Raw genomic sequence first — 57671 nt, 5'->3', positions numbered from 1 at the left:
TGAAGTACAGAAGGTAGCCGACCACGGTCAGAATCCCTCCCGACGTGACAATGGAAAGAGTACTCTTTGTTATGGCGGCAACCGCGGCCTCCCGGTTCCCCATCTCTTTGCGGAATGCCAGATAATTATTCGTCATGAGAATCGAGTAATCAATCGTGGCCCCCAGCTGCAGACAGCTGACTACAATGTAGCCGATATAGATCACGCTGTCCCCCAGCACATAGGGAATCGTCATATTCAGATAAATGGCCACCTCGATCGGAATAATAACGAGAATCGGAATCAGCGGCGTCTGGAAGGTAACAAAAACCACCAGGGCCACGCCGGCCAGGGAAAGAATCGATACCCTGTTGTAATCGGCCGTCAGGATTTCCTTGATATCGATTGTGGTCGGCGTCATTCCTATCACATAGGCGTCCTCCGGGTAAAACTCTTTTACCGTCTCCTGGAGTTTCCGGCTGCATTCGAATGCATAGTCGCTCTCCTGCGCCGTATCCATGGAAATCATAATTCTGGCGTACCGCTCCGTCCGCAGTTCCTCCTTCAGGGACTGTGGCAGAAAACGTTCCGGCAGGCCGGACGGCATGGTTCCCGACATGGACAGCGCATAGTTTACAAAATCCAGATCCTCAAGCGCCTCCGTCAGTTCCCTCTCCGTCACCACGGAACCGTTGGGCACAATTCCGATCATGACATTGGATTTGCCGAAAATACCGTTAATCTCATGTGTATCCTCATAAACCCTCGTCCCTGGCCCGACCCCGATCGCATCGTCACCGTAATAAAACACATTCATCGCCTGCCCGAAATAACAGGGTACAGCCAGAACGGCGGCCATCAGAAAGACCGGATGGCGGATTTTGTGCATCAGCTTTGCAAACCGGTCAAAGGGCGGCAGGAACGGCCGGTGAGCCGTTTTCACAATCTTTGCGTCAAACTTCAGTATCAGGGTCGGCATCAGGAGCAGCACGGTAAGCAGGCTGCATATAATGCCCTTTGTAAGCACCAGGCCGACATCCCGGCCGATTGTAAACTGCATGCTGACAAGGACAAGGAACCCGACAATCGTGGTGGCGCCGCTGGCGAGTATCGAACTGCACGCCTCCCTGACCGCCTCCTCCATGGCCCCGTGGATTTCCATCCCCTTGTTTTTATATCCGGTAAAAGTGTGAAGCAGGAAAATGGAGTAGTCCATCGACACGGCCAGCTGAAGAATCGCCGCAGTGGAAAACGTGAAAAATGATATACTGCCGAAGATAAGATTGGACCCCATATTTAAAATAATGGCAACAATCATGACAAAGATAAACAGAACCGGCTCCACCCAGGAAGTCGTGGTCAATGTGAGAATCAGCCAGATAATCACGAGGGACATGGCAATTGCGATGGCAATCTCCCTGGTGATGGATTCCTCACGCTCTTTGGATGAAACCGCACTGCCGGCAAAGCAGCCTCGGTCTTTTCCAACAATCCCGTATATTCTGCGGATTGCCGCCTTCGTTTGCGGATCGCCGTCCCCTTCGGTAAAAACAATGTCCATTACGGCGTTCCCATCCCGGTAATAATCATCCATGGACAGGGCGTCAATCGACATCAGATCCGTCATGCTCTGGGTCAGGAAGGAGGCCCCCATATAGACATTCGTCGTCACATCGGGGCCGATTACCATATCCACGCCGTCCAGCTCCGAAATCTGATCGCGGATATGTTTTGCCTCCTGCAGTGACACGTCCTTCACCATTACTCTGGCCATGCCTGGATATCCGAACTCGTCCTCCATCACGTCCAACGCCTGTTTTGTAGGAGCCGACTCCGGCAGGTATTTGCTCAGGTCGTAATTCACTCCGACAAGCGGAAAGCAGAGCGCACAGATCAATGTGAAAATGAAGAACACTTTTTCTATTATTTTTCCTTTGTATACAATAATCTGGATGATCCTGTCAAAAAAACCGTTGTCGTTTTTCATATGCGTTCTCCATTATTGTTTTATTTTCGTTTATTGTATTGTTATTGACTTTTGAACACATGTGTATTATAATTCAAATGTCAATAAGTTTCAATAATCAAAAGTCCCCGCCTGATTCAATAGTGGCCACGGACCCGGTTACGTGTACATTAATGGCTATATTTTCCATAATTGTTCACCTGGTTGTTACTGCGTACGGAGAGAACAGTAACTCTTATTTTATACACATACTTTCAAAGGAGATACGATATATGGACGGACAAAAACAGGATCGAAGAATCCGCCGGACCCAGAAAATGCTGAAGGACAGTCTGGTGGAACTGATGACGGAGAAAGATTTTAAGAATATTTCGGTAAAGGACATCACCGACAGGGCCGACCTCAACAGAGGGACATTTTATCTGCACTATTCGGACACCTATGACCTCCTTCAGAAGATGGAGTCCGACGTTCTGAGCGATTTTCAGGAGATGATCGACGCATATCTGAAGGGTCCCAGGAAGGGCTCGCTCCTTCCGGTGCTGCTTCCCATCATCCACTACATTGAACAGAACACAAAAATCTGCAAAATACTTTTCGAAAATACGGCCTCCAATGATTTTGTAAACCGTTTCCATCAGCTGATTTCCGATAATGGAACCGTTGTCATCACGAAACAGTATCCAAATATCAGCGAAGTCATGCTGGCTTACTTTCTGGAATTCATCACTTACGGCCTGACCGGCGTATTAAAACGGTGGATTGATACGGGGATGAAAGAACCACGGGAACAGATTGCGGAGATCGCGGACAAGACAACAATGGAGATCGCCAGAAACCTTTTGGCTTAAATACCGCGATTTGCGGTCTTTTTGCCGTTTTAAGCCATGCTTCCATAAATTTTAATAAATTTTTTTCATATATGAATTGCCAATTGCTTATATTATATAGTATATTGAATATGTAAGCTTGGTACTTTTAACCTGAAAAGACAAGGAAGTGAGCCTATGAAAATCGAACGTATCAATGAAAACCAGATTCGTTGTACACTTTCCAGTTTTGACTTAAGTGTACGCGACCTGAATCTGGGTGAATTAGCCTATGGCAGCGAAAAAGCAAAGAAGCTTTTCCGTGAGATGATTCAGAAGGCTTCCAACGAAGTAGGTTTCGAAGCAGAAGACATTCCGTTGATGGTGGAAGCGATTCCGCTGTCCAATGAGAGTATAATGCTTATCATTACAAAGATAGAAGATCCGGAAGAACTGGACACCCGTTTTTCCAAATTTTCTCCAATGGCCGAGGAAGAAGAATCCCTGTCCTCGCTGGCCAGCGAACTGTTAGAAGGAGCTGACGGAATTCTTGGTCTCTTTACCTCCAAGACTGCCGGTGATGCAGCGCCTTCCCCGCTTTCCGCTGCCGCAGGATTAAAGAATGTGGAGCAAACCTCCTCCGACGGCCAGCCCTCTGTCCGTTTCTTTACTTTTGACAACCTGGATCAGGTTTGTCATGCCGCCAGAATAGCAGGACAAGTGTTTGACGGAGCCAATACGCTCTACAAGAATACGAAGAACAACCGCTATTATCTGGTCATCAGAGAGCAGGAGGAAGACAATGACTCCTTCAAACGAATCTGTAACCTCCTGTCAGAGTACGGCAGCACTCTGAAAGCAGACCCTGCTGTTGAAGCCTACTATCAGGAACACTATGAAATCATCGTAAAAGACCGTGCCCTGCAGACGCTTTCGAACCTGTAGGTCACCATGAAGAACTCTTTTACAGTAAAAGAAATAATAAAAAAGACTTCCGTACAGAGGACTGGCCTTTGACGAAAGTCTTTTTTATTCAAATCCTGCTGTTCTTATTTCGCAGCAAGGTACTCGTTAATTGCAGAAACTACCGTATCCACTTGGATTCCATGGACATAGCAAGCTTCCTCAAGAGATTCTCCCTGTGCGGAAGGGCATCCCAGACAATGCATACCTGCTCTCATAAGAATCGGGGCAATGCCTTCGTCTACCATGAGAAGCTGGCCGATTAACATATCTTTACTAACCTGCATGTTTCTTAACCTCCTTTTGTAAAATATCATATTCACGTCGTGATTATGAGTCTCCGACGGAATTCAGCGCCCGATTTCTACGGTGCACGCAGAAACCGATATGCGCATAATGTCCGCGTTGCGCACATTATATCATAACTGTTCTGAATCTTTTAACAGTTATATCTATCCATACTATAATACTTTTCCACAGGCTTGGCAAGAAATAAAATTACCTGTATTCCTTATTTTGCGCATTGCTCCTATTTTTAAACATAAAATACAGTAATTTCTTCTTGAATAATTCCCAGTAATAGTATAGAATAAATGCAAAAGTTAAATTCTAAAGGAGGTACTTAATCATGGCATATGTAATTACAGATACATGCGTTAGCTGCGGTGCTTGTGCTGGAGACTGTCCAGTAGGCGCTATCTCACAGGGAGACAGCAAGTACGAAATCGATGCCGATGCATGCATCGACTGCGGTAGCTGTGCTGGTTCATGTCCTACAGGCGCAATTGAGCAGGCATAATTAAGCGGAATGCTTAAGATACATAAGAGGCTGTCAGAGATGACAGTCTTTTTATGTTATATAAAACAGTGATTTTTCAGAGACCGTAAAGAGAGGTGCAATATGAATAAACCGGTGATTGGCCTGACAGCTTCCCACGATTTAAAAACAGATGATTTAAGAATGGGGCATTTCTATATCGACGCCATACGGAAAAACGGCGCGATTCCCCTCGTCCTCCCTCTGACGTTAGATGAGGAGGAGGCCGGACAGCTTGCCGACACACTGGACGGTTTCCTGTTCAGCGGCGGGCCGGATGTCCATCCGTTTCTCTTTGGCGAAGAAACTCTGACCGGATGCGGGGATTTCTCGCCGCTTCGCGATTCCTCAGAGCTGCTTCTGCTCTCCCAGGTTTACGAAAAGAAAAAACCGGTCCTTGGCATTTGCCGTGGAGCCCAGCTTCTCAACATCGCCCTGGGGGGAGATATCTATCAGGATATTTTTTCTCAGATTCCGGAACGTTTTCCCATCGCACACAGACAGCCTTTCGGTGCGTCGCATCCGGCTCACCGCGTATCACTGGAGAGCGGCTCCCGCCTGGCGCAGATAACGCAGTCCCTTTCCCTGGAAGTGAACAGCCTTCACCACCAGGCTATCCGGAATGCCGCCCCCTGCCTGAATGTCTGCGGGCGCGCCTCCGACGGCATTATCGAAGCAGTCGAACAGCCGGATCATCCTTTCCTGGTAGGCGTCCAGTGGCATCCGGAGCAGCTCGCCGGGAAGTATGAACATGCCGACCGCCTCTTCTCCGCTTTTATAAACGCCTGCCGGAAAGTATAACAGCGGAATTCCCTGCCTGGGATTTGATTCACGGAATTCCGCCGGACTTTCCTATTTTCAGCCGTGATGGAAACTGCTTAAAGCTTGTTCCCGTTGCGGCCGAATTTTTTCTTTTTAAAGCGAAAAAACGGAAATCCCGTAACAGAAGCGGCAGCTTCCGCCCTGCCCTGGTTATCCCTCTGATAAGCGCGGATTACTTCATCGAGCTGTTTAAACCGCTCTTCTTCCCTTTCATCCGACACGCGCATCAGATACTCCATCTCCTTCATCAGCTTGTCATGTACCAGATAACTGATGTCCTGGCTCAGCTTCTCGCTGTTCTCTTCCATAGCCCGTCCAATAATATGGTTCATCACCTTCTGGAACTGTTCCATCTTCTCTCCGGCCAGCAGAGCCTCCACGCTGTCCTTGTCGAGAGCGGTAAGTCCGGCCGGTTCGCCGTTTTCACAGGCTTGTCCATCCTTTACCCTGCCGTCCGTCTGCTCTCCTCCGGCCTTTTTTTCATTCCCTTTCTGCTCTTTCATGTCCTGTTCTCCTATACCTGTTTCTTTCAATGCGGCAATCACATCCTCTTCCAGGACCTCACTCGGGATAATCACCTTACCGTCCTGAAGAGATTTTGCCAATGCAGTCTTAATCGCTTTTAACTGATATCCCTTTTCCTTCAGCACTTTAACCTGTTTAAAAAGACGGATGTGAAAATCCGTGTAATATCGATGTCCCATCTCGTTTCTGGGAATAGGAAGCTCCAGTTCTTCCTCCCAGTACCGCAGCACATGTGCTTCTACATCCACTTTTTTCGACGCATCTGAAATCAGATAATGTATCTCAGCCATAATAAATCCTCTCCTTTAGTCCACAATATTTCGTAGCTTACTATTACTATATGCCGGCTTCATAAGGAATATGAGTATCATGTAAAAATTTTAATACCTGTTTTTTCTTATTCATGCAGGAAATTTCTGTCTATTACTGGAAATTTTTTCTTTTTATTTGACAATTAACCCGGTGCGATGGTAGAATTTCAGTATAAGCACATTATGCCGTTATCTGTGTAATAGAATAAGCTTAGAGGAAAATTATATGAAAGGTGGCTTGAGGATGGATTATTACAATCTTGCTATTAAACGTGAATCAACGAGGAGTTTTAAGAAAAAACCGGCTTTGGAAAAACAGTTAAAGGAACTTCAGGACTATTTCCTGGAGTGCAGAAAACTGGTACAGGACATTCGGGTGTCCATCGAACTTCTTGGGCCTGAGACCCATTCCATCCTGTCAGGATGCGCCGGATACCACAACTTTATGATCGAGGCTCCCCATTACATCCTGGTATCTTCACCAAAAGAGGATTACTATCTGGAAAACGCCGGATACATCGGCGAGGATCTTGTTATAAAGCTGACCGAACTGGAACTGGAATCCTGCTGGATAACAATCGGAGACAGCGCCGAGGTTAAAAAGCGTCTGTCCCTCCCAGAAGATATGGAACCGTGTGCACTGATCGCATTCGGCAACGCCACTATCATGCTCCCCTCCTCCAGACTGGATATCAAGAGCATTTCCGACGTTTCAATTAAAAAACGTACCGGCTTCGTCGCGCCGAAACTTTCCGTCGACCACGCCGTTTATACGAAAAACTGGGGCGAAAGCGCAGAGATTTCCTCTCTTCCGCTTAACAATAGCCTGTATCAGGCATTCATCTCCGCCTGCTGCGCTCCTTCCTATTTAAATCTGCAGTCATACCGCTTCATCCTGGATGGGGACATGATACTCCTCGTCACCCTCCCCGATGAACTGACCACACCGGACGATACGCGCCTCAACGCGGGCATCACGATGCTCCACTTTGCCGGTACCATGGAGAACCACCACCTCTCCGAAACCGGCTGGACGCTCGGAGCGCCGGAAGGTAAATACGATCTGCCGGAAGGGGCAAGGATCGACGGGTACTACAGCACCCGGTAAAACGAAACAAGCTTATAAAAATGGAGGGCGCAGTTTTGTACCCTCCATTTTATTTACCCGGTCCCTGAGCCTGTTCGAAATCATCGTTCTCTTTCAGATTTCCGCTCACTGGATCATCCTGTCCGAGGAACGCTGGTGTCTTGAAACCTTCGGCGCCTCCTACAAACAATACATGAAAACCGTCCGCCGCTACCTCTAATTCCGGTTGTCCCTGCTTATAACCTGGCTACCCCCGTCCTCACCGCCGCCTCCTTCACGGCCTTTGCGACAGATTCCGCCACCCGGCTGTCAAATGCGGACGGGATGATATTGCAGGCGCACAGGTCCTTATCGCCAATCAGGCCGGCGATCGCCCTGGCCGCAGCAAACTTCATCTCATAGTTGATATCTCTGGCACGCGCGTCCAGCGCTCCGCGAAAAATCCCGGGGAAAGCAAGCACATTGTTAATCTGGTTCGGATAGTCGCTGCGCCCGGTTCCCATTACCTTCACCCCGGCAGAGACGGCGTCTTCGTAGGTAATCTCCGGTGTGGGGTTGGCCATTGCGAACACAATCGGGTCGGGAGCCATTGTTTTTACCATCTCCGGCGTCAGTACATTTGCGATGGAAACTCCGACAAAAGCGTCTGCCCCCACTACGGCATCAGCAAGCGTACCCTGTTTCCCTTCCGGGTTTGTAACCTCGCAGAGCTCCCATTTGTGGCCCTGCGGCCTCTCTCTTCTTTCCTTATGCAGGATTCCGTGCTCATCGCAGGCAATCACATTCTTAACCCCGGCAAACATGAGCATCTTAATGATGGCGGTTCCGGCCGCTCCCGGTCCGTTCAGCACTACCTTCATATCCTCGAGCTTCCGGCCCGTCAGTTTCGCTGCATTTAACATGCCTGCGGTCACTACAATCGCCGTTCCGTGCTGGTCGTCGTGGAAGACCGGGATGTCCAGCTCTTCCTCCAGTCTTCTCTCAATCTCAAAACACTTGGGTGAGCAGATATCCTCCAGGTTAATTCCGCCGAAGGTCGGGGCAAGCACGCGTACCGCCTGGATAATCTCCTCCGTATCCTGGGTTCCCAGGCAGATTGGAAAAGCATCCACATCACCAAACTGTTTAAATAAAATACTTTTTCCCTCCATGACAGGCATGGCGGCCTCCGGGCCGATATTTCCAAGGCCCAGCACAGCAGATCCGTCGGATACCACCGCCACCAGGTTCCCCTTGGCTGTGTAACGGTAAACATCCTCCTTATTTTCATGGATTTTCCGGCATGGCTCGGCCACCCCCGGCGTATAGGCGATGCAGAGTTCTTCCCTTGTCTTAAGCTCTACCTTGCCGGTCACCTGAATCTTTCCTTTTTTCTCTTCATGCATTCTTAAAGCTTCTTCATTATAATTCATTTTCTCACCCTCTTTTCTCCGCTAATGCGGTAAGCGTATTGTATAAAAGCTCCATTCTCGGTTCAATCGTGTTAAGCTGAAGTGACTCCTTCTTCCCATGAGCCCCGTCTCCTGCCGGGCCGGCCCCATCTATGACAGTGGAGCCTGCAAAAGCCGCAAAGTTACCATCAGAGACTCCGCCCGTCTTGACCCATTTCATGTCCATACCGGTAAGCGCAGCCTGCTCCTCCATAATCGCCATCAGGGATTCTGTCTTTTCCGTCTTATTCATCGGCGGTCTGAAGCCGTCTCTCACTATGGTTACGGACGTTCTCGGGTTAACCCTCCGGCTCTCCAGCTCCTTCAGGCTTTCCTCAATCTTCTCGTGCTCCCTGATGGTGTCAAAACGGGTGTCGACCACACATGTCGCCAGATCACAGACTACGTTAGATGCTGTCCCTCCGTAAATCACTCCGACATTAACACTGGTTCCGATCTCATAATTGTTGAGAGCCTGTAACTTAAGAATCAGTTCGGCCAGCTCGTTAATGGCGCTTGCCCCATCCTGAGGCGCAATCCCTGCATGAGCTGCGACTCCTTCCACCGTCACGGTGTACCGCGCAAGGCCTTTTCTCTCATTCACATACTCCCCGTTCTTTCGTCCCGGCTCCATCACGATGGTAATGTCCGCTTTCCCGGCCAGTTTTTTTATCCATTCCTGAGAGTCCAGCGAAGAAATTTCCTCATCACTGTTGTGGGCCACACAGATATTTAGCCCTGTGCCATCCTCCATCAGATTTTTTACAAGGTACCAGGTGGATAGCAGACCTGCCTTCATATCCATAATCCCCGGTCCATAGCCCTGCTCTCCCTCCTCACAGTAAGGTCTCCGCTCCGGCTCCCCCGCTGGAAATACCGTATCCATATGTCCGAGGAAAAGAACGTCAATTTTCTCCTGCTCTGCATGGTTGCGGATTTCCAGACAGGGGCCCAGGCCCTTTTCGGATTCAATCCGTTTCACCGTAAGGCCGAGTTCTCTATACCTTTCTTCCATGTAATCCGCCATGCGAGACGTTCCACCCGGCACCCGGCTTCCGCTGTCAATATTGACCAGAGTCTCCAGTTCATTCAGATAGTTTCTTAAATTAAAGTTTTTCATTGCCTCATCCTTTCATGTTATTGCGGAATATCCTGCAAAGCCATTTTAAAACATCAGAAACGTTGACAGTAACAGGGCGACCAGGCCTCCCGCCATCGGAATTTGTTTCATCACCTTCCTGTACATTAGTTGCATTATTAATTGACTTGTCTATTTAAGGTTATATTAAAGACATTTTTTGTTATTCTCAATTATATCACGTAAAATAGCAAAGTAAATGCTAATCATTATTTTTGTTAAAAAGGAACAATTAAAACATCCTTAATTTAGTAATAAATAACAACCCTTTATCGTGTTTAACGGTTCCCTGCGAAGTTCCTCTGTTGTAATACCCTTTATTTTTTGCTATACTGTATAGAATTACAGTGTTTGAAAAAGGTGGTGTTTTTGTGAGAATTGCGATACTGGCTACCGCATATCTAAAAGAATATTTAGAAAAAGAAGTTCAGACGCTTGATTTGGACTGTGAAACAGAACTGTTTGTCTATTATAATTATGAACATATTGTGGAACTGTACCGCAGGCTGGAATCCGGGTTTGACGGCTTTATCACCACGGGCCCCGGTCCGATGCTTTCTATTCAAAAAAGTATTCCGAACTGCAAGCCCATTCACTTTTTTCTCTGTTCCGCAGGCAATTACTACAAAACTTTTTTTGAGGTAATCTATAAATATCAGGATTGGAATTTCGAGTACGGATATTTTGATTTCTGTGATTATCTCTGTCCGGGAGAGGAGAGTTCGCTGATTCAGTATCTGAGGGAAGGCACTTTCGAGGAATGGCTTCAGCGCAATAACCGGTATATCGGGGAGTTGTCCCCGGAGACGGTCCAGAAAGCCGCGAAACAAAAACTGCAAAAGCACATTGATTTGTGGAATTCTAAGAAGATCAAGTACTCCCTGTCACGTATGAGCCCGATTATGCCGGAGATTTTGGAGGCAGGCGTTGAGTGTTACTATATTTCATTCAGCAGGGAAGATATCCTGGCCGGTTTTCGCCAGTTGACCCACGAAATTCTGCTCAGCACCCTGACTGACAATCTGGCGGCTTCCATCGATTTGTTTTTGCCGGCTGCGTCCAGGGAGGATCCCGCCTCCTGGGAGCAGTTCCAGAACCGGTATGATCTGCTGGAAAAATTGCTGACCGCCTTCAATAAAAAGTACCTATGCGATTTCATCATCCGGGATACCCGCTACGGTTTCCGAATCTCCACCAACCGGAAAACCGCCGAAAAGGTAACCGACGGCTTCACCTGCTGCCATCTTCGGGATTACATCAGGGAAAACGGAGGATTTGAGCTGGCGGTTGGCTACGGCCTTGCCGAAGATTTGAGTCAGGCGGAGGCCAATGCCATCGTCGCAGCAAAGGAATCCCACATTACCGGGAACCGTGTCAGCTACCTTTTCTCTGAGAGCCAGGGGCTCCTCGGCCTCCTGGGCGGAGAGGGCGCCGGCCTGTCGATCCAGAGCGCCGTCACGCCTTATATGCGCGAACTCGCCGACCGTACGGGGCTCTCGACCCTGACCGTACAGAAACTTTGCTCCGCCTTAGCCGTAACCGGTACAGAGGAGGTTACGACACAGGAGCTGTCCCGCGTTCTGCGCATCACGATGCGCAGCGTAAACCGTATTATTGCAATCCTGGTAAAATACAACCTTGCCGAAGTTATCTATACCCGCCAGACGAATACAAAAGGGCGGCCAAGCAAGGTATACCGAATCTGTATTAAGACAAATTGAGCCTCAAACCGCCGCCGAGTGGCGGCGGTTCGGGACTCAAATCTTTTTATCTTGAAAACAGCTGCCTGAACTCCTTCACCTGCGTTCTCCCAATCGGCAGTAACTCCTTCTCATAATATCTCATCTTAAGGCTGTACCCACTGTTGTAGGTTGGAATCATCTCAAGCACATAGTCGAGATTCACCAGATAACTTTTATGTATCCTGAAAAACCGGCAGTTTCTCAGCCTGGTTTCATAATAATTCAGGGATTCATTCTGGAGGTATGCCTTTTTGGCCGTGTGGATCTTGCAGGAGCGCTTTTCCGTCTCGATAAAAACGATATCCGCCACATCGAGCACTTGGAAGCTGGCTCCGGCATTCACCATGATCTTGTTGATGGCCATCTCCCTTGCCCCTGCCGCCTCGACTCTTCTCTCCTCCAGCCTGCCCATCGTCTTCCTCACCCGGTCCAGGTCAAAAGGTTTCAGAAGGTAATCCGTAGCCCCCAGCTCAAATGCCTTCACCGCATATTCCCTGTATGCGGTGGCAAATATAATCTGAGCCTCCGGCAGCTTGCTTTTTATCATAGACGCCAGCGTCGTTCCATTGGCCCCTCCCAGATCAATATCCACAAAGCAGACATCAAATTCCTCCGTATCAAGAAGCTGCATCAGCCTGTCACTGCTCTCGGCCTCTGTGATTTCCGCCTCGGGGCTGCACTGTCTGATCAGGTACACCAGTTCGCTTCTTGCAGGGCGTTCATCATCTACTACCGCTATCCTCATCCGTCTTCTCCTTCTGGTTTGGAATGATCATGCGCACAATGGTCCCCGAACCGCCGGAAATAACCTGAAGCCCGGCGCTTTTTCCATAAATCCCGGTCAGCCGCCTCTGGACGTTCAGCATTCCGATTCCATGGCTCTCATTCTGGTGCGGCAGTTCCGTGCTGCTCTCATAAAGCCGGTCCACGATCTCTTTGTCCATTCCGGGACCATTATCTATCACATCGATCATTGTTGACTTTTCTTCCTTCTGGATGCGGATTGTCACCTGGCCCTTATCCCTTTTCATTGCGCCGTGACGTACTGCATTTTCCACGATTGGCTGCAGTATCAGGTTCGGCACGCGGCAGGTGCAGTCTCTCGGCTCAGCCTCGATTTTTATCTTCAGATGTTCCTCGAATCTGGCCTCCTCCAGCATCAGATAGGCTTTTACATGATCCAGCTCCGTCTCCAGTGTCACCCTGCTGTCGATATCCTCCAGCATGTTCCGGAAATAGGAGCTTAAGGCCATCAGAAGTTCCCTGGCCTTCTCCGGCTTTTCCCGGCAAAAGCATGAAATTGTATTTAAAGCATTAAAGAGAAAATGAGGGTTAATCTGGGACTGGAGCGCCTTTATTTCCGCTTTTCTCAGATGTTCCTTCTGTTTCTCCATATCCACCAGTTTAAACTGGGTTGCAAAGTAATTTGCAATACCTGTTACAAATTCAATATCGGCTCTGTAAGAATACGCATTTTTTCTAACCACCATGACAAAAGAGAGCACGTCGTCCTCCCCGCGGACAATTGGAGCCGAAAGAATCACATTCTTTTCATACAGCGGATAAAACGCATCCTCGGGCAGAGGCACTTTGCTGATTCTGGTGGTCCTGTAGGTTGCGGTGGCCGTCAAAAGCCTGGGGTAAGAAGTCTTATTAAGTTCAATATCGTCAAATGCACTGCTTCTGCCCAGAAATTCATATCCCTTTATCGCCGCCACCCCAACGCATTTATATTCGGACATGACGATTTCAATAATCTTCTGCATGCTGCTGCGGTTCGTCTCCGCATCCGCCAGGTAAGGAGCGCATCGCTCCGCCGTCCTCAGGGCCAGCGCCACGTTGGCCGCCACCTTCAGATCCTCGTTGTTAAAAATCGTCTTAAAAATGCTGAAAAAAATAACCATTCCAAAGGAATTTATGATTACCATGGGCACCAGGACGATTTTTACAATCTCCAGCGCCTCGATAAACGGTCTTGTCAATATGAGGATCAGAATCATATGGATTGCTTCCGCAACAAATGTGCTCATCAAAAGAAACCTGTTGGAATACTGCCGGTTCTCTCTCCTCGCATATCCAATCCAGGAACCGATGATGCCATGCAGAATTGCCGCCAGAATACAGGCCAGGGTACTGATCCGTTCCGGAAAAATCTGATACCGGTGGATCGAGGCAATAACGGCTGTGGTCATTCCCGAAACGGGACCTCCCAGAAAGCCGGCGGAAAGCACGCCTATGACTCGGGCATTGGGAAGAGCTCCCTCTACCTGTATCCCGATATAGTCGGAAATAATACAGAAAACGCCGAAAATCCCTCCCAGAGCAAGCTGGTTTCTGACTTTCCTCCTGACATTCCCGCCCCCGTTTCCATTCTCATCATCCTCATTGAGCAGAAGCTCCTGGACAAACTGGATTTTGGTCAGTATCATAGCCAGGACAATCAGCAGAGAAATATTCATACAGACACTCATAATAACATCATATACCATAGTGAACCCCCAATTCCGGCCTCTCAGAAGCAGGAAAGCATCCTGCCCGGAGCGCTTTTTATATCATAGGAGCGCTTCCCTTTGATATGAAAAAGGGGCGCCGCGGAATCCTGTGCAGTCCCGCAGCACCCCATCATGCCGGTTTTAGTAACCTTTAGAAAGCTACGTCACCATTGTAACATTTTTTTTCGCCAATGTCTTCTGTAAAATGACGATTGCCGCGCAGATGGCAATACCGATAATGTCGGTGATGAGTCCGCTGTCGATCAGGAGGTAGGCGCCGACAAAACAGAGAATCCGAAGCGCAACGTTTACCTTCTGGAACAGGAACCCTTCCACCGCCACGCTGATCAGGAATACGCCGATGGCCGCCGTGATGGCTACCTGGATTCCTCTGGCAATCGGTGTGTCGAGAAGCAGAAGTTCTGTATTATATACAAACATATAAGGCAGGATAAATCCGGCCAGGGCCAGCTTCACCGACGCCCATCCCGTCTTCATCGGGCTGCCTCCCGCTATGCCTGCCGCGGCAAATGCAGCCAGGGCAACCGGCGGTGTCAGGTTTGCAAACATTGCAAAGTAGAAACAGAACATATGGGCCGCGATAGGCGGAATTCCCAGTGTGACAAGGGCCGGAGCCGCAATCGTGGATGTAATGATGTAGGAAGGAATGCTCGGAAGCCCCATGCCGAGAATCATACACGTTACCATTGTAAACATCAGGGTGAACATCAGGTTCTGGCCGCCAATCTGGATGATGGTGCTCGCCATGTTGAGGGCAAAACCGGTGATACTGCTCACGCCTACGATAATTCCGACGCAGGCACAGGCAATGGCAACCGATACAGTCGACTTGGCGCTTGCTACCATGGCGTCGATAATGTCATCCAGGCTCATCCTCGTGTTCGGACGCAGCTCTGCGACAACAATTGTGAAGATAATGGTATAGAATGCAGCCATAATTACCGTCTTGCCGCTGAAGAACAGCATGTAAACCAGGAAAATCAACGGAATTGCCAGATGGCCGTATTCCTTCATGACCTCGCCTATCTTGGGGAGCTGATCCTTCGGCGTCCCCTGCATTCCCATTTTCTCGGCGCGCATCTGGATCTGGAGCAGGATTCCAATATAGTAAATGACGGCGGGAATGATTGCGGATACAAGCAGAGTACTGTATTTAATTCCCAGTGTCTCCGCCATGATGAATGCCGCGGCCCCCATTACAGGAGGCATTAACTGGCCGCCTACGGAACCGGTCGCAACAATGGCGCCCGAAAACTCGTTGTCGTATCCCGTTTTCTTCATAAGCGGTATCGTAAAAGAACCGGTTGTCACGACTACGGCCACCGCAGCGCCGTTGATCATGCCCAGAAGACCGGATGCCACAACCGCCACTTTGGCGGGGCCGCCTTTACTTCCGCCTGCAAGGGCATTTGCAATATCATTGAAGAATTTGCCCATGCCGCATTTGTTCATAATCTCGCCGAATGCAATAAACAGGAATATGTAGGTCGAGGCCACGTTGACCGAGGAGCCGTAGATACCCTCCGTATTGGCGAAGAAATGGCTCATCAGCTTCTGCCAGGTGTAACCTCTGTGGAGAAAGATTCCCGGAATATCGATTGGAATCAGTCCCTGTTTCGTGCCCATCAGGCTGTATGCAATAAAGATTATGCCGAGAATCGGAAGCGCCAAGCCGCATACGCGTCTTGTAGCCTCCAGCACCAGGAGCGTAAGCAGGGTTCCAATTATGACGTCCATGGAATTCGGCTTGCCCGCCCGGTTAATAATATTAAAATAATCGAGCCACATATAAAGTGGCACTGCCGCCGAAAGCGTCATCAGGATATAGTCGTACCATGCAATCACCTTGCGGCTGGCTTTTTTTGTTGCCGGATACATGGCAAATGCCAGTATGAGAATCATTGACACATGGAGAGAACGGTGTTTCAGCGTCTCAGGCATCCAGAAACCGGATGCAAATACAAGGTGGTACAGAGTCACCGCAATCGCAAAAATCTTATATACCCTCGCAACCATCGGTGATACAAAGGTGCGCGTCTTGCTCTCTTTATCAAACTTTTCAAGGAGTTCCTGCTTTTTTGCATCCGTCAGTTCAGCTTCCGGTTTTCCATCGTCATTTGCCGGTTCCCGACTTTCCAAAGCCGCATCCCTGAACGCATCGTCGTCCGTCCCAGAAGCAGGATCCTGTTTTTTCTCTTCATCGCTCATTTCATATCCTCCTTTCCCTATTCGATACAGAGCACCATCTTCTCATGGTGAGGCATATCCTCCCCCCTGATCAGAAGCCGGCCGTTCAACCCTATCTCTTTTAATGCCGTCTGTGAATTAATCCAGTTGAACCGGGGAAATTCACTCCCTATATCGTCCATATAAACCAGTCCGTCTTCATACCGGTAAGTACAGTCCATTTCCGCCGGAATTCCGGCGCCGAAACCCGCCACCGATATTGTATTTAAAAGAAAACTTCCGTCTTTTTCTACCTCATAATATTCATTCCATGGGATATGCTCGAAAGAATGCTCCCAGCCGAAGTTGAGTTTGTCTCCGGTCTCCACCGGCACTCTCACGTAAGTCTCTCCCGTCTCCTGGTTCCTGATAACCAGGTACTCCCTCTGCCGCGGTCCGAAGACGGCGGCAGAGAGAATAACCAGAGCTGATGCGATCAGCAGGAGAAGGCGTTTAGTTCTGCGGCGTTTCATATCCGTGATCCTGCCACCATTTTGCAGCGCCGTCGTGGAGTGGGATCTTGACGTCATCGACGCCGAAGCTTATGTCGATGTTCTTATCCGCTGTGTTATGGGAAGCTTTGATACTTCCGATATCATCAAAAATGCAGTTCATCATGTCATATACCATGTCATCCGAAAGGTCTTTATTGACAATCATGATATTATAAACAAATACGCTCTCAACATCTTCCTCATTGTTATAAGTATCGGCCGGAATGGTGCTTGCCGCAAAGAACGGATACTTTTCAACCAGATGGTCTCTGCCCGCCCCGTCGATCGGCACGATTACCATGTCGTAGCTGAATGCCAGCTCGCTGACTGTGGAGTTCGGAAGTCCCGAGGTTACGAATGCAGCGTCACACTGGCCGTTTTTCATCTGGTCAATGGCCTCGCCGTAAGATAAATAGTCCACGTCGCTGTCTTCATAAGTCATTCCATATGCCTCATAAATCATGCGTGCATTCAGCTCCACACCGGAGTTCGGTGCACCCACGCCGACACGTTTGCCCTTCAAATCTTCCACACTCTTAATCCCGGTTCCCGCCGTTGTTACAAGCTGGACATAGTTCGGCCAGAGACGCATTACTGCGCGGAGGTCGGAATTGGGCGTATCAAAAGCTCCAAAACCTTCATATGCCTGCATAACGGAATCCTGCATCGCAATAGCCAGTTCGGCCTCCCCGGCGGAAATCAGGTTGATGTTTTCAACGGAGGCGCCCGTTGCCTGTGCCGATGTCTTATATCCCGCGTTGCCCAGAACGGTTGCAAAAGCTCCTCCAATCGGATAGTAAATACCGCTGGTAGGACCGGTCGCGATAGTAACAAATTCTTTTGCCCTGTCAATGTCCACAGTAGATGCCTGGCCGCTGTCCCCTTCAGCACCCTGCGTGGCCACTGTCGGCACCGGCGCGGCGGAACTTCCCGCATCGGATGTTCCCGTGCTGCCCGAGCAGCCCGCAAGCGACGCCGCCATTGCCAGACAAGTAATACATGCAATCACTGATTTCATTTTTTTCCTCATATCCCGTACCCTCTTTCTTAAATGTTCACTGACTTTTTATAATTATTTAATAATTATGAGCTAATTTTACAGTTCCTTAACATCATCGTCAACGGTTCTTGTACAAACTGCCCAAAACGGTGCGTAAAACGCAGAAATCTATGTATAAAGTGCAGACAAAAAAGCTGTTTCCGACGATTCCGGAACCAGCGGTAAAATCCGGTGCAGACAATGTGTAAAACAGGGCTGGATCATGACGGAATGATTTGCTACAATAAGCGGAGATAATAGTGAAAGGGAGGAAGCTCATATGGACTACCGCAGATTTCAGAACACAATCATAGCAAGGATTGACAAAGGGGAAGAAATCCTCGAGCAAGTAAAAGAAATAGCCATAAAAGAGAACATTAAACTGGCCGGTGTCACCGCCCTGGGCGCGATCAATGATTTTACAACGGGAGTGTTTAAGACCGGGGAGAAAAAATATTATTCCAATGATTTTAAGGGTGATTATGAGATCGTATCCCTGAACGGGACGATAAATACCATGAACGGCGGATTTTATTCCCACCTCCATATGAGCGCGGGAAATGAAAAAGGAGAAGTCTTCGGAGGCCATTTAAACAGGGCGGTCGTAAGCGCAACCTGCGAGATGGTGATTACCGTGATAGACGGCAGCGTGGACAGGGCCTTTGACGAAGAAATCGGTTTAAACTTATTTAAATTCTAAGAAAATTTGGAAAAGGAGACAGAAATATGAAGAAAAAATTTGCTTTTATTCTGATGAGCGATGCCTATAGCCCGGAGGAACACCAGGCATGTTTTGAAAAGGGAAATATGACAAGCTACATTTACACGGTCCGCAGCTTCGACGAGGCCTGCACAAAAATGAAGGAACTTGCAGCGGAGGGCTTTGGAGCGGTGGAACTTTGCGGCGCATTCGGCCCGGAAAAGGCACAGAAACTGATCGAACTGACGGACAACAAGATAGCAGTCGGTTATGTAGTCCACAACCCGGAACAGGACAGCTTATTTGATGCGTTCTTTTCAAAATAAGACTTTAGATAGAACAAACGGACTGTGCTTCTTCCCATAGGGGATGAACAGGCACAGTCCGTTTTTAATATATAGTGAACTTCTTTATTTGTCTCTCTTACATGCTTCTCTTAACCTACTTCGCCAGATTGGCAAACTTCGTCAGCTCAGGTCTCCACATCAACTGAATGGTGCCGATTGGGCCGTTTCGCTGTTTCGCGATAATTACTTCCGCAATATTCGGCATATCCGTGTCTTTATTATAATAATCGTCACGATACAGGAACATAACAACGTCCGCATCCTGCTCGATGGCTCCCGACTCTCGAAGGTCAGAAAGCATCGGTCTGTGGTCGGGCCTCGTCTCACAGGCACGTGACAACTGGGACAGTGCAATAACCGGGGCATTCAGCTCCCTGGCGAGCGCTTTCAGGGATCGGGAAATCTCCGAGATCTCCTGCTGCCTGTTTTCTCCGCCCTTGCCGTTACCCGACATCAACTGAAGGTAGTCGATAATAACGACACTGAGCCCGTATTCCAGCTTCATCTTACGGCATTTCGACCGCAGTTCCATAATCGAAATTCCCGGCGTATCGTCAATAATCAGTTTAGAATTTCCAATGACTCCGATTCCTTCCACCACGGCATCCCAGTCCGAGTCGGTCAGTGTACCGGTACGCAGCTTCTGGGAATCCACGTTGGATTCCATCGAGAGCATACGGTTTACCAGCTGTTCCTTGGACATCTCCAGGCTGAATACCATACAGGGCAGCCCTTTTTTGACGGCCACATGATCCACGACATTCAGTACAAACGCCGTTTTACCCATGGACGGACGGGCCGCAATCAGAATAAAATCCGATGGCTGGAAGCCGGATGTCCGGTAGTCCAGATCGATAAATCCGGTCGGCACACCAGTAACGGTTCCCTGGTTTTTGGATGCCGTCTCAATCTTTTCCAATACATTCAGGGCAACCTGCCGGATCGGCACAAAATCACCCGAACCCCTGCTCTGAAGCAGATCAAAGACCGATTTCTCCGTGTGGGCCAGGATGTATTCCAGCTTGTCCTTCCCCGCATAGCAGAGTCCTTCTATCTCCTCATTAACCTTGATCAGCCGCCTTAAAACAGCTTTCTCTCTCACGATATTGGCATATGTTTTAACATTGGCGGACGTCGGCACGGTCGTAACAATATCCCGGACAAATTCCAGGCTGCTTACCTCCGGCGGCACATCCTTCTCCTTCAGGCGGTTCTGGAGCGTTACCAGATCGACCGGCTTACCCTCGTTGAACAATTCCACCATGGATTCAAACATCACGCCATACTGATGCTGGTAAAAATCGGCGCCTGTCACAATCTCAGACGCCGAAATAATTGCCTCTCTGTCCATCAGCATTGAGCCGATGACCGACTGTTCTGCTTCTACGCTGTGGGGGAGCACCCTTTTTATCAGCGCTTCATCCATCTGTAAACCTCCGATTCTTTCTGTGGGCGGTATTCTTAGCTTTCCACTACCTTAACAGCCAGCTTGCCGGTTACATCTTTGTGGAGTTTAACAGGCACTTCGTGGGTTCCAAATGTTTTAAGCGGTTCCGGAAGAACCAGTTTCTTTTTATCTATTTCCATTCCCAGCTGATCCTGGATTGCCTTTGCAATCTCCTTGGATGAAACGGAGCCGAACGCTTTTCCGCCCTCTCCTGCCTTGATAGAAAGTGTAATCGATTTACTTCCAAGTTCTGCAGCCAGATCTTTTGCCGCCTGAAGCTGCTCTGCAGCAATCTTGTCGGCGTTGGCCTTCTGCAGCTTTAAATCGTTGAGGTTCTTTGAAGTTGCTTCAATTCCCAGTTTTTTGGGCAGGATAAAGTTTCTGGCATAGCCGTCGTTCACCTTTACGATCTGTCCCTTTTTTCCTAATGCTTTTACATCTTCCAATAATACAACTTCCATTTCTATATATCCCCTTTCTCCAGCATTACTGTGATAATCTCTTTTAATTTGTCCTTTGCTTCCTCTATCGTTGCGTCTTTCAACTGGGCGCCTGCTATGGTTCTGTGACCGCCGCCTCCCAGTTTCTCCATCATGATCTGGACATTGATCTCGTCGATGGAACGGGCGCTGAAATAAATGGTATCTCCCAGTTCCGTAAGGACAAAGGAAGCTTTAATCCCTACGATATCGAGCATCTCATTGGCCGCCTGGGCGCCGACTACCGTCGGGCTCTCAATGCCTTCGGCCGGGCATTCTGAGATGGCAAAATAATCTTTAAATATCTCCGCTTTCTGGATGGCCTCGGCTCTCGCCTTATAATCCTCCAGCTTATCGCGGAACAGCTTTCTGACCCTGACCACATCGGCGCCGTTCCTGCGCAGGAACGCTGCCGCCTCAAAGGTTCTGACTCCGGCCTGGTTCATAAAATTATTCGTATCGATTACAATTCCGGCATACATGGCATCCGCCTCGGCCGGTTTGATCTTGATGCCGTCGCCAATGTACTGGAGCACTTCCGCAACCATCTCACAGGTGGAGGATGCATACGGCTCCACATAGGACAGCACCGCATTGTCGATAATCTCGCTGCTCTGTCTGTGGTGATCCAGCACTACAATCGTCTTAATCTGTTTCAGCAGTTCAGGCGCTTCCGCAATACTGGGCCTGTTGACGTCGACAACTACCAGCATTGTATTGGCATCCGCCCAATCCGAGGCCTCTTCCCCTGTCATCAGCAGATCATCGGGATAATCAGGATTGTTCTGAAATCTCGCCATCATCGGTTTAACGGAAGAATTGACGCTGTTGACCACAATCCTTGCCTTCTTGTTAAAAGAGGTGGCAATCCTGTAGATTCCGATGGCTGCGCCGAAAGAATCAATATCGCCGATTTTGTGGCCCATAATCAGCAATTTGTCTTTTGTATCCATGAGTTCGCGCATAGCGTGAGCTTTGACACGCGCCTTAACACGGGTCGTCTTCTCAAGCTGCTGGGACTTGCCGCCGTAATAACGGATTCTGGCCCCATCCTTGACCACGGCCTGATCGCCGCCGCGCCCCAGCGCCATATCAATGGCAGTTCTGGCATACTCATAGTTTGTAATATAGCTGCTTCCGTTCATACCCATACCGATACTGAGCGTAACAGCCATCTCGTTGCCGATATTAACCGTTTTGACATCTTCCAGAAGGTTAAAACGGTTCTCCTGAATCTCTTCCGTATACTGCTGTTTGATGACAAACAGATATTTATCCTTCTCCAGCTTCTTGACGATACCATCCATATTGGAGATGTACTTATTGATCTTGCGATCGATCAGCGCGGACAGCAGGGAACGTCTTACTTCCTCCACACTTTCCAGCGCCTCCTCGTAGTTGTCCAGATAAATCAGTCCCGCCACGAGCTTCTGGTTATCAATTTCCCTCTTATAAGAGAGCACCTCCGTCTCATCAAACAGGTAAACCGCAAGCAGCATCTCCTCGGGGATTTCCTGATTCAGGTCGAGCCTCAACCCTTCGTTCTCATCCACGTAAATCTGTCTGATATCAACACGGTAAAACTTCCCGTCAAATGAAGAGTGGATACTGGAATTTCCTTCTATCTCATCCAGCATCTCCTTTGTAATCTCCGGGAACAGCGCCGCCAGGCTCTTCCGGCAGCCCTTATCCTCCTGGACAACATCCGCAAAAGCCTTGTTCATCCAAATCAGATGGCCTTCCGCATCGGCTATTGCATATGGCATCGCCATCTCGGAAAGCAGCTGTTTCTGAATTCCTGCATATTCTGCCGAGAATTCCACCAGCCCGCCCATGAGCCGCTTTCTCCTGTACAGGAACAGCCACAGGGCAACCACAACATAAAGTAACGTAAATCCGGACATGGCAAAACCGGCCTTGGGACTTATCGCTCCAACAACCAGATTCGCTGCCATCAAAAAGACCGACAATATCAATGGCCATTGCAGATAGAACCGCAGCTGGCCTTTTATTTTTGTATTTTCTCTCATTCTCTGTCTCCCGTGAAAAAACACCCACCTATTCTCAACATTATAACATAAAGAAATCTGTTAGTCCAGAAATAGATTAAGCCACAGCCGGCGGGCAGCGGCCGCAGCGTTACTGTACACTCCGTGTCCGGTAACACGCTGCACGATATACAGAAACGGCGAAAAATGCCTTTCCGCACTTCAATCCTCGGGTTTTCTATGACTTCCGCTATGCCCCGGTTTAACAATGGCGGCAAAAAACAATGTGATTTGTCACCTCCATCTTGACTTAGTGGATGATATGATAAATGATAAGTAAAAAGGAGGAAATCTTTATGAAACTAAGCCATTCATTCAGTGGTTCTTTGAGGCAATTTTCATATTGGATTGCAAATGGAACCGTGGGTTATCCGCTGTTAGAGGGGATTGACTATATAAGTGTTTTCAGGGAAGAACCGTCTCTCCTGGAGTGTGCATATGCAATTTTTGCAAACAACATTGAAATGGATGAAAACGGCACGGTGCTTAATGAAAAGTATGCCGAGCATCGCGCCGCACAATATATCAGACAGTATTGTGACCCCGCCTATACTGCAACACCCGGTTTTGACGGTTCTGATGAATGTGAGCTGTACTGATTTCATCAGAGCCTGAAGCCGGGTGTATCTGCCGTAATATGCAAATAATAATTTATCACGTACAAAAGAGGGCTAATGAGTATGATTCTATTAAGCATGATCGACGGGGAAGCAGAGCTCTCCAAATTTCGTCATATTTATGAGCGGTACAAAAATATGATGTATCAGGTTGCTTTTAATGTTGCCAAAAATCAACACGATGCAGAGGATATTGTTCAACTTTCATTAATCAAGCTTATTGACATTTTATACAGAATTGACGAAAATGAAATTGAAACGCCGCGTTGTAAAAATTTACTGATAACAATAACAAAAAATACCGCAATTGATCACATCCGAAAAGCCAACCATACACCAATTCCCTTTGAAACGGTTGAAAAAACAGAAGCCGGCAGAAGTGCAGAGGATCTGTATATTGAGACAGAAGATTATAAAACAGTAATTCAACTGATAAACGAACTGGACGACAAGTATAAGGAAATACTGCGTCTGAGAATTCTTCACCACTTAACTTCCAAAGAAACAGCGCAAATCCTGAACATAACTGAATATAACGTCAACACTCGGCTTTCCAGAGCGAAAAAAGTACTGGCCGAAAAGTTAAAGGGGTGTAAAAATCATGAATGATGATTTAATGAAAAAGAAAAGTGATTATTTGTTAGAATTAGCTCTGGAGGAGCAGCTTGAATCCGACGAAGAAATGAATGCATACAACCTCGACGCGGAAAGTATCCATACATTCTCAGACGAGCATAACCGCAGGGTCGATGAAATTCAAAAAAGAGCGGAAAAACGCAATTTATTCCCCAAACAATTTCCAAAGAAACGGCTGCGGGCCATAGTCTGCCTGTGTTTCGCATTAACGATCAGTGTTTTTGCCGTAACCAGTGTAGAGGCATTCCGGTTACCGTTGGTACGTTTTTTCATGGAGGTTAAAGAAAAATCAACTAAATTTAACTTTCAGGGGGAGAATAATACCAACTTGACAAAGGACTACCAGGCTTATGAACCGGGATATATTCCTGATGGCTATAGTTCGGCTGAGGTCAGCGAGGAGAAGGGAACATTTTTTATAAAGTATGTGAACAGCACAGGAACTCAGTCTTACATCTTCTACTACTATGATAACCCTTCGGCCATCGCAATTGATACAGAAGAAGCCGGAGTGAGCAAAGTTTTAATAAATGGAAACGAGTCTTATGTGATTGAAAAAAATGATGAATTAAAAGTTTTAATGAATAAAGATCATCATCAATTTTATATCCATGGTACACTCTCTTTGGATCAAGCCTGCAAAATTATGGAGAGTATAAAGTAAATTTTAAAACACAGGTATCCATATTCTCCTATCTTGTTATATTTATAATCTCCTATTCGTATAACTAAGAGAAAACAAAAAGGAGGAATCTGTGTATGAAAAACAAGATTCGAAAAATCATTGTAACTTTAGTTGTGGCTGTCTCTATGGTAACCTGCTTTGCCATGGCTGCATTTGCGAACACCCCTCAGCCAAGGTGGTCCCACTGGGCGATGTTGAGCGGCGGCATAGAAATTCCGTCCGATAATGTGGCGGAATGCACTGTTTTTGCCGATTGCAGCCCTGCGGAGGCCGATAATATCAAGGTGACCTGCGAACTGCAGCAGTACAAGAGCTCCTGGAAAACCATAAAATCTTGGACAGAGTCAGACCCCGACGGCACAACACTTTTGATGCAAAAATCTTATGGGATTGCCAAAAACTACAGCTATCAGTTAAAGGTAACTGCAAAGGCCTATAAAGGCACAAAATTATTAGAAACCGTAACAGAGTATTTTTCCTATGGTTATTATCAATAAACTAATTACAATATTATAAAATATCCACAGGGAGACAGCGAAACATAAAAAATTTGGCTGTCTCCTTTTTTTGCGGCATCCTGTATACAATATGTACAAGCTATGTTAATTTGAATAAATGTCTGCAACGTGTTTTATGTTTTTGAAATAAGAAGGGTAAAATGGAAAGGAGCCGGTGGGTCTATTCCCACCGGCATGAGTATGAAAAAGTCTATGTAAAAGGGTGTTTCCCTGTCTGACTATTACTATACAGGAAATGTGTGACGAAAGTTTGACCAGTGGATAAAGAAAAAATAAAATCAATTAAGACTTTCTGGCAAAAGTGTGAAGAACAGTAAAACGGACCCAGGAGGGATTTTTATATCATAGGACCACTTTTCTATGATACAAAAAGGGGGAGCCGGCCAGGATTGCTCCTGCCGGCATGAGTATGAAAAAGTCTATGTAAAAGGGGGTTTTCCTGTTTGATTACTACTATACAGGAAATATATGGCTAAAGTTTGGCCTGGGGATAAAGAAAGAATAAAAAGAATAAAGACTTTCTAATAGAATTATTGACAAAAGTAAATTACAGTGATACACTCACCATCAACAGGGAGCTCGTAAGCGGGCTGAGAGGAAGTAATCGAACTTCGACCTATATAACCTGATTTGGGTAATGCCAACGTAGGGATCATACATGACGGATATTAAAAAATCAAGTCTGGGATCTGTTGGTCCCAGGCTTTTTTGATTCATAGGAAACTACGTCCTATGAATCAAAAAATGCTTCGCAAGGATGCGCACGCCGCGCAGAGGTGAATAGTTGCTGAAGCAACCGCGCGGCAGCGCAAGAATCCCGCATGCGGAATTCTTTGTTCTTGCAGTAAAAATAGCCGCGATCCCTCCAAAACAAAAAACAAGGAGGACATGAGCATGAATTACACCACCCAGATGGATGCCGCAAGAAAGGGCATCCTGACCAGAGAAATGAAAAATGTAGCCGAAAAAGAGCATTTTGATCCCCAGGAACTGATGCGCCTGGTTGCCGAGGGGAAGGCAGCCATTCCGGCCAACAAGCTCCACACTTGTCTGGAACCGAACGGAATCGGCTCCATGCTGAGAACCAAAATCAACGTAAACCTGGGCACTTCCCGGGACTGCAATGATCTGGATATGGAGCTTGCCAAGGTAAACGATGCCGTAGCCATGGGCGCCGAGTCCATCATGGATCTGAGTTCCTTCGGTGATACCGGAAAGTTCCGCCGCAAGCTGACTTCCGAGTGCCCGGCCATTATCGGAACGGTTCCCATTTACGACGCCGTCGTCTATTATCACAAGCCGTTAAAGGAAATTACATCCGAAGAATGGATTGATATCGTGAAAATGCATGCCAAAGACGGTGTGGATTTCATGACCATCCATATCGGAATTAATAAAAACACGGCAAACCGGTTCAAAGAGGCAAAGCGCCTGACCAACATCGTGTCCAGGGGCGGTTCCATTATCTTCGCCTGGATGGAGATGACCGGACTTGAAAATCCATTTTATGAGCACTTTGACGAAATCCTGGATATCTGCCAGGAATATGATGTGACACTGAGTCTGGGAGACGCCTGCCGTCCCGGCTGTATTGCCGACGCCTCCGATATCTCGCAGATAGAAGAACTGATTACCCTGGGAGAGCTGACCAGAAAAGCCTGGGAAAAGAATGTCCAGATTATCATCGAAGGCCCCGGCCACATGCCTTTGGATCAGATTGCCGCCAACATGAAAATTCAGCAGACCATCTGCCAGGGAGCCCCCTTCTATGTCCTCGGCCCGCTTGTAACGGATATTGCGCCGGGTTATGATCACATTACCGCCGCCATCGGAGGCGCCATTGCCGCAGCGTCCGGAGCTTCCTTCCTCTGCTATGTCACCCCTGCGGAGCATCTGAGACTTCCCGATCTCGACGATGTAAAAGAAGGAATCATCGCCTCCCGAATCGCCGCCCATGCCGCCGATATCGCCAAGGGAATTAAGGGCGCCGCCGACTGGGATCACGAGATGAGCGAGGCCAGAAAACGGCTCGACTGGGAGAGAATGTTCCATCTCTCCATTGACCCGGAAAAAGCCAAACGCTACCGTGCCGCAGGCAAGCCGGAAAAAGAGGATACCTGCTCCATGTGCGGTAATTTCTGCGCCGTTAAGAATATGAACCGCATCCTGGATGGGGAAATCGTCAGCATTTTTGACGAATAATTAAAAATCCCCCTTCATGCTTCATTGACCACAACATTTTATTGTATATAACGTTTCTTTGCTCATAACCGTGCATTAACCTATATTTCCCGATACATAACCTGCATTTAAAACCGGATGTTGCTGCGTTGTGAGCAGAATCTTAAAAAGTAAGGAGTAAAGAGAATCTAATGAAAAATCAAACTACCACATTATTCGGAAATAAAGAAACCGCCTCCCCGTCTAACTATACACCGGACAGAGCGGCAAACACACTGAGCCTGAAAAAGACGGTTCTTGGCGGAATGCTGGTGGCCCTGACCGTGGCGCTGTCCGGCTTCTCCGTTCCCATCGGAGCATCCAGATGTTTCCCGGTTCAGCATTTTATCAACGTCATTGCCAGCGTTTTCCTCGGTCCTTTGTATGGCGTCTGCATGGCATTCTGCACCTCCCTGATAAGGAATCTGATAGGGACCGGAAGTCTGATGGCTTTTCCGGGCAGTATGGTCGGCGCTTTCCTGGGTGCATTTCTTTTCCAGAAAACAGGCCGTTTTGTCCTTGCCTACCTCGGTGAAGTAGTTGGAACCGGAATCATCGGCGCCCTTCTCTGCTATCCGATAGCCGTTTTTCTGATGGGAAAAGAGATTGCTCTTTTCTTCTACGTGGTGCCTTTTTTAACCAGTACCGTATGCGGAACCGCCATGGCCGTGGTCCTTTTGGAAATCCTGCGCCGCTCACCGTTATTTTCCCACCTTCACAGAATGATACAGAACTGATTCCAGCCTCAAAAGAGAAGAGGGACAGAAAATTATGATTAATGAGCCATTCTCAACAATATCTCCATTTCCGGAGGCAAACTCTCTATTCCCGGATGAAATTCTGCGTCTTCCGCAGCTCATCCGGGACCGGTCACCTCTGATTCACTGCATTACGAACTATGTAACCGCCTGTGAAGTAGCCAACATCATATTGGCCGCCGGAGCCGCACCCGTTATGGCTGATCACCCGGATGAGGCTGCCGATGTGACCTCCCGCAGTGACTGCCTGCTGCTGAATTTCGGAACTCTGAAAGAATCATCCGCAGCTGCCATGAGCAGGGCAGGCACAAAAGCCGGAGAGCTTGGCCTTCCCCTCATCCTGGATCCGGTAGGGATCGGCTCTTCCCCGTACAGGACCTCCTCTATCCTGAACGTACTGAGCCAGGTGACTCCTGCGGTAATACGCGGAAATGCCTCTGAAATCAAACGGTTATACCTGGAATTGACGCGCGGGACTGCTGCGGAGTGTAAAATCCCGTCCCCTCAGGTTCAGGATTCCCCACGAGGCGTTGACGCTTCAAAGCAGGATCAGATAACACAAACAAACCTTTCCCCCCTGACCGGCGCTGCGCGCGGTTTATCGGAATTAACAGGAGCCGTTGTCGTCATGACGGGGGAAACTGATCTTGTAACTTTCAAAGATAAAACCATGCTGATCCAAAACGGCTGTCCTATGATGTCGCGCATCACCGGCAGCGGCTGCATGCTGGACGGAATCATTGCCGCCTATGTCTCAACCGCGATACTTTCTGCTGGTCCTGCCACAGAATCCACCGAAACCGCAATACATTCCGCCACGGCCCTCGCAGTCTCGGCGGCAGGTCTCTGCGGGGAGCTTGCTTACCGGAAAGTAGAGGAACGCGGTGAGGGGACCGGGAGTTTTCTCCGGTATTTTACCGACTATGTCAGCCTGCTTGATGAAGAAACATTGAAAAGAGGGATGAAAATTGAAATTCAATCGATCCGATTGTCTGCTGTATGCAGTGACAGACCGGTCATTTACCGGTGAAAAGACACTGGAGCAGATGGTCCGTGAGGCTCTGGCCTCCGGTGTCACGATGCTTCAGCTCAGAGAGAAAGACCTGGATGAGCGCCGTTTTCTGGAGGAGGCTCTGTTGATGCGCAGACTCACAAGATACTACGGCGTTCCCCTGATCATTAACGACAACGTGGAAATAGCGCTCCGCTGTCAGGCCGACGGCGTCCATGTCGGTCAGGATGATATAAATGCCGCCGAAGCGCGTTTGGCAATTGGCTCCAATATGATTCTGGGCGTCACTGCCAAAACCGTGGAACAGGCAAAACTGGCCGAAGCACAGGGAGCCGACTATCTCGGATCCGGCGCCGTTTTCGGCAGTCAAACGAAAAAAGAGGCTCTTCCGATGACATTTGATACTCTCTCGGCTATCTGTAAAAACGTCTCCATTCCTGTCGCAGCAATTGGCGGCATCACTGCGTCAAACGTCACAAAGCTTACAGGTACCGGAATCGCCGGAGCCGCTGTTGTATCGGGTATCTTCGGCCAAAACGATATCTCTCTGGCCGTCCGCACGCTGAAAGACAAACTTATAAAGGTGGTTAATCCATGATGCGCGTTCCTTCCGTACTTACCATTGCAGGTTCAGACTCCGGCGGCGGAGCCGGTATCCAGGCAGATATTAAAACCATCACGGCGCTGGGTCTTTACGCCTCCAGCGCCATTACCGCCGTTACCGCCCAGAATACACTCGGCGTCCAGATGATCCGGCCGGTCTCCCCTGAGCTTTTGGCCGCCCAGTTGGACAGTGTATTCTCCGATCTCACGCCCCAGGCTGTAAAAATCGGAATGCTGGGCACAAAAGACGCCATACTGACCGTGGAAGACAGAATTAAACATTATTCACCTGCCTATATTATCCTGGATCCTGTCATGGTCTCCACCAGCGGGAAAAGACTTTTGGGCGAGGAGGCATTAGCCGCATTGTCGGAAAACCTGATCCCCCTGGCATCATTAGTTACGCCCAACATTCCGGAGGCCGAGGTACTTTTGGGCGGCATCACAATCCAAAGCAGGGAAGACATGCAAAAGGCCGCCCTCCGGCTTTCCGGGTACTATCGCGTGCCCATCCTGCTCAAGGGCGGACATTTATCCTCGGGGGCCTGCGATCTTTTATGTATCGGCGAAACGATCCACTGGTTTTCCGCTCCCCGTATTGCAAACCCAAACAGCCACGGTACCGGCTGTACGCTCTCTTCTGCTATCGCCTGCGGCCTCGCAGAGGACATGTCCCTGGAACAGAGTGTCGCCCGCGCAAAACACTACCTGTCCGGTGCTCTGGGCGCCGGGCTTGACCTTGGAAACGGAAACGGCCCTTTATACCATGCCTGGAACATTAGCAGCGAAAACCGGTAGGCGAAGCTTACCGGTTTTCGTTTACTCAATCAATCGCTTACCCGAGCAATCGTTTACACAATAACACGGCCTGTTCCGTTTATCGGCCACCCTGGTATACAATTTTTCCGCCGTTAACCGTAAAAAGAATCCCCGCCGGAGCCAGACCGCAGACATCCACCCCGAACTTTGCCCTGTCAGCAATGGTTTCAGGGTTAAAGACAACGAGATCCGCATCACAGCCGGCAGCCAGCCGCCCCTTAGAATCAAGTCCCATACGCCTGGCCGGAAGCAGCGTCAATTTACTGATTCCAGTCATCAGATCCATCAATTTCCGTTCACGGACAAAATGCCCCAGAAATCTGGCCGGGCTTCCCGCCCCTCTGGGATGACCCAGAATGTGTCCATCCACCGTTGCCTGCATATTGCCGTCACTGCCCACCATTACATAGGGCAGTTGATACGCCGCTTCCACATCCTCCATCGGCATCGCATTGTGACATGCCGTCATGATACTCTCCGGCTCTTTTCTCAGACGTTTAAACAGCTCCTTATTGCAGTACTGACCCGCGTATTCACCGGTCAGGATTTCCAAATCTTCCACGGAGAAATTAAAATTATCAAATGCACCCTCGTCAAATACCGCCGACTGAAGGACGGTAGACCATACGTTGTACGGATACATGTCGCAGGTAATATCGGCTCCTGACGCCCTGAGCCTTCTGTCCGCCCAGGCCACCTTTCCTTCTCCGTAAACATTAGCGGCAAAGTGTGAGATCTCAAACTTCGCTCCCGTCTTCTCCGACAGGGCAATCACTTCCTCCAGCGTTTCCTCCACCTTCTCCGGATAGCCGTAACGCATATGGACGGAAACGATCCTGTCATTAGCAGCCGCAACCCTGCATAATGCCTCCTCCTCTTCCCAACAGGCGCCCGGATCGTACTCCAGGCCAAAAGACAGGCCGACAGCCCCTTCATCCATCATTTTCTGAAAAAGTGCACACATCTGTTCAATCTGCTCCCGGCCGGCCCGGTCATAGCTTCCCAGCCCCGCCTGCCTCCTGAGCGTCACATTTCCCGCCATCATATAGCAGTTGCACGGATATTCATTCTGTCTGACCGCCTCATAATATTTTGACGCAGAAGCAGAAGAACTGCCGCAGTTTCCCGTAATAATAGTGGTAACCCCTGTTTTTACCGCACATTCTGAAATTTGTCTCGGCAGCATGAGCTCCTGGTAATCGGAAATATCATCCTCATGGGTATGTATATCAATAAATCCCGGAGCGGTCACCATTCCACCGGCATTTATCATCACGGCTGCCTCCACCGGCTCTCTTGTTACAGAAACAATCTTTCCCCCTGAAACCGCCACCGCCCCCACGGCGTCGTATCCACTCTCCGGATCCATAATCCTGGAATTGTAAATACAAAGATCGTACATATGAACTCCTCCTCTCGCTTTCCTGTCAATCTGTTTCCATTATAGTCCCCGCCATGGTAAACTTCAATCTGTAAGGACATTATCCTTCCCTGTAATTTCAAAAGGCCGGGAACAGTTGTCCCGGCCGGTATATTAACAAGGTGCAATCGGGTTATCAATTAATGATGCAACCCTGAATTCATGAGTATGTCCATCTGCTGTAGTAGTGCATGCTTTAGCAAAATGAACATGTCTTCCGTCTCCTACCGGAATAGCCGGGGAGGAAGTTCCTGTAAATTTATGAAAATGTCCGTCGTATGCATCCGTCCGGAAAGTCACTTCGTGAACATGGCTTCTGCCACATGGAATAGCTTCCCCGGAAACGGCCGCAAACCGATGGTTATGAGCTTCTTCACAGGACTCGGCGATAAATGTGCTGCCAACCACTTCGTGAACATGCTGTTCCCGGCGAACAGGATAAACAGCGGCTTCCCGGTAGTTGTCACATGAGTCATACATGGTTGAGGTCCCTTTCAGGTTGTTTTAATATTAGTATATGGACAAGAATAAAAAGTGTGAGAAATGCATATTACACCTGCCCGCTGGTACACATCCCCCATTGGGCATGCTTTTTATCCCCCCAGAGCTTTCCTGCAGAAGAATAAGGAATCCCGTGAGCGGGATTCTTGCGCTGCCGCGCGGTTGCTTCAACAACTATTTACCTCTGCGCGGCATGTGCATCCTTGCGGAGCGTTTATTAATTCATAGGACTGTTTCCATATACACATTCGGATTCTGTGGTATAGCCACTTATTAAGTTCCTCTATTCGGTTCCTCATATCCGCAACCCCATAATAATTCAGCCATCCTCGCATATACTCTTTTATCTTTGCTAATACAAGCCGTATGCTCTGGACAGTCCTTCGGGAACTAAGTTCTTTCAGTTTTGACTTCATTTTCTTCCATGACTTTCCATGAACCCGGACATAGATGCCTTTTCCGTTCTTTCCCAATGTAAAGCCAAGGAATTTAAAATTTCGGATTGCAAACACGCTCACTACACGGCTTTTCTCTTGGTTCACTTTCAATTTCAGCGTCCCTTCCTTTCGATAATGGTTATCCCTTTCAGGACATTCCGCACAGACCTCCCCGGGTACCACACGTCTCTTTCTCTCCATCTATCTGCCACATTTACCATACGTGATTCCGTGTGGTTATTGGGCTTCGACTTGTCTAGCAGCCTTACCCTCACGCATGGCCTGATGTGGTTTCTGTCCGTCAGACCAGAGATTTGCCCATGGGTTAGTATGTTTCCCACATCCGGCTTCCTTCAGATTTCACCTCACGGTGGACACCCTTGCCTTCGGCTATATCCTTCCCACCACCGGGCGGATTCCGGACTTTCACCGGTTAGAGACGTGCGCCGCCGGGCGTACTAGAAAAAGGGCCCGGACTCAACGTCCGGACCCTGCCGCCGCTCCCTTTGGAGCGCCTTAAAACATACCGCCGCTGTTATTTAACGGCTTCACACAACAACTCTACACATTTCTCGAGGCCCAGGTCCCCGCTGTTCAGCATCAGATCGTAATTCTCGCGGCTTCCCCACTTCTGATTCGTATAGTTCTCATAGTGGATACGCCTTCTCTTATCAGTCTGGTACATAAACTCATCAATATATTCTTCAATCTCTCCGTACTCTTCAATGGCCCGCCTCTTTCTGATATCCCGGTCCGCATAGATGAATACACGCAGCACGTCCGGACGGCTCTTCAGAATATAATCGGCGCAGCGGCCTATAAAAATACAGGGGCCTCTCTTGGCCGCTTCCTCAATGGCCTTCTTCTGTGCCTGGTAAATCTGCTCCGTCAGCGGAAGCTCCGTAATCTTAGGTTCTTTCGGATAGGAAATCCCATACAGCGTTCCCATGGCAAAATTGTAAAGCAGGCTGTTGGTCAGTCTCTGTTCCCTGTCGGCAATCATATCAACAGGAAAACCGATCTCCTTTGCCGCGGCCTCGATCAGTTCTTTATCGTAGAACTCCATCCCAAGTTTCTTAGCCACCGTCAGTCCAACCTCGCGGCCTCCGCTTCCGTATTCACGGCTGATTGTGATAATCTTTTTTTCCATAATACAGGCCTCCTCCCATATATCTGCAGTTGATACAGCACTGTAATTCTTACTTATATAATACCACAACAGGAGGTAATTTACAATCAACTATGGTCCGCCGTAAGAAGCGCCGGTTCCTGCCGATTACCGGGCCGGGAGCAGAAAATAAGTCATACGGAGTCTTTCTGCCCCAGCTGCATGCGGCTCTCTTCCACATCCAGGACAAAACTTTTGTTCATCTTTTTCTGGATTGCCATATAGATCCGGAAATCGTTCTCATCAAACTCCTCTAACTCCTGATACATCCGCAGATAACAGCGGGATTCGAACTGTTCATGGTCCTGAAAAATTTTCCTGCCTTCATCCGTCAGAAACAGGTTGTATTCCCGGTTATTCTTCTCATTCCTCGTCTGTTCGATCCAACCTTTCTGGCGCAGCTTCTTAACTATCTGGGAACATGCGCTGGTGGTCTTTTTCAGCCTCGCCGCCAACTCGGAAGCCGTAATTCCCGGCATGCTGCCCGCCAGATGAATCAGTTTCGATTCCGCCTGGTATAACGTGGCACTCCCGTAATTATGCGGAATGGAATCATATTCCACCATTAGCCCGAACGCTTCATCCAAAACAGAAACCATTTCCTGGTACAATTTATAGCGACTATCCATATATCTCCATCCTTTGCTTTTTAGACGCTTTACTATTAAACACTTTACCATTAGATACTTTACTATTAAGTATATTTATATATTAGCACAGACTTCTCCCATCTACAAGGCAAATCTTAACCGTAAGCAGGGATACGGCCAAGCGGGTGGCGGCAGGCGTTAATCGGCTTCTCCATAAAAAAATGCCGGAGCTTCGATGTATTGGCACAACATCAAAATCTCCGGCATCTTTTCATTTCAAATTTTTATCTTCCGATTCTCCTGATTTCTTTCCTCAGTTTCGGCCCGATCAGAACGGCCAGAATTATCTTAGCTGCATCACCGGGAAGATAAGGAACCACGCCCACACCGAGACCGGCTGTGAAACTGATTCCAAGCTGCCCTGCCAGCCATATGGTTCCAAATACATAACATACCATTGTTCCGACAACCATCCCCAGTACATGGAACATGTATTTTCCCTGGAAATGATCGATAGCCCAGCCTGCAATGACTGCCATAAAGATAAAACCAACCAGATAACCGCCTGTAGGACCGGCCAGTTTTCCTACGCCGCCCGTAAAGCCCGAAAACACCGGGAGTCCGGCAAACCCGACCAGCAGATAAACAAGATAGCTTATTGTTCCTGCTTTCATCCCCAGCACATATACGGTCAAATAAATAGCTAGATTGGTAAATGAAATCGGCACCGGGCTGATAGGCAGCGGAATCGCAATCGGTCCCAAAATACAGGTAACTGCCGTCATTACTCCAATTAATGCCATCTGCTTTGTTGAGAGAACGTTTTTCCTCGTCACTCCCTGATTTGCTGTTTTCTCCATGATTATCTGTCCTCTTTCCTGAAATTCATTGTTAATCCGGTACATTTTCCAGCCTACACGGCCGCAAATCCCATTGCCGTCAGCATCTTAATATCCTCGGCAATCTTATTGCCCGAAGTGGTCAGCATATCACCTGTAATTGCGGCATTGGCTCCGGCTTTGAATGCCTTCTCGCCCGAATGTTCCATCCCGTTTCTGCCTGCTGCCAGCCTGACTTCCGCATCCGGGTTAATGTAGCGGAACATGGCGATGGTCCGCAGTATCTCTTCCTCGCCCAGGGGCGGAAGGGACTCAAACGGCGTGCCTTTAATCGGCTGAAGGATATTAATGGGAATCGAACTTATCTCCATCTCATACAAGCTGAATGCCATATCCATCCTGTCTTCCCATGTTTCCCCCATACCTATGATTCCCCCCGAACAGACCGTTAACCCCGCGTTCTTGGCCCTTCTAATCACTTCCAGCTTGTCATCATATGTATGTGTGGTACAGATATTGGGGAAATTACGCCGCGATGTCTCAATATTCGCATGGTAACGGGATACCCCTGCCTCCTTCAGTCTCATGAAATCCTCCTGGGAAAGCAGTCCGTGTGATGCGCACAGCTCAATCCTGCAGTTTTCCTTCATGTTTCTGTATGCTTCCAGCGCCTTATCCATCTCTTTGCCGCTCAAAGCCCTGCCCGATGTCACCACCGAATATCTGCCTACCTTCTGTCTCTCATGCCGTTTACAGTCCTCCAGAATCTCGTCCGGTTCCAGGAACGGATACTCGTCAATTCTGGCATAATGACAGGCCGACTGGGCACAAAACTTGCAATCCTCGCCGCAGCGGCCGCTCCGGCCGTTGATTATCGAACATAAATCTGCTTTGTCTCCCCGCAGTTCACGGCGTATCTTATCCGCTCCGCCGCAAAGTTCGTCGAGGTCTTCCTCCAGAAAGAAAGATAAATCGTCTGTCCGTGTCAGACGTCTTCCGTTTATTATTTCAACTGCTAATCTTTCGCTCATTGCAATCCCGCCTTTCGATATTGCCTATTATAAACAGGCTCCGCAAGATTGTCAACTATATTTTTATATATGGTTAACATTAGTAGTTCCTCCGGGTAACAGTTCATTCTGTCTGAACTGTTACCCGGAGGAACTTTTTCGGAGAAATTAAAAGAGAGCCCGGCTTGCCAGACTCTCTCCCGTATTACGCATTTCTGCATCCTATGAAAACAATGCCGTAAACGGCCTGATGCTCCTGTCCAGTATTTTGGTCATACATGCGATTGCAATCCCGTAATTTGTCATAGGGACGTTCTGATCGACCGCCATTCTGAGACGGTACTTCATTTCTCTCTCATTTAACATGCAGCCGCCGCAGTGGATCACCATATGATAGCCGGACAAGTCCTCCGGGAACTCGGTCCCGGATGTAAACACAAACTCCGGTTCCCGTCCCGTATATTCCCGGATCCAGGCGGGCAGCTTCTGTGTTCCGATATCGCCGCACTGGCGGTGATGGGTGCAGCCCTCGGATATCAGGATCCGATCGCCGTCCTCCACGGTTTTAAGCGCCCTCGCCCCCTGGCATGCCTGTCGCAGATCTCCCTTATATCTGGCAAACAGAATCGAAAATGAGGTCATTAAAATATGATCCGGAACCATTTTGTCCACCGCCGCAAAAACCTGGCTGTCCGTGATGACGAGTCTAGGCTGCCTGCTCAGGGAGGACAATACCGTTTCCAGCTCATTCTCCCTGCACATCACCGCCGATGCCCCGGTATCCAGAATATCTCGGATTACCTGCTGCTGGGGAAGGATCAGCCGCCCTTTCGGAGCCGCCTTATCAACCGGAATTACGAGTACGACAAGATCCGACGGTTTAATCAAATCCGCCACCAGTCTCCGTCCATCCCCTTCCGGGGTTACAAGACCGGCAATCCGCTCTTTGAGCTCGTGAATATGGTATCCCGTGGCCGCGCTGACCCATATCTCATGCCGCTCTGCGCCAGCCTCTCTCTCCTGTTCTCTGGCCGCCTCTGTCCACTGTTCCCGATTTTCGTCTCTGTCCGATCTTCTGCCCGGCTCTCCCTTCGCAGCTCCCGTTTCCGGTTCCCCGGTCAAATCCGTCTTGTTGTATGCAATCAGGTAAGGGATATTTTTTTTGCGGAAAATATGAATCAGTTCTTCTTCCTGCTCTCCCTTACCGGCTGCGGCGTCAACCACCAGAACCGCGATGTCCGTCTTATTCAGTATCTGACGGCTTTTTCCAATCCTCTTTTCACCCAGCTCACCCTCGTCGTCGATTCCCGGGGTGTCGATTATCATAACCGGCCCGAGGGGCAGAAGCTCCATGGATTTGTAAACGGGATCCGTCGTTGTCCCCTTCACTTCCGAGACAATAGCCAAATCCTGCCCCGTTACCGCATTGACCAGGCTCGACTTGCCTGCATTCCTCTTTCCGAAAAAACCTATATGTACTCTTTCTCCCGAGGGAGTCTGACTTAAACTCATCCGCACACCTCCCGACTTGTGACGCTAAAAGCGGAAATCTCTTTTACCGTGTTCGATTTCATCCAGATTTTTCAGGACGATTTCACGCACCTTTTCCTTAGGTATATTTTTTATCTCTTCAAGAATCAGTTTCTCCCCTATTTCCCGCGTATCCGGAGCCGCATAATCTTCCAGGTACTCCTTAAGCGTCATCAGGGCGTTGGGATGGCAGCAATTCTGTATCTGCCCGCTCTTGCAGAGGCTCATAAACCGATCCCCGGTTCTGCCCTCGCGGTAACAGGCGGTACAGAAGCTGGGAATGAATCCCTGATCCATCAGCCAGTGAACCACCTGATCCAGAGTCCGGTTATCACTGACGTCAAACTGGGCGGAATTTTCATCCTCCGGTTCCTCCTCGGCGTACCCTCCGACACTCGTCCTGGAACCGCCGCTGATCTGAGAAACGCCGAGTTTCAGCACTCTCTCCCTGCAGCTTTTGCTCTCCCTGGTGGAAATAATCATTCCGGTGTAGGGAACAGCCACCCTGATACAGGCCACAATTTTTTCAAATGTATCGTCGTCAATTCCATTGTCAAACTGGGCAGGATCAATATCATCGGCCCTCTTGATTCTCGGCACGCTGATTGTATGAGGACCGACTCCCTGAGCCGCCTCCAGATGTTCTGCGTGCATCAGAAGCCCTGCAAATTCATACCGGTAAAGTTCCAGCCCAAAAAGCACTCCAATGCCCACATCGTCAATTCCGCCCTCCATTGCCCTGTCCATGGCCTCAGTGTGATAACAGTAATCGTGTTTTGGGCCTGTCGGATGAAGTTTCTCATAACTCTCCCTGTGATAGGTCTCCTGAAACAGGATATAAGTCCCGATTCCGGCATCCTTGAGCTTCCTGTAGTTCTCCACCGTAGTGGCGGCGATATTGACGTTCACCCTGCGTATCTCACCGTTTTTATGCTTGATTCCGTAAATCGTCCTGATGCTCTCCAGGACATATTCAATCGGGTTATTGACCGGATCCTCACCCGTTTCCAGCGCCAGCCTCTTATGACCCATATCCTGAAGTGCAATCACTTCCCTGCGTATCTCATCCTGGGTCAGTTTTTTCCTGGCAATGTGCTTGTTCTTCAGGTGATACGGACAATAAACACAGCCGTTGATACAGTAATTGGACAGATAAAGAGGTGCAAACATAACGATTCTGTTTCCGTAGAAATCCTGTTTAATCTGTCTTGCCAGCTCATATACCGCCTCTACCTTCTCCGGTATCTGACAGGCAAGAAGGACCGATGCCTCCCTGTGGTCAAGGCCTTTTCTGAGTCTCGCTTTCGCAATAATCCGGTCTACCAGCTCCTCATTATCCTTGTTGGCCTCGGCATAGGCCAGAGTCTCCATGATTTCCTCATGGCTGATAAACTCTTCCGCTTTCTTTGATGATGGATTGTACATACATTTTTCCTTTCTTTGGAGTCAGGGGACGGAACCGGACAGCCCGTCCGCAGTATCATTTTACTGCAGGGACAGGACACGCTGGACCATTCTCTTCCTCTTTAGTTTGATTTATAGTCTCCACGGTCGACCGTAACCCTGTATCCAATCGCCTCCATGCTCTTTTTCAGAGAATTCAGGCTCTCGGCGGCTTCGTCTCCCGTACAGATTTTATTGTCATAGAGCAGATATTTATTCCGGACGTCAAGCGGTGAGAGATTCGGCATCACCACATTGGCACCGGCCAGAATTCCCATCTCCCTGCCCTGGGGATGGATTGTCCCGAGAGCCGTTGTGGCCGGTAACAGCACCCGCGGCATCATCAGGCGGATCAGTCCTAAGAGCCATAACGTCATCTCAAATGAGCCTGCCTTTTCGTCTTTAAACGGCGTATCATGCTGTGGGATAAAAGGCCCGATTCCCACCATCTGCGGCTCTAATTCCTTTATAAACTCCATATCCTTTGCCAGAAATTCCGCCGTCTGCCCCGGGGAGCCTACCATAAAACCGCAGCCGGTCTGGTAGCCGATCCGTTTCAGCTCTCTCAAGCACCGGATTCTGTGTTCCAGTGAAAGTTCCCCCGGATGGAGCGTCCCATAGTGGCCGGAGTCAGCCGTCTCATGCCTGAGCAGGTAGCGGTCGGCTCCCGCATCGAAAAATCTCTGGTAGGCGGACGTGCTTTTTTCTCCCAGTGAGAGGGTCACCGCACAGCCGGGGAATTTCTCTTTGATCCGGCCAACTACCGTCTCCACCCAATCATCGGTCATCACAGGATCCTCTCCCGCCTGCAGTACGAACGTCCGGAACCCGAGGCGATAGCCGCTTTCACAGCAGGACAGAATTTCTTCCCCGCTCAGACGGTAGCGCTGCGCATTCCTGTTTCCCCTTCTGATTCCGCAATAGTAGCAGTCATTTCTGCAGTAATTGCTGCATTCAATCAATCCCCGGATGTAGACGTCCTTCCCGTATTCCCGCTCTCTCACGGCTCTGGCATTTTCAAACAGATACTCTGCCAGTTCCGGTGTCCTTCCGTCAATCAGACTGATCCATTCCTCCCGGTTCAGACTCCCCGACTCCCGGAGCCTGTCGATCAGCGCTTTCAGCTCAGCCGTTCCCATCCGTTTTCTCCTCTTCCTCCCTGTTCCGGGTGACCTTGGAATAAACAGCTTTGGAAGTCACTCCCGGCAGCATTCCAAGCTTACCCGACAGGGCGCTGATTACGTCGGCCGGAGCGTCAATCACCACACTGATAATATTGATTTCCCTCTTGTGATAGGGAATTCCCATACGGCCCACAATATAATTGCTGTATTGGTGGAGCAGTTTATTAAGCGCCTCCACCGAGCTCTCTTTTTCTACCATTATCCCAATCAGGGCAACTCTTGAATCCATTATTCTCCTCTCCTGCCTAAAAAGGTTGCGGAGCGCCGGGTTTTCACGCCGGGCGCGGCCGCGCGGCTGCTTCAGCAGCTATTTACCTTTGCGCAGCATGTGCATCCTTGCGGAGCTTTTTTGATTCATAGGACGCAATTTCCTATAAATTAAAAAACACCCTGAAAAAGGGTGCAAAAATACCGCTGTCTGCTCCTCTTTCACCTCAGAATCCTCTTTGTGTCAGCGCAACATCTGAATTATTAATCTTATACGGTTGCCGTTATCCTCGCCGGCAGAACGAATCTTGCGGCTTGGAATATTTTGTTCATCGTAACACAGATGTGAGGGAGCGTCAAGATTTAAATCCAAACGCTCCCGCCACTCACATACTAATAAATATGCATCACACCCATAAGTAAAGCAATCACACAAAGTACAATACTGATGAGCCAGGCTTTGCCGAAATTCTTCTTCAGGTGTGCCGCCACTTCCACACCGGCAAGGCCGCAGGCCAGATACGTGGTAGGTTGCAGAGGGCTGACAATCATACCCACATTTTTGCCGACCAGCATGGCAACGCCTACATCCAGCTGAGGCACGCCGAATGCGGCTCCTGCTTCTCCCAGAAGAGGGAACACACCATAGTAGAAGGTATCCGCTCCCAATACTGCTCCCACAGGTACACTGACGAAACCGGCGATCAGGTTCATATAACGGCCCATAGCATGGGGAATGACAGCCAGCAGAACTTCAACCATGGCGTCCAGCATACCGGAGTTCTGCATCACCCCGATAAATACGGCGGCTGCCAGCAGGGTAGCCGACATGTTCAGGGATTCACTGGCATGGGCTTTAAAACGTGCCTGCTGTTCCTTGAGGCCGGGATAATTCACCGTAATACCGATACCAAAGGCAATCATAAAGCATACATGGGTCGGCATAACCGATAAGCAAAGACAGATAATAAGAATCAGGGTGAGCATGATATTGAACAGGAACAGCTTAGGCCGTTTAAGGGCTGCTGCCGCGTCATCCGTCTTTGTCTCAGACATCTCCTGAATTTCTTCAGCGCTGAATTGGCCCGCTCCCTTTTTCTTTTCAATTACACCGCAGATTACGGCTATCGCGATAACGGCCACCAGGCAGGCGCCCTGGAACGGAAGCAGCATATGCCACAATTCTGTGACATCCATCTCCATCACACTGGCAACACGGACAATGGGTCCGCCCCAGGGTACCAGATTCATCACGCCCATAGAGCAGCCGACGATTAAAAGCAGGGTATAGGGGGAAAGCTTCATCCTTTTGTATAAAGGCAGCATCGCCGGAATCGTAACCAGAACGGTGGTGGCTGTGGCTCCGTCCAGATGGCCTAAGACGGCGACAATAGCCGAAGCGACAGTAATTAGGATTACATTACCCTTGGCATATTTAACCAGTCCGTCTACAATAGGGTCAAACATTCCCGCATCGTTCATAATTCCAAAATAGGACGTGGAAAATATGAACAAAACGGCAGTTTTCCATACGGATCCTAATCCTCCATTCACCATCTCTCCAATTTCAGCAAAATTATTGCCCAGCGCCAAAGCTGCCACAACCGGAATCGTAACAAAAATAACAATAGGCATCATTTTGTTCCGCATCAGAAGAAACATGATGATAAACAACATAGCGAATCCAATAAATGCAGTCATAAGATTAAACCTCGTTTCCTGTGTATTTCACAATATAAGTTTCTTATCGTATATAAGGGATTTTGTTCTTATTTTCCCAGAGTCTGATTCTTAATCTGCCCCGTCGGCAGCTCGCGGATTAAATCCTTGGTTTTTCCGGCACGCAGCAAGTAACTGTCTGTGGGATGTCCCACCAGCTCCACTACCTTCCGGCTGACCGCCATGGCCTGATCCAGGTTGATACCGGTCTCCACCCCAGATTCCTCACACATGTGCAGTACGTCCTCCGTCGCCACATTGCCTGCGGCACCCGGCACAAACGGACAGCCGCCCACGCCGGCAAAGCTCGTGTCAAACTGTGTAAAACCGGCCTGCATTCCCGCCAGGATATTTGCAATTCCCAAACCGCGCGTGTTGTGAAAATGGAGCCACCAGTTTACCTGAGGATAACAGCGGCGCATCTCGGTACACAGATTGTAAACCTGAACAGGATACGCCATACCGGATGCATCCGACAGGCTGATTTCATCAATCCCTACCAATAAATAAGCATCCACTATATCTTTAACATCCTGAAGCGGAATCTCCTTATCCCAGGGTGAACCAAACGCCATGGAAATGGAACCGGAAATGCCGATATCCGCGGCGTTGGCCTTCTCAACACACTCTGAAAAACCGGCCACGCTCTGTGCCGGAGTCCGGTTCAGATTAGCCAGATTATGCGCTACACTGGCGGAGACATTCAGCTTCACCTTTTCACAGCCGCAGGCAGCCGCACGCTCCACACCGCGGACATTGGCAATCAAAGCACGGTACTCCACACCGGGTCTCTTTTCTATTTGCCGGAACACTTCATCTGTATTGGCCATCTGCGGCACTGCCTTGGGGCTGACGAAACTCCCCACCTCAATGACAGGAAAACCGGCTTCAGACATGGTGTTGATCAGGTCAATCTTATCTTCATCAGAAATGATTTTCTTCTCATTTTGCAGCCCGTCACGGGGGCCAACCTCGCAGATACGGATCTTTTTTATAATTTTCATTCCCATAACTATGTCCTTTCCACCAGCAGCCACTCCTTAAGCTGCCATCACTATATTATACATTGATTAACAATATCCCACTACAACGGCCAGCATCATAAATAGGCAGGCAAAAGCAGCCCAGACGACGAACGTTTTTCCCATCCATTTCATCCAACTTCCGTAGCTCACACCGCAGGCAGCCAGGAAAGCCATCAAGGATGAGGAATGGGGATAAATGTAATTGCTTAATCCGTCTCCATAGTTCAAAGCTAAAATCGCCGTTTCCTTAGACATTCCTATCAGATCGGCCACAGGCAGGAAGATAGGCATGGTAATATTGGCTTGTCCTGAACCGGAAGTCACAAAGAAATTAATAATTGTGTGTGCGACAAACATGCCCGGACCCTGCAGAAGACGGGGCATAGAATTCAAAATCTGTGCACAGTAATACACCACGGTATCCAGAATATTTCCGGCATCCATTGCAATGGCAATAGACCTGGCCAGGCCTATCATGATACAGGCGCCAATAATCACTTTGCAGCCGGCGACAAAACTGATACACATATTGTTCAGATTCTTCCGCCCGAAAATTTGTGAGACAATTCCTGTAACAAGAAAGCAGACTGCTGTTTCCTCATAGCTCCAGTCCAATTTTGCGCAGCCATAAATCAGGGCCGCCACTCCGGCCGCCAGAGAGGCCAAAACCAAACCGTCTTTCGTTGTGAATTCCGGCATATCCTCGACGGAACCCACGTCTGCAATATTCGGAATCCCGTATACAATACTCTTTGTCCCGTCCTCCCTCACCCGTTCCGCATAGCGCAGAATGCAGACCGTAGTAATCACTAGCATGCAGCCAAAACCAATCCAGCGGAACCCCATGCCATGGTAGAGAGGCAGGCCGGCCAGGGTATTTCCAATCGCAGTAGTGCTGATATTCAGCATACCGCAGGTACTTCCGAAGGAAGACGCCGTAATAATTACCGCTGCCGCTGTGAGAGCGTCATAACCCATGAGCAGGCACAGAGAAAGTACAACACCCGAAAATGGAATAAAATAGTTCATCTGAATCGGAACGCTCATGACACCAAAGGCAATCATCATAACGATAACCGTTTTGCGCGGCGCTTTTGCAAATTTGGTAGCCAGAATCCTCATTAATGCGTGAACGGAATTGGTGTCAATAAGCATCTGAACGCCGCCCGCAATAAAAAACATTGTGAAAATCAGATTTGCCTGTTTTACAAATCCCTGATATATCATATTGAGCATTTTAAACGGCGAGACCGGGCTCTGCTCAATAAAGTGAAAACCGTCCGCAATTACGGTTTCCTTTCCGCCAACCATCTCACGGGTGTATTCACCGGCGGGAATGAGATAGGTCAAAAAACAGGCGAGCAAAAGCATCGTAATCACGACCAGATATTCGTGAATATGTGGAAACTTAAATTTCTTATTTTCTTTCATCTTATTTGTCCCCCAATTGAAAACTAATACCGAATCAAAAATCTATTTGGCGAAAAACTACTTCTCCATCCAGAATTGTCATCTCCGTCTTTAAAATCTGTCCGCCCGTCATTATGTTTCCGTTAAAATCTTCGAAGGTCACCTCACGATCCAGGCAGCGGAAAATACTGATATCCGCTGCAGTCCCGATGTTCAGGCTTCCGAGTTCCCGCTCCATCCCCATTATTTTGGCCGGAATCTGAGTCGTGCATCTAATCACCTGGAAAAGGCTCATCCCCAGCGCAAGATACTTGCTCATGACAAAAGGCAGTGAGAATACACGTCTTCCCTTAAAGACCGTATTTACCGTAAGGTCCGTGCTAATCACATCAGGCAGAATGCCCTGGCTGATAGCGGCCTTTGCTACGCGGTAGGAAAAATGGTTCGCTCCGTTGGCCGCATCTAAGATAACGCCTCTCTTTTGAGCCTCGTACAGGATGGGAAGAACCTTTTCTTCCTCATTCAGAATCGTCCGCCCCTTTCCCTGGAATACGTGGGCATAGACATCGCCTGGGCGCAGCAGCTTTATAATTTCTTCCGGTTCCCCCGCCGGGTTAGTAGTATGTACCGTCACAGGGCAGCCCAGCTCTTCCGCAATTTCAAGCATGGCCTTCATGGGCTTGAGTCCAAGGTCACCGGCAATTTCAGCGCTTTGGCGCACCTTTAGGCCAATCAGATGTTCCGGATATCTGCGCATGGTATGAATGAGCTCCTCAGGCCTGTAATTTACCGGATCAATGTTTTCGTGATAAGATTTTGTAACAAGCCCGCCCGGACAGACATTTAAAAGCGCTTTGACGTGTATTGGCATACTGCTGATTTTTGCTCGAAACACACGGTAGTTATCAATACCGGTTGAGCCTGCATCAATAACTCCGGTCACGCCCATCGGAAAATAACAGCTTTCCGGGGATGCCCCCAGCCCGGTCACTCCCGCCGCTACATGGGCATGGCCATCTATAAGTCCCGGGGTCACAAGACATCCTGCGGCGTCAATCGTCTGCGCTGCCATCTCATGATCGGCCGCAACAATCCTGCCGTTTTTAACTGCAATATCCCGTATTTCGTCAATTCCACTAAATGGGTCTATGAAACGTCCTCCCCGGATTAGAATATCTACCATATCGAAACTTCCTTTCTGTCCTACATCAGATAGCTCCGCTTTCTGCTAACTCAGCCAGTTCCGCCTCACTCTTCCCCAGCAGACCACCATAGATTTCCTGATTGTAAGAGCCCAGCTTGGGACCGGCCCACTTTACCTGCCCCGGCGTTTCGCTTAGGATTGGAAATACCCCCGGCATCTTAATGCTGCCGAACTCCTCACAGGGAACCGTGAGAATATCGTTACGCGTATTGTACTGAGGATCCTCGAAAATATCCTTCATACTGTAGATTGCGGAAATAGGAACGCCGCACTCATCACAACGTTTTTTAATCTCCTCATAGGTTAGTCCGCCAATCCACTCTGTCACTGCGTCCATAATCGGCTTTGGATCGGCCAGGCGCTCCTGGGCCTTTTCGTACTTAGGCAGCCAGTCGGAACGGCCCATCGCATCGCACAGATGCCAAAAAACAGGATCGGTGCTGCACACCAGAATTACGTATCTATGATCCTTTGTTTCAAATGTCCCGATAGGGCAGGAGGCACCATTGGGCATCGGACTTCTTTCACGCACGGTTCCAAACTGATCGTACTGCGCCACCATGGCCTCTTCCATGCGAAAAATCCCCTCATAAAGACTAATATCAATTTCCTGAGGCATACCTTTCAAAACATCACGGTGATACAAAGCAAACATAGTGCCGATGACTGCGTTCAACCCTGCTATATAATCTGCCAGCGCAAATGGAGGGCTGACCGGAGGGCGATCCTGATATCCTGTCATGTATGTCATGCCGGAAAACGCCTGAAGTGGAGTACCGAGGCCGGCCAGCTTCGCATTAGGCCCCGTCTGTCCGTATCCTGTAACATGTGTAACAATAATATTAGGGTTGGCCCTACGCATAACCTCCACACCAATTCCCCATTTATCCAGAGTTCCGGTTTTAAAATTTTCGATTACCACATCGCTCTTTGCTACCAGCTCCAGAAACAGCTTCTTTCCTTCCTCTTTGTGGAAATCCAGGGTTATGCTCTTCTTATTGCGCCCCATAGCCGGCCATCGAATACTGACTCCGTCTTTCAAAGGCCCCATGGCACGAAATGCATCACCTCGCCCGGGCATTTCAATTTTAATAACCTCCGCGCCGAAATCCGCCATCAGACCGGCCGCCCAGGGAGCTGCAATGACAGTAGCAATATCAAGAACTCTGATTCCTTCCAATGCTTCCATTTTATTTCTCCTTTACATTCTGTGAATTTGTAATATTTACCAATAATTATTCAAATAGCCGGTACCGTTTTGTGAATTTCTTATTATGGCAATACTATATCATCCAATTCAGCAAATGAAAAGCCAATAAAATTTTAATATCTGCAAATTTAATTTGCAGTATAGAATGAACCATGTTAGAATGAACTTAAAGCAGACATATTGCTGTCTGTAATACTGTTTTCAACTGCAAACCTTGTCTCTGAGGGATTTTTTATGTTTAATAATTATCATTATTTTATTGTTCTGGCGGAAGAGTGCAATATTTCCCGCGCCGCAGACCGGCTGTTCATCACTCACCAAAACCTGAGCAAGTACCTGTCCAACCTGGAATCAGACTTTGGGGTAGCGCTGTTTCAGCGCAAACCAACTTTTTCACTGACCTATGCCGGCCGCCTGATGCTGCAATCACTTAAAGAAACTGAACAAATTGAAAAAAACATCCGGGCACAGTTTGTTGATCTGCGCGGGGATGTCACAGGTGAAATCCGCATTGGCACTACAGAAGGGCGGTTCCGTATTTTAATGCCGGATATTATGAGCGCTTTCAGGGATGCCTTTCCTGATGTCCAGTTGCTGATCAGTAGTGCGGCATCACCGGATTTACGCAAAATGGTACAAAACAACCAGTTGGATCTTATGATCGCCGGAATTCCCCCCGAAAATAAGAGTAAGCTGGATTATGTCAATGTATTAGATGAAAAGCTCTATTTGATTATCAGCGATAATATGCTTCAAAACATATTTGGAAAACAATTCCCTGCCTGTAAAAAGGACCTGAAGATGGGTGCAGATTTGAAATTATTTCAGAATATCCCCTTTGCCATGAACATGCCCCACTTTAATTCCCACATTTTATTGCAGCATCACCTTGACAAGCATGGAATCGTACTGAACTGTGTGCATACCTCCAGTCATCCTGATTTGCATCATATGATGTCCGCCCGTGATTTTGCCGCCAGCTTCTGTCTAACCATGTATCTGCCAAGCCTGATCAAATTGAATAAGGAATTAGATAATAAACTTAATATCTTCCCTATCAAGGATTTTTACGATACGAATCCTGTAGCTATATGCTATGCCAAGAATCGCATATTTCCCCGATACACCAGAGTTCTAATTCAAATGCTGAAACAGCAGTGCAGGCATTTTTCCGAATTTGATAGAATTGTTTTAGAATAGCTCCCATTATAACAGGCACTGTACCAGCATAATGAGAAAAAATTAGAAGTTCTGCCTGGAAGGCTTTTTATTCCATATAGCGTTTGCACATAGCTTACCTATAGAATAAAAATAGGCTGCAAAGTAGGTAAATTTATGGTTTAGTTCCATAAATTGTCCTGCTTTGCAGCCTTCTTGTTTTAATAATTATGAAGTTTCCTGAAAAGAAAACATCTCATTTTTCGTTATAAAAAGCTAATACCTAATACTCTTAAATATAAAAATTAATCACAGGTGTATGGCATAAGAGCGATGTGTCTTGCTCTCTTGATAGCTACTGTAAGAGCCCTCTGATGTTTAGCACAGTTTCCTGTGATTCTTCTCGGAAGGATTTTGCCTCTCTCAGATACATATCTTTTTAATTTGTTAACGTCTTTATAATCGATTACTCCGTTTTTCTCTCCACAGAATACACAAACTTTTTTTCTTCTGCGCATGCCGCCTCTTCTCATCTTGGAAGCGTCTGCTCTATCACCTTTATTGAATGCCACTTAAGTTACCTCCTTCACAAATCAGATGTCCATACAGTCCTCGTCCGACCGACAGGGGACCGATTCCCGTCTCTTAGTTAAACGGAAGACCTTCATCTTCTACTCCGTCAGGAATATTCATAAAACCATCACCGATTGCACTGGATGGAGCCGGGCGTTCTGCCGGACGATAACCGCCTTCGCTTCCGCCTGCCGCATTCTTGCTCTCTGCGAATTCCTGATCCTCTACGATTACTTCTGTAGTATATACTTTCTGACCGTCTCTGTTAGTGTAGCTGCCAGTCTGAATCCTTCCGGTTACCACAACTTTGGTACCCTGATGGAAATATTTTTCAGCAAACTCTCCTGCTCTGTCAAATGCAACACATGTAATAAAATCTGCTGTCTGTGCGCCGTCGTCTCCACCGCTTCTGCGGCCTCTTCTGTCAACAGCCAGTGTATATCTGGCAATTGCCATAGCGCGCTCGCCCTGGGAGTATCTCACTTCCGGGTCTCTGGTCAGTCTGCCCATAAGAATAACTTTATTCATACGATCACTCTTTCTCTATTTATGCATCCTGTCTTACGCATAAGTATCTGATTACCGGCTCCATAATACGGATGTGTGCCTCAACTTCGTTAGGGCATACGGAATCAGACTCGAAATGGATGAAGTAGTAAAATCCTTCTTTCATCTTCTGAATTTCGTAAGCTAATCTCTTCTTACCCCATTCATCAATGTCTGCAACAGTGCCGCCGAAACGTGTAATGTAACCTGTCACCTTTTCGATTGCTGCTGCTCTCTCTTCATCTTCGAGTTTTGCGCTAAGAACAACTGCTAATTCATATTTGTTCATGCTCTTTTTACCTCCTTGTGGTCTCTGACCCCCTGACTCCAGCAGGGAGTAAGGATATTAGTTAATATATCACGAATATTTATGATACCAGATTTTTCAGGTGTTTGCAAGCACTTTCTTCCTGTTTTTTCACGGTTTTACCTATGATTTCCTTAATATTCCGCCATTTTTGCCATCGGTTCTATGCCGTTTCCCCGAATTGCGTCATAATACTGTCCGGACCTGCGTTTTTACTGCGTTCCGGCCTGCTCCGGGTTCTTCTTTTTGAGTCCCCTCGTACTTTTTTCCACCAAGGTTCTCGCCATCATGACCTGATGGCCGCATCCCGTACATTTCAGACGGAAGTCCGCCCCCACGCGCAGAATTTCCCATTCATGGCTCCCGCAGGGGTGCGGTTTTTTCAGTTTGACGACATCGCCTATCTCATATACCATCTATGTCTCTCCCCTTATTCATGCTTTCTGTACCTCGCCGCATCAGTCCAGACCGGCGGCTTCCCCCAGCACTTTTCCAATGCTGTCGCAAATAACGAGATCCGCCTGGCTGTCCCTCGACGTCACAGATTTATTAATCAGAACCAGCTTTGAGCCTCTGTAATAATCAATCAATCCGGCCGCCGGATACACGGTGAGGGATGTTCCTCCTATTATAAGAACATCCGCCTTTCTGATAAAGTCAATGGAACGCTGGATAACATCGTTGTCCAGGCCTTCCTCATAAAGGACCACATCGGGTTTTATCATGCCGCCGCACTCACATTTCGGCACGCCGGATGCCTTTACGACATCGTCCAGGCCATAGAACCTTCCGCACCTTGTGCAGTAATTGCGATGGACGGAACCGTGCAGTTCAAGAACCTCACGGCTTCCCGCCGCCTGGTGTAAGCCATCTATATTCTGGGTTATCACCGCTTTCACTTTCCCCTCCTGCTCCAGCTTCGCCAGAGCCAGGTGCGCTCTGTTTGGCTTCGCATCGGGAAACAGCATTTTATTCTTGTAAAAACGGTAAAATTCTTCCGGTTTCCTGACGTAGAAAGAGTGGCTGATAATCGTCTCAGGCGGATAGTCATACTGCTGGTTATAGAGCCCGTCCGTGCTTCTGAAATCGGGAATCCCGCTCTCCGTCGACACTCCCGCACCACCGAAAAATACAATATTACCGCTCTCTTTTATCCACTGTTTTAATACCGTAATCTCATCCATTCTGAAACCTCCCCTTTCCATCCCGGATTTTATATATTGTTTGCTATTACACAATCTCATCTATAAACGCCCGATTTACCGTCTCAATCTGAGCCAGTTTTTCCCTCAGTTCCTCAGACAGCCCAGGATGGATTTCTTCCAGCTTCCTGTAACCGCATAACCAGCCGGCAAGCTCTCCCGGCGTCATGGACAGTGTTTCTCTGTCTTCTTTATCCCATTCGGCCTCTGCCCTGACGGCAGATGAACTGCTGTCCGAGAGTTTCCAGATATAACTTCCGTTTACGGCATCCAGAATATGATCTTCAATCCTTATCTTAAGCTGAAGCTCTTTTCCTGCTTCACGCAGCCTGAACATAGCCAAGAATGTCTCCGCACAGGTCACTCTTGCCATAATAGCCGGTTTTCTTTTCATTTCCTCGGTAAACTGTTCATCGGTGTAGAGCAGTCTCTGTTCTTTCCGTCCCGCTCCCCAGTATGCCGCAAGACCCGCCACCTGCTCCCCGTTAAAAAGGAATTGAAGCGCTCCGTCCTCGGATTCCAGTTCCTTGATCAGACGGCTCACATAGGCCCCGTCGCGGCGGCAGTACATGTCGCAGCGCCCGGCAAGCCACTGTTCCATATATTCGGCCGCCTGTTTGCAATCCTCCTCATTATCCCGGCAGTCCACCGCAGTCAGCTTCTCTTTGGCCTCCTCCGTCAGGGACAGAACCGGCAGCTCACTGATATAAGCAAAATCTAACGGCAGATAAATCCGTTCATCTGCAGGCATGAGAAAGACAAATGGAACCTGTTCGTAATTCATATCCTGCATCATGCGCAGGAATACATCCCTGAAATGCCCCTCCCGGCGGTGGCTTTCCTCCGTGGCAACGCCCACCACATAGTAGGTGTCGACATCCTGTCCCTTGACGCGGACACGGTACGGATTCAACTGGGTCATGGATATGATCAGTCCGTTATCGTTTTTCACCAGAATGCGGTTGTCCTTCGTCTTCTCGGAATAATAATACTTCACAAACTGCTCGGAGTCTTCCGGAAAACAGGAATGCCAGAGACGCTCCGTATCTGATTTATCATCGTCGGACAAATATTCAATTCTGCTGCCCGATATGGTATTACCAATCTGCTCAGCCCAGCGGTATCCTTTCTTTCCGTCCAGAAGCTGCTCAACAAGGTATTTTCTCGCATAGTCGGCCGGATTGTAGGAAGATTTTGCTTTACGCAGTCCTTCAAGTCCCATGTCATCTTCCCTGTTAACCCACTCCACTTCAGGGAATTCCTCGATCAGGAACTGCTGATTGATGAACTGGTACAGGCCATTAATCTCCGGATTGGCTTTCTCGATGTGGATGACGGCCATATTTTCCACCGGGTTAAAACTGCCGATGGTAAATGCCTCCAACTGTCCGTCAATAAACACGCCTCCCATGCGCACATAGAGAGCCGAACAGTTTTTAAGAATATCATGGATTCCGCGTACCTCATAGTCCAGATGCTCCTCCACGTCATCTCCCTTCTGAAGTCTCCATTTATCAAGAAACTCCCAGACCTCATGGCTGTCGGAACAACAGAGACGACGGTATTCATATCGTCCTTCATACTCGCGTTTAAAGGCATTGACACGGTTTTTCTTCTTGTGCAGTTTCTTGCCTGCAAGGGTTCTCATTGCATTGCCGTCGTAGAGATAATCCCTGGAGTCCACCTGTTCTTCGACCAGATACTTGTCCTCCGGCAGGGCCAGATACTGTACTGCAAATTCATCCGCCAGATTAATGACCAGCGGATATCCCAGTTCTTCATTAAAATACTTTTCTATTGCCTTAAAAGCATCCGGAAGATCTTCCTCGCGGCAAAGCGGCATGGCGGAAAAACATTTACCGCCGCTCTCCATCAGCCACAGGAGCGCTTTTCCCTCCCATATTGCATATTGAACATGATAATACTCTTTCCATATAAAACTCTCCAGGAACACGCTGTCACATGTCTTGTTGTGACGTAAGTTATAAAAGGGAAGTACATCTCCGATATTGTCTATATTAACTGTCTTAAACTGTAAATCCATAGTTCCTCCTTGCGGTATCGTGGTTCACGTATTCAGGTATGACTCGCACTAGATTCGAAAGAACCTCATCAAGTGCTCATATTATATTATACATTATATTATAAGTAAAAAAACTCTTTTTTAACATTATAAACGCAACTTAAAAAAAGAAAAAGCCCGGAGTTTCATATTTCCGGCGGATTATAGTAAAAAACGGTGAAAAACGCGTTTTGCATTTCTTTCACCGTTTTTGACCGGGAGTTTGGAGACGCGTCCCGGGCGTTGTCTTTGTGTCATACTTGATTTGTTTTGTTGTATCACATTATTTTATTCTGCCAGGCTGAACGCATGGGCAGGTTTGTCGTACTGTCGCTCTGTGATTACACTGGCTGTCAAATCTGTGTTGTTGTAAATGATAGACCACTGGGTCGCGTTGAGTCTTCCTGTCGTCTCAGACACATGCCAGTCGCTGGATGCCGCTTCGAGAAGATCCATTCCCGCCTGTGCATCCTTCAGCACGCCTCCGCACTCATCCAGTTTGTTTTTAAGTATCTCATAGCGATCCTGACCACTTCCAAAATTGTATTTCTTTTCGGATAGAAGAAAATTGGTCACCATCTGATAATTCTTCCCGGCTGTTATCACCTCGTATTCATTGTCAACATACTCGACTACAACGCTGTTCCCTTGTGCGTCCGATATCTGAAAGTGGTAACAGCTTCCTGCCGACGAGTGCATATCATACTGCTCCAACAGCGCCAGCGCTTCCTCCACCGTAGCTGCCTTATCGAGAATCAGACGGATTGCCGTGGTGGTTGTAATATCTGTTTTGCCCGTGTCCTGGTTGGTCGGTTCATCACCGATTCTCAAGACCGCTGCGGTCAGGCCTTTTTCATTAATTCCGTCCAAAGGGGCATAGGGGGCCGCCAAAGTAATAATTTTCTGTTTAAATGTTTCCGGCAGTTTGTCCTCTCCAAAACCCAGAAAAGCAAGGTTCACCGTAGAAAATGAGCGGTAACCGTTATCCGGTTTTGTCTCCACGAATAATGCCGGTGAATACGTCAGGTCAAAATTGCGGCCGAAAATCTGATCCCCATCTTCCGTCTGGGCGCTGAACGTAGAACAGCCCAAATCCGGAATCGAAAATTCCAGAGGAACTCCCTTCAGCAGCCGATCCGTAACAAATTTCACCAGTTCCGCATCCGTGGATGCTCCTTCTTTCAAAAAGTCATCAAAACCATAATCTCCTTCATATTTCATTGTATACAGAACATTGTCATCCACCTTCTTCAGTGAATCCAGCGTTTTTAACTCATTCCTGAACATAAATGCACCTCCTGCCACCACAATGAAAAGCAATGCCGCAAGGCAACCCACAATGTAAAGCAGCCATTTTTTCCATTTATTATGCTGCATATCATTCTCCTTCCATTTATCTTTTATACCTGACACCGGAAAAAGCCGGGGTTTTCATGCAAAAACCACGGAAACATAATGTTTCCGTGGTTTATAAGAGAGGCGACGACCGGAATCGGACCGGTGATAAGGGTGTTGCAGACCCGTGCCTTACCGCTTGGCTACGTCGCCAGAGTGACCCCAACGAGATTCGAACTCGTGTTACCGCCGTGAAAGGGCGATGTCTTAACCGCTTGACCATGGGGCCTCTATATCATATAAAATTTTTAATACAAAAAAACTCCCCGAGTAGGACTTGAACCTACGACAGCGCGGTTAACAGCCGCGTGCTCTACCGACTGAGCTATCGAGGAATAAAGGGGAATGTCTTGGCTACCTGAACCAGACTCCCTCTCGGTTATCTTGCCCAGATTTCCATTACATATACCTTCAAAACCACATATTGAAATTCATCCGTTTTTTAAACTTTGTTTCCCCGTCAATTCACTAAACTCGGTAACACCTCGTTAAGTGTTTGACGTGCCTCGTACTAAGTTCGGCAATACCTCACTAAGTACTCTGGCAATATCCATAACCTAACCTTTTGGTTAAGCCCTCGACCGATTAGTAACAGTCAGCTGCACATGTTGCCATGCTTCCACCTCTGCCCTATCTACCTCGTCGTCTTCAAGGGGTCTTACTCTTGCGATGGGATATCTCATCTTGAGGGGGGCTTCACGCTTAGATGCCTTCAGCGTTTATCCCGTCCCGACTTGGCTACTCTGCCATAGGATTGATTCCTAACAGATACACCAGAGGTCAGTCCATCCCGGTCCTCTCGTACTAAGGACAGCTCCTCTCAAATATCCTACGCCCGCGCCGGATAGGGACCGAACTGTCTCACGACGTTCTGAACCCAGCTCGCGTACCGCTTTAATGGGCGAACAGCCCAACCCTTGGGACCTACTTCAGCCCCAGGATGCGATGAGCCGACATCGAGGTGCCAAACCACTCCGTCGATGTGAACTCTTGGGAGTGATAAGCCTGTTATCCCCAGGGTAGCTTTTATCCGTTGAGCGATGGCAATCCCACTTTCATACCACCGGATCACTAAGTCCTACTTTCGTACCTGCTCGACCCGTCAGTCTCGCAGTCAAGCTCCCTTATGCCTTTGCACTCTTTGAATGGTTTCCAACCATTCTGAGGGAACCTTTGAGCGCCTCCGATACCCTTTCGGAGGCGACCGCCCCAGTCAAACTCCCCACCTGACATTGTCCCACCACCGGATCACGGTGGCTGGTTAGAAATCCAGTATCACAAGGGTGGTATCCCAACAGTGACTCCAAGAAGACTGGCGTCCTCCCTTCTTTGTCTCCCACCTATCCTGTACATGCAATACCGAATCCCAGTATCAAGCTAGAGTAAAGCTCCATGGGGTCTTTCCGTCCTGGCGCAGGTAACCAGCATCTTCACTGGTATTTCAATTTCACCGGGTGCATTGTTGAGACAGCGCTCAAATCATTACGCCTTTCGTGCGGGTCGGAACTTACCCGACAAGGAATTTCGCTACCTTAGGACCGTTATAGTTACGGCCGCCGTTTACTGGGGCTTAGATTCAAAGCTTCGATTGCTCTAACCTCTCCTCGTAACCTTCCAGCACCGGGCAGGCGTCAGCCCATATACCTCACCTTACGGTTTTGCATAGACCTGTGTTTTTGCTAAACAGTTGCTTGAGCCTATTCTCTGCGGCCCACTCTCGTGGGCACCCTTTATCCCGAAGTTACAGGGTCATTTTGCCGAGTTCCTTAACAATGCTTCTCCCGCCGGCCTTAGGATTCTCTCCTCATCCACCTGTGTCGGTTTACGGTACGGGTACATATCACACAATAGCGGCTTTTCTCGACAGCCCCTACGCCAACTTCGCTACTAATAATTCGCTACGCGTCACGTCCTCCTGTTGTTAAGCGGATTTGCCAGCTTAACCAGTCCTACGCTTGCCCCGGTCTTTTCATTCCCGGGTTTGGCACCGGTTCTGTGTCCCCACAGTTCTGATGATATGCAGTACAGGAATTTCAACCTGTTGTCCATCGACTACGCTTCTCAGCCTCGCCTTAGGCCCCGACTTACCCAGAGCAGATCAGCTTTACTCTGGAAACCTTAGATATTCGGCCTGGAGGATTCCCACCTCCATCTCGCTACTCATTCCGGCATTCTCTCTTCTTAAAAGTCCACAGCTCCTTACCGGTACTGCTTCGCTCCTTTAAGAATGCTCCTCTACCAATTGTCTTACGACAATTCCTAAGCTTCGGTGTTGTGTTTTAGCCCCGGACATTTTCGGCGCAGGACCTCTCGACTAGTGAGCTATTACGCACTCTTTGAATGTGTGGCTGCTTCTGAGCCAACATCCTAGTTGTCTTTGAAATCCCACATCCTTTTCCACTTAACACACACTTTGGGACCTTAGCTGTAGGTCTGGGCTCTTTCCCTTTTGACTACCCAACTTATCTCGTGCAGTCTGACTCCCGTACATCATTTACGCGGCATTCGGAGTTTGATATTCTTCGGTAGACTTTGACGTCCCCTAGGAAATTCAGTGCTCTACCTCCGCTAAACTAATACGAGGCTAGCCCTAAAGCTATTTCGAGGAGAACCAGCTATCTCCGGGTTCGATTGGAATTTCTCCCCTATCCACACCTCATCGCCACCCTTTTCAACGGATGTGCGTTCGGTCCTCCATTTCCTTTTACGGAAACTTCAACCTGGACATGGATAGGTCACCCGGTTTCGGGTCTGCACATGCTGACTTGACGCCCTATTAAG

Annotated in this window: 53 protein-coding genes, 3 tRNA genes, 1 rRNA gene, 2 pseudogenes and 1 riboswitch (2 of these 60 only partly in view); of the genes and pseudogenes, 18 read left to right on the top strand and 41 right to left on the bottom strand. The window is 48.4% G+C overall.

Annotated elements, in window-relative coordinates:
* Positions 1-1966, bottom strand: partial view of an MMPL family transporter gene (locus tag V3C10_01940; GenBank protein WVP62602.1) — the 5' portion only. It extends 284 nt beyond the left edge of the window; 1966 of the gene's 2250 nt are visible here — the first part of the coding sequence; it begins with the start codon at positions 1964-1966; its stop codon lies off the left edge, out of view.
* A 251-nt stretch (positions 1967-2217) separates the two neighbouring features.
* On the opposite strand from V3C10_01940, the gene V3C10_01935 reads away from it, so the two are divergent.
* Together V3C10_01935 and V3C10_01930 are read left to right on the top strand one after the other, a co-directional pair.
* Positions 2218-2796, top strand: coding sequence for a TetR/AcrR family transcriptional regulator (locus V3C10_01935; GenBank protein WVP62601.1), 579 nt, complete (start codon positions 2218-2220; stop codon positions 2794-2796).
* 156 nt (positions 2797-2952) lie between these two features.
* Positions 2953-3699 carry an adaptor protein MecA gene (locus V3C10_01930; GenBank protein WVP62600.1) on the top strand — a complete coding sequence of 249 codons (747 nt, stop codon included), beginning with the start codon at positions 2953-2955 and terminating at the stop codon, positions 3697-3699.
* A gap of 104 nt (positions 3700-3803) precedes the next feature.
* Here the strand turns inward: V3C10_01930 and V3C10_01925 are convergent, their stop codons facing one another.
* Entirely contained in the window at positions 3804-4004 is a 201-nt protein-coding gene (locus V3C10_01925) for a DUF1858 domain-containing protein (protein ID WVP62599.1), read from the bottom strand.
* Positions 4005-4345: 341 nt separating this feature from the next.
* Between V3C10_01925 and V3C10_01920 the strand changes: the two genes are divergently transcribed.
* Entirely contained in the window at positions 4346-4516 is a 171-nt protein-coding gene (locus V3C10_01920; protein ID WVP62598.1) for a 4Fe-4S binding protein, read from the top strand.
* Between the two features lie 102 nt (positions 4517-4618).
* On the top strand, positions 4619-5335 hold the full coding sequence (locus V3C10_01915) for a gamma-glutamyl-gamma-aminobutyrate hydrolase family protein (GenBank protein ID WVP62597.1): 717 nt from the start codon (positions 4619-4621) through the stop codon (positions 5333-5335).
* Positions 5336-5412: 77 nt separating this feature from the next.
* On the opposite strand, the gene V3C10_01910 is transcribed toward V3C10_01915, so the two are convergent.
* A complete protein-coding gene (locus V3C10_01910) occupies positions 5413-6171 on the bottom strand; it encodes a helix-turn-helix domain-containing protein (protein ID WVP62596.1) in 759 nt (252 codons plus the stop codon).
* A 265-nt stretch (positions 6172-6436) separates the two neighbouring features.
* Here V3C10_01910 and V3C10_01905 point away from each other — a divergent pair, with 265 nt between their 5' ends.
* Complete coding sequence (locus V3C10_01905; GenBank protein ID WVP62595.1) at positions 6437-7300, top strand: nitroreductase family protein; 864 nt, start codon at positions 6437-6439, stop codon at positions 7298-7300.
* 215 nt (positions 7301-7515) lie between these two features.
* On the opposite strand, the gene V3C10_01900 is transcribed toward V3C10_01905, so the two are convergent.
* Positions 7516-8691: an NADP-dependent malic enzyme gene (locus V3C10_01900; protein ID WVP62594.1), complete on the bottom strand. Its 1176-nt coding sequence runs from the start codon at positions 8689-8691 to the stop codon at positions 7516-7518.
* 4 nt (positions 8692-8695) lie between these two features.
* Positions 8696-9829: a M20 family metallopeptidase gene (locus V3C10_01895; GenBank protein WVP62593.1), complete on the bottom strand. Its 1134-nt coding sequence runs from the start codon at positions 9827-9829 to the stop codon at positions 8696-8698.
* A gap of 389 nt (positions 9830-10218) precedes the next feature.
* Here V3C10_01895 and V3C10_01890 point away from each other — a divergent pair, with 389 nt between their 5' ends.
* Complete coding sequence (locus V3C10_01890; protein WVP62592.1) at positions 10219-11568, top strand: hypothetical protein; 1350 nt, start codon at positions 10219-10221, stop codon at positions 11566-11568.
* 46 nt (positions 11569-11614) lie between these two features.
* On the opposite strand, the gene V3C10_01885 is transcribed toward V3C10_01890, so the two are convergent.
* The 5 genes from V3C10_01885 to V3C10_01865 form a co-directional block, all read right to left on the bottom strand.
* Positions 11615-12334 (bottom strand): LytTR family DNA-binding domain-containing protein, encoded by a 720-nt coding sequence (locus V3C10_01885; protein ID WVP62591.1) that lies wholly within the window; start codon positions 12332-12334, stop codon positions 11615-11617.
* Entirely contained in the window at positions 12312-14078 is a 1767-nt protein-coding gene (locus V3C10_01880; protein WVP62590.1) for a LytS/YhcK type 5TM receptor domain-containing protein, read from the bottom strand. The genes V3C10_01885 and V3C10_01880 overlap by 23 nt, the downstream gene beginning before the upstream one ends.
* A 162-nt stretch (positions 14079-14240) precedes the next feature.
* Positions 14241-16310: a TRAP transporter permease gene (locus V3C10_01875; protein ID WVP62589.1), complete on the bottom strand. Its 2070-nt coding sequence runs from the start codon at positions 16308-16310 to the stop codon at positions 14241-14243.
* A 17-nt stretch (positions 16311-16327) separates the two neighbouring features.
* Positions 16328-16801: a DUF1850 domain-containing protein gene (locus tag V3C10_01870; GenBank protein WVP62588.1), complete on the bottom strand. Its 474-nt coding sequence runs from the start codon at positions 16799-16801 to the stop codon at positions 16328-16330.
* Entirely contained in the window at positions 16782-17852 is a 1071-nt protein-coding gene (locus V3C10_01865; GenBank protein WVP62587.1) for a TAXI family TRAP transporter solute-binding subunit, read from the bottom strand. The genes V3C10_01870 and V3C10_01865 overlap by 20 nt, the downstream gene beginning before the upstream one ends.
* A gap of 289 nt (positions 17853-18141) precedes the next feature.
* Between V3C10_01865 and V3C10_01860 the strand changes: the two genes are divergently transcribed.
* On the top strand, positions 18142-18561 hold the full coding sequence (locus tag V3C10_01860) for a PPC domain-containing DNA-binding protein (protein ID WVP62586.1): 420 nt from the start codon (positions 18142-18144) through the stop codon (positions 18559-18561).
* A gap of 26 nt (positions 18562-18587) precedes the next feature.
* A complete protein-coding gene (locus V3C10_01855) occupies positions 18588-18887 on the top strand; it encodes a DUF6506 family protein (GenBank protein ID WVP62585.1) in 300 nt (99 codons plus the stop codon).
* A 115-nt stretch (positions 18888-19002) separates the two neighbouring features.
* Here the strand turns inward: V3C10_01855 and dnaB are convergent, their stop codons facing one another.
* Genes dnaB through V3C10_01840 form a run of 3 tightly spaced genes read right to left on the bottom strand, consistent with a single transcriptional unit; the run spans position 19003 to position 22864 of the window.
* Positions 19003-20334 carry a replicative DNA helicase gene (gene dnaB / locus V3C10_01850; protein WVP62584.1) on the bottom strand — a complete coding sequence of 444 codons (1332 nt, stop codon included), beginning with the start codon at positions 20332-20334 and terminating at the stop codon, positions 19003-19005.
* Positions 20335-20369: 35 nt separating this feature from the next.
* On the bottom strand, positions 20370-20816 hold the full coding sequence (gene rplI / locus V3C10_01845) for a 50S ribosomal protein L9 (GenBank protein ID WVP62583.1): 447 nt from the start codon (positions 20814-20816) through the stop codon (positions 20370-20372).
* Positions 20817-20818: 2 nt separating this feature from the next.
* Complete coding sequence (locus V3C10_01840; GenBank protein ID WVP62582.1) at positions 20819-22864, bottom strand: DHH family phosphoesterase; 2046 nt, start codon at positions 22862-22864, stop codon at positions 20819-20821.
* Positions 22865-23178: 314 nt separating this feature from the next.
* On the opposite strand from V3C10_01840, the gene V3C10_01835 reads away from it, so the two are divergent.
* From V3C10_01835 to thiD, 9 genes are all read left to right on the top strand, one after another.
* Positions 23179-23481, top strand: a complete 303-nt coding sequence (locus tag V3C10_01835) for a hypothetical protein (protein ID WVP62581.1) — start codon at positions 23179-23181, stop codon at positions 23479-23481.
* 81 nt (positions 23482-23562) lie between these two features.
* Entirely contained in the window at positions 23563-24108 is a 546-nt protein-coding gene (locus tag V3C10_01830; GenBank protein ID WVP62580.1) for a sigma-70 family RNA polymerase sigma factor, read from the top strand.
* Positions 24101-24799: a DUF4367 domain-containing protein gene (locus V3C10_01825; protein WVP62579.1), complete on the top strand. Its 699-nt coding sequence runs from the start codon at positions 24101-24103 to the stop codon at positions 24797-24799. Before V3C10_01830 ends, V3C10_01825 begins: the two co-directional genes overlap by 8 nt.
* A 95-nt stretch (positions 24800-24894) precedes the next feature.
* Positions 24895-25317: a hypothetical protein gene (locus V3C10_01820; GenBank protein ID WVP62578.1), complete on the top strand. Its 423-nt coding sequence runs from the start codon at positions 24895-24897 to the stop codon at positions 25315-25317.
* Positions 25318-25899: 582 nt separating this feature from the next.
* Positions 25900-26006: riboswitch (TPP riboswitch) on the top strand.
* 226 nt (positions 26007-26232) lie between these two features.
* Positions 26233-27540 carry a phosphomethylpyrimidine synthase ThiC gene (thiC, locus tag V3C10_01815; protein ID WVP62577.1) on the top strand — a complete coding sequence of 436 codons (1308 nt, stop codon included), beginning with the start codon at positions 26233-26235 and terminating at the stop codon, positions 27538-27540.
* Between the two features lie 170 nt (positions 27541-27710).
* Entirely contained in the window at positions 27711-28295 is a 585-nt protein-coding gene (gene thiW, locus V3C10_01810; protein ID WVP62576.1) for an energy coupling factor transporter S component ThiW, read from the top strand.
* Positions 28296-28329: 34 nt separating this feature from the next.
* Positions 28330-29346 (top strand): hydroxyethylthiazole kinase, encoded by a 1017-nt coding sequence (gene thiM, locus V3C10_01805; protein WVP62575.1) that lies wholly within the window; start codon positions 28330-28332, stop codon positions 29344-29346.
* Positions 29285-29926 (top strand): thiamine phosphate synthase, encoded by a 642-nt coding sequence (gene thiE / locus V3C10_01800; GenBank protein ID WVP62574.1) that lies wholly within the window; start codon positions 29285-29287, stop codon positions 29924-29926. Before thiM ends, thiE begins: the two co-directional genes overlap by 62 nt.
* Positions 29923-30729 carry a bifunctional hydroxymethylpyrimidine kinase/phosphomethylpyrimidine kinase gene (thiD, locus tag V3C10_01795; protein ID WVP62573.1) on the top strand — a complete coding sequence of 269 codons (807 nt, stop codon included), beginning with the start codon at positions 29923-29925 and terminating at the stop codon, positions 30727-30729. The genes thiE and thiD overlap by 4 nt, the downstream gene beginning before the upstream one ends.
* A 79-nt stretch (positions 30730-30808) precedes the next feature.
* Here the strand turns inward: thiD and V3C10_01790 are convergent, their stop codons facing one another.
* From V3C10_01790 to V3C10_01715, 16 genes and pseudogenes are all read right to left on the bottom strand, one after another.
* Positions 30809-32152, bottom strand: a complete 1344-nt coding sequence (locus V3C10_01790; protein WVP62572.1) for an amidohydrolase family protein — start codon at positions 32150-32152, stop codon at positions 30809-30811.
* Between the two features lie 132 nt (positions 32153-32284).
* Complete coding sequence (locus tag V3C10_01785) at positions 32285-32650, bottom strand: YmaF family protein (protein WVP62571.1); 366 nt, start codon at positions 32648-32650, stop codon at positions 32285-32287.
* A gap of 251 nt (positions 32651-32901) precedes the next feature.
* A pseudogene (locus V3C10_01780) lies at positions 32902-33234 on the bottom strand (group II intron maturase-specific domain-containing protein).
* A gap of 409 nt (positions 33235-33643) precedes the next feature.
* On the bottom strand, positions 33644-34258 hold the full coding sequence (locus V3C10_01775; protein ID WVP62570.1) for a cytidylate kinase-like family protein: 615 nt from the start codon (positions 34256-34258) through the stop codon (positions 33644-33646).
* Positions 34259-34410: 152 nt separating this feature from the next.
* Positions 34411-34905: a MarR family transcriptional regulator gene (locus tag V3C10_01770; protein ID WVP62569.1), complete on the bottom strand. Its 495-nt coding sequence runs from the start codon at positions 34903-34905 to the stop codon at positions 34411-34413.
* A 245-nt stretch (positions 34906-35150) separates the two neighbouring features.
* The gene (locus V3C10_01765) at positions 35151-35726 is read right to left on the bottom strand and encodes a biotin transporter BioY (GenBank protein WVP62568.1); all 576 of its coding nucleotides are present in this window, start codon (positions 35724-35726) and stop codon (positions 35151-35153) included.
* A 53-nt stretch (positions 35727-35779) separates the two neighbouring features.
* Complete coding sequence (bioB, locus tag V3C10_01760) at positions 35780-36736, bottom strand: biotin synthase BioB (GenBank protein WVP62567.1); 957 nt, start codon at positions 36734-36736, stop codon at positions 35780-35782.
* A 201-nt stretch (positions 36737-36937) separates the two neighbouring features.
* Positions 36938-38227 (bottom strand): [FeFe] hydrogenase H-cluster maturation GTPase HydF, encoded by a 1290-nt coding sequence (hydF, locus tag V3C10_01755; protein WVP62566.1) that lies wholly within the window; start codon positions 38225-38227, stop codon positions 36938-36940.
* Between the two features lie 24 nt (positions 38228-38251).
* Positions 38252-39670 (bottom strand): [FeFe] hydrogenase H-cluster radical SAM maturase HydG, encoded by a 1419-nt coding sequence (hydG, locus tag V3C10_01750; GenBank protein ID WVP62565.1) that lies wholly within the window; start codon positions 39668-39670, stop codon positions 38252-38254.
* Positions 39671-39771: 101 nt separating this feature from the next.
* On the bottom strand, positions 39772-40827 hold the full coding sequence (gene hydE, locus V3C10_01745) for a [FeFe] hydrogenase H-cluster radical SAM maturase HydE (protein WVP62564.1): 1056 nt from the start codon (positions 40825-40827) through the stop codon (positions 39772-39774).
* On the bottom strand, positions 40814-41101 hold the full coding sequence (locus tag V3C10_01740; GenBank protein ID WVP62563.1) for a TM1266 family iron-only hydrogenase system putative regulator: 288 nt from the start codon (positions 41099-41101) through the stop codon (positions 40814-40816). The genes hydE and V3C10_01740 overlap by 14 nt, the downstream gene beginning before the upstream one ends.
* 371 nt (positions 41102-41472) lie before the next feature.
* On the bottom strand, positions 41473-42780 hold the full coding sequence (locus V3C10_01735) for a citrate:proton symporter (protein ID WVP62562.1): 1308 nt from the start codon (positions 42778-42780) through the stop codon (positions 41473-41475).
* 68 nt (positions 42781-42848) lie between these two features.
* On the bottom strand, positions 42849-43802 hold the full coding sequence (locus V3C10_01730; GenBank protein WVP62561.1) for a hydroxymethylglutaryl-CoA lyase: 954 nt from the start codon (positions 43800-43802) through the stop codon (positions 42849-42851).
* Positions 43803-43868: 66 nt separating this feature from the next.
* On the bottom strand, positions 43869-45254 hold the full coding sequence (locus tag V3C10_01725; protein ID WVP62560.1) for a TIGR00366 family protein: 1386 nt from the start codon (positions 45252-45254) through the stop codon (positions 43869-43871).
* A gap of 34 nt (positions 45255-45288) precedes the next feature.
* Entirely contained in the window at positions 45289-46416 is a 1128-nt protein-coding gene (locus tag V3C10_01720; GenBank protein WVP62559.1) for an amidohydrolase family protein, read from the bottom strand.
* A 25-nt stretch (positions 46417-46441) separates the two neighbouring features.
* Positions 46442-47626 (bottom strand): CaiB/BaiF CoA-transferase family protein, encoded by a 1185-nt coding sequence (locus V3C10_01715; GenBank protein ID WVP62558.1) that lies wholly within the window; start codon positions 47624-47626, stop codon positions 46442-46444.
* Between the two features lie 255 nt (positions 47627-47881).
* Here V3C10_01715 and V3C10_01710 point away from each other — a divergent pair, with 255 nt between their 5' ends.
* Positions 47882-48847 (top strand): LysR family transcriptional regulator, encoded by a 966-nt coding sequence (locus V3C10_01710; GenBank protein WVP62557.1) that lies wholly within the window; start codon positions 47882-47884, stop codon positions 48845-48847.
* Positions 48848-49110: 263 nt separating this feature from the next.
* Here the strand turns inward: V3C10_01710 and rpsR are convergent, their stop codons facing one another.
* The 12 genes and pseudogenes from rpsR to V3C10_01650 all read right to left on the bottom strand — a co-directional run.
* On the bottom strand, positions 49111-49377 hold the full coding sequence (gene rpsR / locus V3C10_01705; protein ID WVP62556.1) for a 30S ribosomal protein S18: 267 nt from the start codon (positions 49375-49377) through the stop codon (positions 49111-49113).
* A gap of 73 nt (positions 49378-49450) precedes the next feature.
* Positions 49451-49906, bottom strand: a complete 456-nt coding sequence (locus V3C10_01700; protein WVP62555.1) for a single-stranded DNA-binding protein — start codon at positions 49904-49906, stop codon at positions 49451-49453.
* Between the two features lie 19 nt (positions 49907-49925).
* The gene (rpsF, locus tag V3C10_01695) at positions 49926-50213 is read right to left on the bottom strand and encodes a 30S ribosomal protein S6 (GenBank protein ID WVP62554.1); all 288 of its coding nucleotides are present in this window, start codon (positions 50211-50213) and stop codon (positions 49926-49928) included.
* A 230-nt stretch (positions 50214-50443) separates the two neighbouring features.
* Positions 50444-50647: a DUF951 domain-containing protein gene (locus tag V3C10_01690; GenBank protein ID WVP62553.1), complete on the bottom strand. Its 204-nt coding sequence runs from the start codon at positions 50645-50647 to the stop codon at positions 50444-50446.
* Between the two features lie 42 nt (positions 50648-50689).
* Positions 50690-51415: an NAD-dependent protein deacylase gene (locus V3C10_01685; GenBank protein ID WVP62552.1), complete on the bottom strand. Its 726-nt coding sequence runs from the start codon at positions 51413-51415 to the stop codon at positions 50690-50692.
* Positions 51416-51461: 46 nt separating this feature from the next.
* Complete coding sequence (locus V3C10_01680; GenBank protein WVP64558.1) at positions 51462-52502, bottom strand: GNAT family N-acetyltransferase; 1041 nt, start codon at positions 52500-52502, stop codon at positions 51462-51464.
* 75 nt (positions 52503-52577) lie between these two features.
* A pseudogene (locus V3C10_01675) lies at positions 52578-53477 on the bottom strand (phosphatidylglycerol lysyltransferase domain-containing protein).
* Between the two features lie 306 nt (positions 53478-53783).
* Positions 53784-54872 carry a linear amide C-N hydrolase gene (locus V3C10_01670; GenBank protein WVP62551.1) on the bottom strand — a complete coding sequence of 363 codons (1089 nt, stop codon included), beginning with the start codon at positions 54870-54872 and terminating at the stop codon, positions 53784-53786.
* Positions 54873-54972: 100 nt separating this feature from the next.
* Positions 54973-55043 (bottom strand) — tRNA-Cys (locus V3C10_01665).
* A gap of 4 nt (positions 55044-55047) precedes the next feature.
* Positions 55048-55119: transfer RNA gene (locus tag V3C10_01660), tRNA-Glu, on the bottom strand.
* A gap of 33 nt (positions 55120-55152) precedes the next feature.
* Positions 55153-55225, bottom strand: a tRNA-Asn gene (locus tag V3C10_01655).
* Positions 55226-55455: 230 nt separating this feature from the next.
* Positions 55456-57671, bottom strand: a 23S ribosomal RNA gene (locus V3C10_01650) (it continues 672 nt past the right edge of the window).

Source organism: [Clostridium] symbiosum (assembly GCA_036419695.1).
GTDB classification, from domain to species: domain Bacteria; phylum Bacillota; class Clostridia; order Lachnospirales; family Lachnospiraceae; genus Otoolea; species Otoolea symbiosa_A.
This window is presented reverse-complemented; position numbering and strand designations above follow the sequence as displayed.

Excerpts from the sequence above, each read along its gene's own strand:
- V3C10_01935 (WVP62601.1), top strand. The coding sequence starts at position 2,218 with ATGGACGGACAAAAACAGGATCGAAGAATCCGCCGGACCCAGAAAATG.
- V3C10_01930 (WVP62600.1), top strand. The coding sequence starts at position 2,953 with ATGAAAATCGAACGTATCAATGAAAACCAGATTCGTTGTACACTTTCC.
- V3C10_01925 (WVP62599.1), bottom strand. The coding sequence starts at position 4,004 with ATGCAGGTTAGTAAAGATATGTTAATCGGCCAGCTTCTCATGGTAGAC.
- V3C10_01920 (WVP62598.1), top strand. The coding sequence starts at position 4,346 with ATGGCATATGTAATTACAGATACATGCGTTAGCTGCGGTGCTTGTGCT.
- V3C10_01915 (WVP62597.1), top strand. The coding sequence starts at position 4,619 with ATGAATAAACCGGTGATTGGCCTGACAGCTTCCCACGATTTAAAAACA.
- V3C10_01910 (WVP62596.1), bottom strand. The coding sequence starts at position 6,171 with ATGGCTGAGATACATTATCTGATTTCAGATGCGTCGAAAAAAGTGGAT.
- V3C10_01905 (WVP62595.1), top strand. The coding sequence starts at position 6,437 with ATGGATTATTACAATCTTGCTATTAAACGTGAATCAACGAGGAGTTTT.
- V3C10_01900 (WVP62594.1), bottom strand. The coding sequence starts at position 8,691 with ATGAATTATAATGAAGAAGCTTTAAGAATGCATGAAGAGAAAAAAGGA.
- V3C10_01895 (WVP62593.1), bottom strand. The coding sequence starts at position 9,829 with ATGAAAAACTTTAATTTAAGAAACTATCTGAATGAACTGGAGACTCTG.
- V3C10_01885 (WVP62591.1), bottom strand. The coding sequence starts at position 12,334 with ATGAGGATAGCGGTAGTAGATGATGAACGCCCTGCAAGAAGCGAACTG.
- V3C10_01880 (WVP62590.1), bottom strand. The coding sequence starts at position 14,078 with ATGGTATATGATGTTATTATGAGTGTCTGTATGAATATTTCTCTGCTG.
- V3C10_01875 (WVP62589.1), bottom strand. The coding sequence starts at position 16,310 with ATGAGCGATGAAGAGAAAAAACAGGATCCTGCTTCTGGGACGGACGAC.
- V3C10_01870 (WVP62588.1), bottom strand. The coding sequence starts at position 16,801 with ATGAAACGCCGCAGAACTAAACGCCTTCTCCTGCTGATCGCATCAGCT.
- V3C10_01865 (WVP62587.1), bottom strand. The coding sequence starts at position 17,852 with ATGAGGAAAAAAATGAAATCAGTGATTGCATGTATTACTTGTCTGGCA.
- V3C10_01860 (WVP62586.1), top strand. The coding sequence starts at position 18,142 with ATGGACTACCGCAGATTTCAGAACACAATCATAGCAAGGATTGACAAA.
- V3C10_01855 (WVP62585.1), top strand. The coding sequence starts at position 18,588 with ATGAAGAAAAAATTTGCTTTTATTCTGATGAGCGATGCCTATAGCCCG.
- dnaB (WVP62584.1), bottom strand. The coding sequence starts at position 20,334 with ATGGATGAAGCGCTGATAAAAAGGGTGCTCCCCCACAGCGTAGAAGCA.
- rplI (WVP62583.1), bottom strand. The coding sequence starts at position 20,816 with ATGGAAGTTGTATTATTGGAAGATGTAAAAGCATTAGGAAAAAAGGGA.
- V3C10_01840 (WVP62582.1), bottom strand. The coding sequence starts at position 22,864 with ATGAGAGAAAATACAAAAATAAAAGGCCAGCTGCGGTTCTATCTGCAA.
- V3C10_01835 (WVP62581.1), top strand. The coding sequence starts at position 23,179 with ATGAAACTAAGCCATTCATTCAGTGGTTCTTTGAGGCAATTTTCATAT.
- V3C10_01830 (WVP62580.1), top strand. The coding sequence starts at position 23,563 with ATGATTCTATTAAGCATGATCGACGGGGAAGCAGAGCTCTCCAAATTT.
- V3C10_01825 (WVP62579.1), top strand. The coding sequence starts at position 24,101 with ATGAATGATGATTTAATGAAAAAGAAAAGTGATTATTTGTTAGAATTA.
- V3C10_01820 (WVP62578.1), top strand. The coding sequence starts at position 24,895 with ATGAAAAACAAGATTCGAAAAATCATTGTAACTTTAGTTGTGGCTGTC.
- thiC (WVP62577.1), top strand. The coding sequence starts at position 26,233 with ATGAATTACACCACCCAGATGGATGCCGCAAGAAAGGGCATCCTGACC.
- thiW (WVP62576.1), top strand. The coding sequence starts at position 27,711 with ATGAAAAATCAAACTACCACATTATTCGGAAATAAAGAAACCGCCTCC.
- thiM (WVP62575.1), top strand. The coding sequence starts at position 28,330 with ATGATTAATGAGCCATTCTCAACAATATCTCCATTTCCGGAGGCAAAC.
- thiD (WVP62573.1), top strand. The coding sequence starts at position 29,923 with ATGATGCGCGTTCCTTCCGTACTTACCATTGCAGGTTCAGACTCCGGC.
- V3C10_01790 (WVP62572.1), bottom strand. The coding sequence starts at position 32,152 with ATGTACGATCTTTGTATTTACAATTCCAGGATTATGGATCCGGAGAGT.
- V3C10_01785 (WVP62571.1), bottom strand. The coding sequence starts at position 32,650 with ATGTATGACTCATGTGACAACTACCGGGAAGCCGCTGTTTATCCTGTT.
- V3C10_01775 (WVP62570.1), bottom strand. The coding sequence starts at position 34,258 with ATGGAAAAAAAGATTATCACAATCAGCCGTGAATACGGAAGCGGAGGC.
- V3C10_01770 (WVP62569.1), bottom strand. The coding sequence starts at position 34,905 with ATGGATAGTCGCTATAAATTGTACCAGGAAATGGTTTCTGTTTTGGAT.
- V3C10_01765 (WVP62568.1), bottom strand. The coding sequence starts at position 35,726 with ATGGAGAAAACAGCAAATCAGGGAGTGACGAGGAAAAACGTTCTCTCA.
- bioB (WVP62567.1), bottom strand. The coding sequence starts at position 36,736 with ATGAGCGAAAGATTAGCAGTTGAAATAATAAACGGAAGACGTCTGACA.
- hydF (WVP62566.1), bottom strand. The coding sequence starts at position 38,227 with ATGAGTTTAAGTCAGACTCCCTCGGGAGAAAGAGTACATATAGGTTTT.
- hydG (WVP62565.1), bottom strand. The coding sequence starts at position 39,670 with ATGTACAATCCATCATCAAAGAAAGCGGAAGAGTTTATCAGCCATGAG.
- hydE (WVP62564.1), bottom strand. The coding sequence starts at position 40,827 with ATGGGAACGGCTGAGCTGAAAGCGCTGATCGACAGGCTCCGGGAGTCG.
- V3C10_01740 (WVP62563.1), bottom strand. The coding sequence starts at position 41,101 with ATGGATTCAAGAGTTGCCCTGATTGGGATAATGGTAGAAAAAGAGAGC.
- V3C10_01735 (WVP62562.1), bottom strand. The coding sequence starts at position 42,780 with ATGACTGCATTTATTGGATTCGCTATGTTGTTTATCATCATGTTTCTT.
- V3C10_01730 (WVP62561.1), bottom strand. The coding sequence starts at position 43,802 with ATGAAAATTATAAAAAAGATCCGTATCTGCGAGGTTGGCCCCCGTGAC.
- V3C10_01725 (WVP62560.1), bottom strand. The coding sequence starts at position 45,254 with ATGAAAGAAAATAAGAAATTTAAGTTTCCACATATTCACGAATATCTG.
- V3C10_01720 (WVP62559.1), bottom strand. The coding sequence starts at position 46,416 with ATGGTAGATATTCTAATCCGGGGAGGACGTTTCATAGACCCATTTAGT.
- V3C10_01715 (WVP62558.1), bottom strand. The coding sequence starts at position 47,626 with ATGGAAGCATTGGAAGGAATCAGAGTTCTTGATATTGCTACTGTCATT.
- V3C10_01710 (WVP62557.1), top strand. The coding sequence starts at position 47,882 with ATGTTTAATAATTATCATTATTTTATTGTTCTGGCGGAAGAGTGCAAT.
- V3C10_01700 (WVP62555.1), bottom strand. The coding sequence starts at position 49,906 with ATGAATAAAGTTATTCTTATGGGCAGACTGACCAGAGACCCGGAAGTG.
- rpsF (WVP62554.1), bottom strand. The coding sequence starts at position 50,213 with ATGAACAAATATGAATTAGCAGTTGTTCTTAGCGCAAAACTCGAAGAT.
- V3C10_01690 (WVP62553.1), bottom strand. The coding sequence starts at position 50,647 with ATGGTATATGAGATAGGCGATGTCGTCAAACTGAAAAAACCGCACCCC.
- V3C10_01685 (WVP62552.1), bottom strand. The coding sequence starts at position 51,415 with ATGGATGAGATTACGGTATTAAAACAGTGGATAAAAGAGAGCGGTAAT.
- V3C10_01670 (WVP62551.1), bottom strand. The coding sequence starts at position 54,872 with ATGCAGCATAATAAATGGAAAAAATGGCTGCTTTACATTGTGGGTTGC.